Annotated in this window: 44 protein-coding genes, 1 tRNA gene and 1 riboswitch (2 of these 46 running past the window's edge); of the genes, 28 read left to right on the forward strand and 17 right to left on the reverse strand. The window is 71.9% G+C overall.

All coding sequences use genetic code 11. From position 1 onward, the window contains the following. The 4 genes from ACFVQ0_RS02775 to ACFVQ0_RS02790 form a co-directional block, all read left to right on the forward strand. Nucleotides 1-5,990, forward strand: partial view of a beta-ketoacyl synthase N-terminal-like domain-containing protein gene (locus ACFVQ0_RS02775; RefSeq protein ID WP_390083881.1) — the 3' portion only. It extends 556 nt beyond the left edge of the window; 5,990 of the gene's 6,546 nt are visible here — the last part of the coding sequence; its start codon lies beyond the left edge, outside the window; the stop codon is at nt 5,988-5,990. 220 nt (nt 5,991-6,210) lie between these two features. Continuing rightward, nucleotides 6,211-7,008 (forward strand): (5-formylfuran-3-yl)methyl phosphate synthase, encoded by a 798-nt coding sequence (locus tag ACFVQ0_RS02780; protein WP_390083883.1) that lies wholly within the window; start codon nt 6,211-6,213, stop codon nt 7,006-7,008. Nucleotides 7,009-7,016: 8 nt separating this feature from the next. Next, nucleotides 7,017-8,423 carry an aldehyde dehydrogenase family protein gene (locus ACFVQ0_RS02785; protein ID WP_390083885.1) on the forward strand — a complete coding sequence of 469 codons (1,407 nt, stop codon included), beginning with the start codon at nt 7,017-7,019 and terminating at the stop codon, nt 8,421-8,423. Nucleotide 8,424: 1 nt separating this feature from the next. Then, entirely contained in the window at nt 8,425-9,513 is a 1,089-nt protein-coding gene (locus tag ACFVQ0_RS02790; RefSeq protein WP_390083887.1) for an NAD(P)-dependent alcohol dehydrogenase, read from the forward strand. Between the two features lie 83 nt (nt 9,514-9,596). Here the strand turns inward: ACFVQ0_RS02790 and ACFVQ0_RS02795 are convergent, their stop codons facing one another. Continuing rightward, complete coding sequence (locus ACFVQ0_RS02795; RefSeq protein WP_390083889.1) at nt 9,597-10,463, reverse strand: class I SAM-dependent methyltransferase; 867 nt, start codon at nt 10,461-10,463, stop codon at nt 9,597-9,599. A gap of 186 nt (nt 10,464-10,649) precedes the next feature. After that, on the reverse strand, nt 10,650-11,183 hold the full coding sequence (locus ACFVQ0_RS02800) for an EF-hand domain-containing protein (protein ID WP_390083890.1): 534 nt from the start codon (nt 11,181-11,183) through the stop codon (nt 10,650-10,652). Nucleotides 11,184-11,749: 566 nt separating this feature from the next. On the opposite strand from ACFVQ0_RS02800, the gene ACFVQ0_RS02805 reads away from it, so the two are divergent. Next, on the forward strand, nt 11,750-12,670 hold the full coding sequence (locus ACFVQ0_RS02805) for a diiron oxygenase (protein WP_390083892.1): 921 nt from the start codon (nt 11,750-11,752) through the stop codon (nt 12,668-12,670). A 58-nt stretch (nt 12,671-12,728) separates the two neighbouring features. Continuing rightward, nucleotides 12,729-14,375 carry an FAD-dependent oxidoreductase gene (locus ACFVQ0_RS02810; RefSeq protein ID WP_390083894.1) on the forward strand — a complete coding sequence of 549 codons (1,647 nt, stop codon included), beginning with the start codon at nt 12,729-12,731 and terminating at the stop codon, nt 14,373-14,375. A 75-nt stretch (nt 14,376-14,450) separates the two neighbouring features. On the opposite strand, the gene ACFVQ0_RS02815 is transcribed toward ACFVQ0_RS02810, so the two are convergent. Continuing rightward, on the reverse strand, nt 14,451-14,987 hold the full coding sequence (locus ACFVQ0_RS02815) for a DoxX family membrane protein (RefSeq protein ID WP_390083896.1): 537 nt from the start codon (nt 14,985-14,987) through the stop codon (nt 14,451-14,453). 236 nt (nt 14,988-15,223) lie between these two features. On the opposite strand from ACFVQ0_RS02815, the gene ACFVQ0_RS02820 reads away from it, so the two are divergent. Continuing rightward, nucleotides 15,224-17,239: an FAD-dependent oxidoreductase gene (locus tag ACFVQ0_RS02820; RefSeq protein WP_390083898.1), complete on the forward strand. Its 2,016-nt coding sequence runs from the start codon at nt 15,224-15,226 to the stop codon at nt 17,237-17,239. A 66-nt stretch (nt 17,240-17,305) separates the two neighbouring features. Then, nucleotides 17,306-17,863: a PadR family transcriptional regulator gene (locus ACFVQ0_RS02825; protein WP_390083900.1), complete on the forward strand. Its 558-nt coding sequence runs from the start codon at nt 17,306-17,308 to the stop codon at nt 17,861-17,863. 45 nt (nt 17,864-17,908) lie between these two features. On the opposite strand, the gene ACFVQ0_RS02830 is transcribed toward ACFVQ0_RS02825, so the two are convergent. Continuing rightward, on the reverse strand, nt 17,909-18,862 hold the full coding sequence (locus ACFVQ0_RS02830; RefSeq protein WP_390083902.1) for a hypothetical protein: 954 nt from the start codon (nt 18,860-18,862) through the stop codon (nt 17,909-17,911). Further along, nucleotides 18,859-19,734, reverse strand: coding sequence for a phosphatase PAP2 family protein (locus ACFVQ0_RS02835; protein WP_390083904.1), 876 nt, complete (start codon nt 19,732-19,734; stop codon nt 18,859-18,861). Before ACFVQ0_RS02835 ends, ACFVQ0_RS02830 begins: the two co-directional genes overlap by 4 nt. A gap of 165 nt (nt 19,735-19,899) precedes the next feature. Here ACFVQ0_RS02835 and ACFVQ0_RS02840 point away from each other — a divergent pair, with 165 nt between their 5' ends. From ACFVQ0_RS02840 to ACFVQ0_RS02865, 6 genes are all read left to right on the forward strand, one after another. Further along, the gene (locus tag ACFVQ0_RS02840; RefSeq protein WP_390083906.1) at nt 19,900-20,529 is read left to right on the forward strand and encodes a TetR/AcrR family transcriptional regulator; all 630 of its coding nucleotides are present in this window, start codon (nt 19,900-19,902) and stop codon (nt 20,527-20,529) included. A gap of 221 nt (nt 20,530-20,750) precedes the next feature. Then, nucleotides 20,751-21,764, forward strand: a complete 1,014-nt coding sequence (locus ACFVQ0_RS02845) for an SPFH domain-containing protein (protein ID WP_390083907.1) — start codon at nt 20,751-20,753, stop codon at nt 21,762-21,764. Next, a complete protein-coding gene (locus ACFVQ0_RS02850) occupies nt 21,761-22,660 on the forward strand; it encodes a hypothetical protein (RefSeq protein WP_390083909.1) in 900 nt (299 codons plus the stop codon). Before ACFVQ0_RS02845 ends, ACFVQ0_RS02850 begins: the two co-directional genes overlap by 4 nt. Before the next feature lie 85 nt (nt 22,661-22,745). Next, nucleotides 22,746-23,252 carry an NUDIX hydrolase gene (locus ACFVQ0_RS02855; RefSeq protein WP_390083911.1) on the forward strand — a complete coding sequence of 169 codons (507 nt, stop codon included), beginning with the start codon at nt 22,746-22,748 and terminating at the stop codon, nt 23,250-23,252. 50 nt (nt 23,253-23,302) lie between these two features. Beyond that, entirely contained in the window at nt 23,303-23,797 is a 495-nt protein-coding gene (locus tag ACFVQ0_RS02860) for an FBP domain-containing protein (RefSeq protein WP_390083913.1), read from the forward strand. 106 nt (nt 23,798-23,903) lie between these two features. Further along, nucleotides 23,904-23,998: riboswitch (TPP riboswitch) on the forward strand. Further along, nucleotides 23,989-25,389, forward strand: a complete 1,401-nt coding sequence (locus ACFVQ0_RS02865; RefSeq protein WP_390083915.1) for a purine-cytosine permease family protein — start codon at nt 23,989-23,991, stop codon at nt 25,387-25,389. (Overlaps the previous riboswitch by 10 nt.) 23 nt (nt 25,390-25,412) lie before the next feature. On the opposite strand, the gene ACFVQ0_RS02870 is transcribed toward ACFVQ0_RS02865, so the two are convergent. After that, nucleotides 25,413-27,134, reverse strand: a complete 1,722-nt coding sequence (locus ACFVQ0_RS02870; RefSeq protein ID WP_390083917.1) for an MFS transporter — start codon at nt 27,132-27,134, stop codon at nt 25,413-25,415. Nucleotides 27,135-27,368: 234 nt separating this feature from the next. On the opposite strand from ACFVQ0_RS02870, the gene ACFVQ0_RS02875 reads away from it, so the two are divergent. Both ACFVQ0_RS02875 and ACFVQ0_RS02880 read left to right on the forward strand, forming a co-directional pair. Then, nucleotides 27,369-28,901: an ArnT family glycosyltransferase gene (locus ACFVQ0_RS02875; protein WP_390083918.1), complete on the forward strand. Its 1,533-nt coding sequence runs from the start codon at nt 27,369-27,371 to the stop codon at nt 28,899-28,901. A gap of 167 nt (nt 28,902-29,068) precedes the next feature. Next, a complete protein-coding gene (locus ACFVQ0_RS02880) occupies nt 29,069-29,770 on the forward strand; it encodes a M24 family metallopeptidase (protein WP_390083920.1) in 702 nt (233 codons plus the stop codon). Between the two features lie 134 nt (nt 29,771-29,904). On the opposite strand, the gene ACFVQ0_RS02885 is transcribed toward ACFVQ0_RS02880, so the two are convergent. Beyond that, entirely contained in the window at nt 29,905-31,500 is a 1,596-nt protein-coding gene (locus ACFVQ0_RS02885) for a prepilin-type N-terminal cleavage/methylation domain-containing protein (RefSeq protein WP_390083922.1), read from the reverse strand. A 68-nt stretch (nt 31,501-31,568) separates the two neighbouring features. Continuing rightward, complete coding sequence (locus ACFVQ0_RS02890) at nt 31,569-32,216, reverse strand: hypothetical protein (RefSeq protein ID WP_390083924.1); 648 nt, start codon at nt 32,214-32,216, stop codon at nt 31,569-31,571. Nucleotides 32,217-32,504: 288 nt separating this feature from the next. On the opposite strand from ACFVQ0_RS02890, the gene ACFVQ0_RS02895 reads away from it, so the two are divergent. Then, entirely contained in the window at nt 32,505-33,734 is a 1,230-nt protein-coding gene (locus ACFVQ0_RS02895) for a hypothetical protein (RefSeq protein ID WP_390083926.1), read from the forward strand. Nucleotides 33,735-33,825: 91 nt separating this feature from the next. On the opposite strand, the gene ACFVQ0_RS02900 is transcribed toward ACFVQ0_RS02895, so the two are convergent. From ACFVQ0_RS02900 to ACFVQ0_RS02910, 3 genes are all read right to left on the reverse strand, one after another. Further along, the gene (locus tag ACFVQ0_RS02900) at nt 33,826-34,377 is read right to left on the reverse strand and encodes a PadR family transcriptional regulator (RefSeq protein ID WP_390083928.1); all 552 of its coding nucleotides are present in this window, start codon (nt 34,375-34,377) and stop codon (nt 33,826-33,828) included. Between the two features lie 61 nt (nt 34,378-34,438). Continuing rightward, nucleotides 34,439-35,221, reverse strand: coding sequence for a prepilin peptidase (locus tag ACFVQ0_RS02905; RefSeq protein WP_390083929.1), 783 nt, complete (start codon nt 35,219-35,221; stop codon nt 34,439-34,441). 253 nt (nt 35,222-35,474) lie between these two features. After that, complete coding sequence (locus ACFVQ0_RS02910) at nt 35,475-35,828, reverse strand: type IV pilin protein (protein ID WP_390083931.1); 354 nt, start codon at nt 35,826-35,828, stop codon at nt 35,475-35,477. A 472-nt stretch (nt 35,829-36,300) separates the two neighbouring features. Here ACFVQ0_RS02910 and ACFVQ0_RS02915 point away from each other — a divergent pair, with 472 nt between their 5' ends. The 6 genes from ACFVQ0_RS02915 to ACFVQ0_RS02940 all read left to right on the forward strand — a co-directional run bounded on the left by ACFVQ0_RS02915 (nt 36,301) and on the right by ACFVQ0_RS02940 (nt 45,234). Then, a complete protein-coding gene (locus tag ACFVQ0_RS02915) occupies nt 36,301-37,944 on the forward strand; it encodes a GspE/PulE family protein (RefSeq protein ID WP_390083932.1) in 1,644 nt (547 codons plus the stop codon). A gap of 79 nt (nt 37,945-38,023) precedes the next feature. Continuing rightward, on the forward strand, nt 38,024-39,235 hold the full coding sequence (locus ACFVQ0_RS02920) for a type II secretion system F family protein (RefSeq protein ID WP_390083933.1): 1,212 nt from the start codon (nt 38,024-38,026) through the stop codon (nt 39,233-39,235). Further along, nucleotides 39,232-39,678: a type II secretion system protein gene (locus ACFVQ0_RS02925; RefSeq protein WP_390083934.1), complete on the forward strand. Its 447-nt coding sequence runs from the start codon at nt 39,232-39,234 to the stop codon at nt 39,676-39,678. Before ACFVQ0_RS02920 ends, ACFVQ0_RS02925 begins: the two co-directional genes overlap by 4 nt. Beyond that, nucleotides 39,675-40,205 (forward strand): type II secretion system protein, encoded by a 531-nt coding sequence (locus ACFVQ0_RS02930; protein ID WP_390083936.1) that lies wholly within the window; start codon nt 39,675-39,677, stop codon nt 40,203-40,205. Before ACFVQ0_RS02925 ends, ACFVQ0_RS02930 begins: the two co-directional genes overlap by 4 nt. Beyond that, on the forward strand, nt 40,202-44,071 hold the full coding sequence (locus tag ACFVQ0_RS02935) for a hypothetical protein (protein WP_390083938.1): 3,870 nt from the start codon (nt 40,202-40,204) through the stop codon (nt 44,069-44,071). Before ACFVQ0_RS02930 ends, ACFVQ0_RS02935 begins: the two co-directional genes overlap by 4 nt. Next, entirely contained in the window at nt 44,068-45,234 is a 1,167-nt protein-coding gene (locus ACFVQ0_RS02940) for a type IV pilus twitching motility protein PilT (protein WP_390083940.1), read from the forward strand. Before ACFVQ0_RS02935 ends, ACFVQ0_RS02940 begins: the two co-directional genes overlap by 4 nt. A gap of 115 nt (nt 45,235-45,349) precedes the next feature. On the opposite strand, the gene ACFVQ0_RS02945 is transcribed toward ACFVQ0_RS02940, so the two are convergent. Both ACFVQ0_RS02945 and ACFVQ0_RS02950 read right to left on the reverse strand, forming a co-directional pair. After that, nucleotides 45,350-45,423: transfer RNA gene (locus ACFVQ0_RS02945), tRNA-Pro, on the reverse strand. A 49-nt stretch (nt 45,424-45,472) separates the two neighbouring features. Next, nucleotides 45,473-48,106 carry an ATP-binding protein gene (locus ACFVQ0_RS02950; RefSeq protein WP_390083942.1) on the reverse strand — a complete coding sequence of 878 codons (2,634 nt, stop codon included), beginning with the start codon at nt 48,104-48,106 and terminating at the stop codon, nt 45,473-45,475. A gap of 109 nt (nt 48,107-48,215) precedes the next feature. Between ACFVQ0_RS02950 and ACFVQ0_RS02955 the strand changes: the two genes are divergently transcribed. Both ACFVQ0_RS02955 and ACFVQ0_RS02960 read left to right on the forward strand, forming a co-directional pair. Next, nucleotides 48,216-48,761, forward strand: a complete 546-nt coding sequence (locus tag ACFVQ0_RS02955; RefSeq protein WP_390083944.1) for a DUF309 domain-containing protein — start codon at nt 48,216-48,218, stop codon at nt 48,759-48,761. A gap of 96 nt (nt 48,762-48,857) precedes the next feature. Continuing rightward, nucleotides 48,858-49,178: a hypothetical protein gene (locus tag ACFVQ0_RS02960; RefSeq protein WP_390083945.1), complete on the forward strand. Its 321-nt coding sequence runs from the start codon at nt 48,858-48,860 to the stop codon at nt 49,176-49,178. Nucleotides 49,179-49,197: 19 nt separating this feature from the next. On the opposite strand, the gene ACFVQ0_RS02965 is transcribed toward ACFVQ0_RS02960, so the two are convergent. From ACFVQ0_RS02965 to ACFVQ0_RS02975, 3 genes are read right to left on the reverse strand one after another with little or no spacing between them, the layout of a single operon-like run. Further along, a complete protein-coding gene (locus ACFVQ0_RS02965) occupies nt 49,198-50,436 on the reverse strand; it encodes an FAD-dependent oxidoreductase (RefSeq protein WP_390083948.1) in 1,239 nt (412 codons plus the stop codon). After that, on the reverse strand, nt 50,433-51,881 hold the full coding sequence (locus ACFVQ0_RS02970) for an NAD(P)/FAD-dependent oxidoreductase (protein WP_390083950.1): 1,449 nt from the start codon (nt 51,879-51,881) through the stop codon (nt 50,433-50,435). Before ACFVQ0_RS02970 ends, ACFVQ0_RS02965 begins: the two co-directional genes overlap by 4 nt. Before the next feature lie 19 nt (nt 51,882-51,900). Then, nucleotides 51,901-53,334, reverse strand: coding sequence for an FGGY family carbohydrate kinase (locus ACFVQ0_RS02975; RefSeq protein WP_390083952.1), 1,434 nt, complete (start codon nt 53,332-53,334; stop codon nt 51,901-51,903). A 320-nt stretch (nt 53,335-53,654) separates the two neighbouring features. Between ACFVQ0_RS02975 and ACFVQ0_RS02980 the strand changes: the two genes are divergently transcribed. Further along, nucleotides 53,655-54,662, forward strand: a complete 1,008-nt coding sequence (locus ACFVQ0_RS02980; protein WP_390083954.1) for a hypothetical protein — start codon at nt 53,655-53,657, stop codon at nt 54,660-54,662. 110 nt (nt 54,663-54,772) lie between these two features. After that, nucleotides 54,773-56,302: an amino acid permease gene (locus ACFVQ0_RS02985; RefSeq protein WP_390083955.1), complete on the forward strand. Its 1,530-nt coding sequence runs from the start codon at nt 54,773-54,775 to the stop codon at nt 56,300-56,302. 67 nt (nt 56,303-56,369) lie between these two features. Here ACFVQ0_RS02985 and ACFVQ0_RS02990 read toward each other — a convergent pair whose 3' ends face one another. Beyond that, complete coding sequence (locus ACFVQ0_RS02990; RefSeq protein ID WP_390083956.1) at nt 56,370-57,137, reverse strand: sulfite exporter TauE/SafE family protein; 768 nt, start codon at nt 57,135-57,137, stop codon at nt 56,370-56,372. A 138-nt stretch (nt 57,138-57,275) separates the two neighbouring features. Here ACFVQ0_RS02990 and ACFVQ0_RS02995 point away from each other — a divergent pair, with 138 nt between their 5' ends. Continuing rightward, nucleotides 57,276-57,671, forward strand: the start of a protein-coding gene (locus ACFVQ0_RS02995; protein WP_390083957.1) for a substrate-binding domain-containing protein. The gene runs 762 nt beyond the window's last position; only the first 396 of its 1,158 coding nucleotides appear in the window; it begins with the start codon at nt 57,276-57,278; its stop codon lies beyond the right edge, outside the window.

Consider the following 57,671-nt stretch of genomic DNA (forward strand, 5'->3'; position numbering starts at 1 on the left):
CATGGTCGCTCGACGCCGCCTGCGCGTCCTCGTTGTACGCGATCAAGCTGGCCTGCGACCGGCTGCACGACGGCACGGCGGACCTGATGGTCGCGGGCGCGGTGAGCCGCCCCGATCCCCTCTACCTCCACGTGGGGTTCTGCGGGCTGTCCGCGACCTCCCGCACCGGGCGCAGCCGCCCGTTCCACCGGGACGCGGACGGGCTGGTGCACGGCGAGGGCGCCGGGTTCGTCGCCCTGATGCGGCTGTCCGAGGCCCGCGCCGCAGGCCTCCCGGTGTTCGGCGTGATCCGCGGGGTGGGGCTGTCCAACGACGGTCGTGGCTCCGGGCTGATCAGCCCCTCGCAGGAGGGCCAGGTACGGGCCATGCGGCTGGCGTACGAGGCGGCGGGGGTACCGGCGGAGTCGGTGTCGCTCGTCGAGTGCCACGCGACGGGGACACCGGTCGGTGACGCCGTGGAGGCGCGCGGCATGGCGCGGGTCTTCGGGGCGGCGGACGACCTGCCCATCGGATCGGCCAAGTCGAACGTCGGGCACCTGCTGGCCGCTGCGGGCGTGGCCGGGCTGCTGAAGGTGCTCGGCGCGATGCGGGCGGGGGTCCGCCCGGCGACGCTCGGCGCACAGCGTCCGCTGGACGCGCTGGCGGGCACCCCGTTGCGGGTGCTCTGCGCCGCGGAGGAGTGGACGGGGCCCCGGCGGGCGGCGGTGAGCGCGTTCGGGTTCGGCGGCACCAACGCCCACCTGATCGTCGACCCGCCGGACGCCGTTCCCCCGTCCGCCGTGCGACGCGGAGAACCGGCCACCCCGGCCCCGGTCCGGGCACAGGCCCCGGTGCAGGTGGCGATCGTGGCCATCGGTGCCAGGGTCGGCGAGGGTACGTCCGCCGAGGACCTGCGCCGGGCGGTGCTGGGTGGTGAACGGCGCGGTCCCGTCACGGAGATCGCCGTGGCGCTGACGGACCTGTGCTTCCCGCCACTGGCCCTGGAACGGGTCGTACCCCATCAGCTCCTGGTGCTGGAGGCGGCACGGGAGGCCGCCGGGAAGGTGAGCCTGCCCCGCGAGCGGACCATGGTGGTCATCGGGACCGGGGTGGACCCCCAGGTGGCCCGCGCGGGTGCCCGTTGGCGGGTGCCGTTCTGGCTGGAGCGGTCGGGGGCGCCCGTCACGGGTTCCTCCGCGGATGCCGCTCGGGAGGCGTTCACTCCCCCGATGACGGCGGAAGGGGTGGTGGGCAGCATGCCGAACCTCGCGGCGAACCGCATCAGCACCCAACTGGACCTGGGCGGGCCCGGATTCACCGTGTCGGCGGAGGAGGCGTCCGGGCTGGTCGCACTGGAGCTCGCGGTCCGGGCCATTCGCTCCGGGGAGGCCGACGCGGCTCTCGTCGGCGCCACCGATCTGTCCTGCGAGGCGGTCCACCGGGCCGCCCTGCGGGAGCTCGGCCGCGAGGACGAGCCGGGGGACGCGGCCGTTGTCCTGGTCCTCAAACCCCTGGAGGCGGCGCGCAGGGACGGCGACACCGTCGTGGCGCTGCTGGACGAGGGGGCCGCCGGGGAACCCGACATGGTCATCGGGGACGGACCGGACGCGGTGTTCGATCCGTCGTCGGTGTTCGGGCGCGCCCATGCCGCGTCCGGGCTGGTCTCCGTCGCGGTCGCGGCGCTCTCGCTCCAGCACCGCGCGGTGCCCCGTCCCGGCGGGCGCGCGGACGCCGCGGCGGTCGCCCACACGGCGCTGGCCGTGGCCGTACCCCTGGAGGGGCCGGCCGCGAGCGTGCGGCTGCGCGCGGGGGACGCCCTGCCGTGGCTGGGGGGCACGGCGCCGCGTCTGCATGTCTTCTCCGGGGCGGACCGTCAGGAGGTGCTGGCCGCGCTGGACTCCGGTACGCGGTCCTGTGCGGGTCCGGCCCGCCTGGCGCTCGTGGCCGACGGGGACACCGTGCCCGCCGACCGCGGGGAAGCCGCCCGCCGCTGGCTGACGGAGGGCGGCGTCCGCCCCGCCGACCTGCTGTACCGGGACGGGCCGGTCGCCGGGCAGACCGCGTTCGTGTACACGAACGGCTCGGCCGCGTACCCCGGGATGGGCCATGAACTGATGCTCGCCCTGCCGTCGCTGGGCGACGCCGTACGGGAAAGGCACCGGGAGATGACGGCCCGGCTGCGGTCACGGCCGGAGCCGGGAGTCCTCGGCCAGATCTGGGCCGCCGCCGAACTGGCGGTCTTCCACACCGTTCTCAGCCGCGACCTGCTCGGGCTGCGCCCGGACGCCGCGCTCGGGTACTCCTCCGGTGAGTCGACGGCGCTGGTCGCCCTGGGGGCCTGGCCGGACGCCTCCGGGCTGTTCGAGGCCGTACGGGACAGCGGTCTGTTCACCACCGAACTCACGGGTGAACTGCGGGCGGTCCGGCGCTACTGGCGGCAGCGGGGCATCCACGGGTCCCGGTGGTCGAGCTATCTCCTCGGAGCGCCGCTGGACGCGGTCCGCGCGGAGCTGGCCGAGGACGCCTCGGTCCACCTGATGGCGGTGAACGCGCCCGGCGTCTGTGTCATCGGCGGCGAGTCCCGGGCGTGCGCGGCCGCCGTGGCGAGGATCGGCGCCGACCGGGCGATCGAGCTGGACTACGACCTGGCCGCCCACGCTCCGGAGCTGGCCGGGGTGTCCGAGGTGTGGCGCGAGGTCCACCGCCGTCCCACGGTCGATGTCCCCGGGGTGCGGTTCTACAGCGGGGCCACCGGGAGGGCGTACCGCCCGACCGCGGAGGGGGCCGCAGAGGCGATCACCGCGCAGGGGGTCGGCACGATCGACTTCGCGGCCACCGTCGAGCAGGCGTGGGCGGACGGCGTGCGGGTGTTCGTGGAGCACGGCCCCCGGGGGCTGTGCACCGGCTGGATCAAGCGGGTGCTCGGCGACCGGGAGCACGTGGCCGTCGCGCTGGACGCCTCTGGGGACGCCGGGCTGCGGCAGCTGTGCCTCGCGGTCGGCGAACTCGTCGTCGCCGGCGTGCCGGTGCGGGCCGACGAGGTGCTCGCCCGACTCGCCGGGGCCTCGGCGCAACTGCCGCCGCCCGGTCCCGCCGTCACCGTTCCCGTACCCCCGACTCCGTGCCTGCCTCCCCTGGAGCGTGCCGTGACCGTACTGCCCCGGGCCCCCGAGCTGGCCCCCGTGCCGGACCTGCGCCCCGTCCCGACCACCGGCTCCCCCACCGACGCCGACAGGGCCGCCGCGACTACCACGGTCGCCGAACCCGCCGTCGTCGTAGCACCCGCGCCCGCCCCGGCGCGCGCCGTGGTGTCTCCGCAGCCGGGGGCGGCAGGAGGGGCCGGCGCCGTCGTCGCCCGGCACGGTCTGCGGGTCGCCGCGCTGCACCAGGAGGTCATGGCCGCGCACACCGAGGCCCACCAGCGGTTCCTGCGGGTGTCCGCGCTCGCCGTCGGGGCGCTGACCGCCGCCGGACGGAAGGGCGCCATCCCGCCCCCCGCGCCCGTCACGCCGCAGCCGCCGCCCGCGCCTGGCCCCTCGCACGTCCCGAGGCCGGGGCCGAAGTTCGACCGTGCCCAGCTGGAACACCTCGCCTCCCGCGAGATCTCCACGCTGTTCGGTCCACGCTTCGCCGAACAGGACGGATACGCGGTACAGACCCGGATGCCGGGGCCGCCCATGCTGTTCGCCGACCGGGTCACCGGCCTCGACGCGGTGCCCGCTGCGCTCACGCTGCCGGGTCCGGTGCGCACGGACGGGAGGATCTGGACGGAGACCGACGTCCTGCCCGGGAGCTGGTACCTGGACCCCACGGGCCGCATGCCGGCCGGTCTGCTGATCGAGGCGGGTCAGGCCGATCTGCTCCTGCTCAGCTGGCTGGGCGTCGATCTCCTGAACCGGGGCGAGCGCGCGTACCGGCTGCTCGGCTGCGAGGTGACGTTCCACGGCACGCCGCCGAAAGCGGGCGACACCCTGTGCTTCGAGATCCATGTCGACGGCCACGCGGAGGCCGACGGCGTCCGGCTGGCCTTCTTCCACTACGACTGCTACGTGGACGGCGAGCTGCGGCTCAGCGTCCGCGAGGGCCAGGCCGGGTTCTTCACCCCGGCGGAACTCGCCTCCAGCGGCGGTGTCCGCTGGAATCCGGCAGAGCACCTGCCCGGTGACGGCCTGCCGCTCGACCCGCCGGCCGTGCGCTGCGAACGGACCCGGTTCGACGCGGACCGGATGCGGGCCCTGGCACAGGGGCGCCCCGCCGACTGCTTCGGGCCCGGCTGGGAGGCGACGGCGGCCCACGTGCGCACGCCCACGCTGGACGGGGGCCGGATGCGGCTGCTGGACGAGGTCGTCGCGTTCGATCCGGTCGGAGGACCGTGGGGGCGGGGGTATCTGCGCGCGGAGACCGCGCTGTCGCCGGACGACTGGTTCTTCACCGGGCACTTCAAGAACGACCCCTGCATGCCGGGCACTCTGATGCTCCAGGGCGGTCTCCAGGCGATGGCGTTCTACCTGACGGCGATGGGCTTCACCGTCGACCGGGACGGCTGGCGTTTCGAACCGGTCACCGAGCACCCCTCCAGCGCGATGTGCCGGGGCCAGGCGACCCCGGAGGGCCGGCGGGTGGTCTACGAGGTGTTCGTGTCGGGCGTGTCCGGCGGACCGGTGCCGACGCTGTACGCCGATGTCCTCGGCTCTGTGGACGGGGCGAAGGCGTTCCTGGGCCGAGGCATGGCGCTCAGGCTGGTCCCCGACTGGCCGCTGTCGCACTGGCGGCACGCGGGCCCGCCCGCCGTGCAGACCGGCGGCGCCCCGGTGCCCCTGTCGACACTCGCCGGGCTGGCCGGGCACCGGGAGGAGCGGCCGGTGGCCGTGGCCGCCGACGGATTCCCCTTCGACTACGCCTCGCTGCTGGCCTGCGCGTGGGGCAGGCCGAGTGAGGCGTTCGGCGCCATGTACGAGCCGTTCGACGGCACCCGCAAGGTGGCCCGGCTGCCCGGCCCGCCGTACCACTTCATGAGCCGCGTCGTCTCGGTGGACGGGCCGCAGGCCGGTATGCGGGAGGGCAGTGTCGTCGTCGCCGAGTACGACGTACCAGAGCTGGCCTGGTACTTCGAGCAGAACGGTGGCCGCGCCATGCCGTTCGCCGTCCTGCTGGAAATCGCGCTGCAACCCTGCGGATGGCTCGCCTCCTACGTGGGCAGCGCGCTGACCGGCGAGACGGACCTGCTGTTCCGCAACCTCGACGGATCGGGAACGGTCACCGGTGAGGTCACTCCCGCGACGCGTACGGTCCGTACCAGGGCCGAGCTGACCCGCGTCTCGTCCAGCGGGGACATGATCATCGAGTCGTTCCGGGTGGAGTGCGCGGCCGACGGCGTGCCGGTGTACGAACTCTCCACGGTCTTCGGCTACTTCCCGCGATCCGCCTTCGACGGGCAGCAGGGTCTCGCGGTGTCCGAGGACGAGCGGGCCCGGCTCGACGAGCCCTGCGGCCGTACCGTCGATCTGACCGCCCGTCCCGCCCGTTACTGCGCCGGGGAGCCGGGGCTGCCGGGACCGATGCTGCTGATGCTGGACCGGATCACGGGCTACTGGCCGGGCGGGGGAAGCGCGGGGCTCGGCCGGTTGCGGTCGGAGAAGGACGTCCGCCCCGACGCCTGGTTCTTCCGGGCCCACTTCTTCCAGGACCCGGTTCAGCCGGGCTCGTTGGGCATCGAGGCCATGTGCCAGCTCCTCCGGTTCCATCTGCTGGAGAGCGGCGCGGCCGACGGCGTTCCCGGCGCCGTGTTCGAACCGGTGCTGCCCGGCCGCGAGTCGGCCTGGACGTATCGCGGCCAGATCACCCCGGCGAACCGGTTGATCCGGGTCGACATGGACATCGTGGCGAGCGGCACGGACGCCCGGGGACCCTATGCCGTGGCGGACGCCTCGCTGTGGGGCGACGACACGTGCATCTACCGGGTGCGGGGGCTGGGGATGCGGGTGGTGCCGGGCGTGGAGCGTACGCCGTAACGGGCGCCGCGCCCGCGGCGGCCCCGTGCCGCGGGCGGCGCGATCCGGCGTGGACGGCGGAATGCGGCGCGTTGCGGGGTCGGGGCGGTGAACCGTTCTGACTCCGCACGCCCTGCCGGTGGCCGCGGCCCGCCGCCATGATGAGCGGACGGCAAGTGATCCAAGTGACTCAGATCCGACCGCCCCCGGGCAGGCCGGTCTGCGGTGGAAGGAATCCACATTGTTGCTTCTCATCTCCCCGGACGGCGTCGAGGAAGCCCTCGACTGCGCGAAGGCGGCGGAGCACCTGGACATCGTCGACGTCAAGAAGCCGAATGAGGGGTCGCTCGGCGCGAACTTCCCCTGGGTCATCAGGGAGATCCGGACCGCGATCCCGGCGGACAAGCCGGTGTCCGCCACCGTGGGGGACGTACCGTTCAAGCCCGGCACGGTGGCCCAGGCGGCGCTCGGCGCGGCTGTCTCCGGGGCCACGTACATCAAGGTCGGCCTCTACGGTTGCACCACGCCCGAGCAGGCCGTCGAGGTCATGCGAGGGGTCGTCCGCGCGGTGAAGGAGTACCGGCCGGACGCGTTCGTCGTCGCCTCCGGGTATGCCGACGCGCACCGGATCGGCTGCGTCAATCCGCTCGCGCTGCCCGACATCGCCCGGCGTTCCGGCTCCGACGCGGCCATGCTGGACACCGCGATCAAGGACGGGACGCGGCTGTTCGACCATGTGCCGCCCGATGTCTGCGCGGAGTTCGTCCGGCGGGCCCACGAGTCCGGTCTGCTCGCCGCCCTCGCGGGCAGTGTCAAGGCGGCCGACCTCGGGGCACTGACTCGTATCGGCACCGACATCGTGGGGGTGCGCGGGGCGGTCTGCGAGGGGGGAGACCGCAACACCGGTCGGATTCGGCCGATGTTGGTGGCCGCCTTCCGGGCGGAGATGGACCGGCACGCCCGGGAGCACGCCGCCACCGTCGGCACTCCCACCGTCCCTGCTCCTGCCCCTGCCCCTGCCCCTGCCCCTGCGAGCTGACCGCCGATATGCCGAACTGCCGGCGCCGCCGCGGGCCCGGTGCTCGCGGCGAGCGTTTCGCCGTCGTCGATCCGGCGACGGGCGAGGCCTTCGACGACTCCCCCGACCAGCAGGCGGACGAGCTGGACGCCGTCGTCGGCCGGGCCCAGGAGGCCTGGCGGGACTGGCGGGCCGATGACGGCGCCCGCGCGACCGCTCTGCTCGCGGCCGCCGACGCCGTGGAGGCGGCAGGCCCCGGCCTCGCTCCGCTGCTCACCCGCGAACAGGGCAAGCCCCTCACCGAGTCGTACGCCGAGGTCGCCCGCACGGCGGCCCGGCTGCGCTACTTCGCGGGGTCCGCTCCCGAGCCCCTGCCGATCGCGGACGGCCGTCCGATGCGCAGCGAGATCCGCTGGCGGCCGCTCGGTCCGGTGGCCGCGATCGTCCCGTGGAACTTTCCGCTCCAGCTCGCTTCGGCGAAATTCGCTCCCGCACTCGCCGCGGGCAACACGGTGGTGCTCAAGCCGTCCCCGTTCACGCCTCTCGCCACCCGGCTGCTGGTGTCCGTGATCTCCGCCGCCCTGCCCGAGGACGTGCTGACGGTCGTCACGGGCCGTGAACCTCTGGGCGCACGTCTCGCGTGCCATCCGGGGATCCGCCATGTGACCTTCACCGGTTCGGTTCCCACCGGGCGCGCGGTCGCCGAGGGCGCGGCGGCCTCGCTCGCCCGGGTCACGCTGGAGCTGGGCGGGAACGATGCCGCGATCCTGCTGGACGACGTGGATGTGGACCGGATCGCCGAACGGCTGTTCTGGGCGGCGTTCCGCAACTGCGGGCAGGTCTGCATGGCGGTCAAGCGCGTCTACGTCCCGGACCGGCTCCACTCCGTTGTGGTGGAGGCCCTCGCGCAGTACGCGAAGTCCGCGGTGGTCGGGGCCGGGCTCGATCCGGGCACGCGGTTGGGGCCGGTCAACAACGCCCCGCAGCTGGCCCGGGTGGCGGACCGCACGGCCCAGGCCCTGTCGGACGGCGCCCGCGCCGTTACCGGTGGCCACCGGCTGGACCGGCCGGGCTACTTCTTCGCGCCCACGATCCTGACCGATGTGCAGCCCAGCAGTGCGGTGGTGACGGAGGAACAGTTCGGTCCGGTGCTGCCGGTGCTGCCGTACGGGAACCTCGACGAAGCGGTCGCGGCGGCCAACGACACCCGCTTCGGGCTGGGCGGCTCGGTGTGGGGAACCGACCTCGACCGGGCGGAGGCGGTCGCAGGCCGGCTGGAATGCGGAACGGCGTGGATCAACCACCATGCCGAACTGTCCCTCGCCCAGCCCTTCGCGGGCATCAAGGAGAGCGGGGTCGGCGTCGCGGGCGGCCCGTGGGGGCTGTACGGGAACCTCAGGCCGTTCGTCGTGCACCGGCCTCGGGAGGAGGTGTGAGGTGAGGTTCGACGCGGCGGTACTGCGCTCGTACGGGGACCCGTTCACCGTCGAGGAGGTGGCCCTGGACGCGGGGCCGGCGCAGGGCGAGGTCCTGGTCAGGATCGCGGGCTGCGGGATGTGCCGGACCGATCTCGCGGTACGGCGCTCGGCGGGCCGCTCACCGCTTCCGGCGGTGCTCGGCCACGAGGGGGCCGGGGTGGTGGTGGAGACGGGCGGCCCGGACACCGGCCTGAGCACCGGTGACCACGTCGTCCTTGGCTTCGACTCCTGCGGAGACTGCCGGGCCTGCCTGAGCGGTGCCCCCGCCTACTGCGACTCGTTCGCCCCGCTCAACCTCTTCGGAGGCCGGACGGAGCACGCGGCGCGGTTCAGGGACGCGGCCGGTGGGGAGCTGGCTCCCCGGTGGTTCGGTCAGTCGTCGTTCGCCGGGTACGCGATGGTCCCGGCCCGCAACGCCGTGCGGGTCGATGCCTCGCTGCCGGTCGAACTGCTCGGCCCGCTCGGCTGCGGATTCCTGACCGGGGCCGGTGCCGTCCTCAATTCCTTCGGCATCGGCCCCGGTGACACCCTCGCGGTCTTCGGCGCGGGGGCGGTGGGTCTGGCCGCGGTGATGGCGGCCACCGCCGCCGGGGCGGTGACCGTGGCCGTCGACCGGTTTCCGGAACGGCTGGCCCTGGCCGAGCGGTTCGGTGCGATCGCGCTGCGTGCCGGATCGTCCGGACTGGCCGACCGGATCCGGGGCCGGACCGACGGCGGCGCCCAGTACGCGCTGGACACCACGGGCTCCGCCCCGCTGATCAACGACGCGCTCCGGGCCCTGCGCCCGACCGGTCATCTCGGGCTGGTGGCACGGCTGCGCGACGCGCTGCCGCTCGAACCGGGCTCGCTCGACAGGGGCCGGCGGATCTCCCACATCTGCGAGGGGGACGCGGTGCCGCGGCTGTTCGTCCCGAGGCTGACCGGTCTGTGGCAGGCGGGCCGGTTCCCCTTCGATCAGCTGATCCGTCTGTACCCGCTCTCCGACATCAACGAGGCCGAACGCGACTGCGAGGCGGGCCGCGTGGTCAAACCGGTGCTGGTTCCGTAGCCGCCGCACCGGTTCCGGCGGCCAGGGAACCGCTCTCGGGGGCGCAGGCCCGACGGGCGTACCGGGACCGGCCGACAACAGCTTTACGAACGTGGCTTGTTGGCGAACACCCAGCGGTTGCCCGCCAGCGCGTCGTTCGCCTCGGGCAGCGGGCCGCGTCCGTGGTGGCGGGTGAATTCGAAGGGGGTGTGGACCGCTGTGGACCAGCCCCTGCCGGTCAGGCTTCCGGCGGAGTCGGGCCTGGGCTCCCTGTTGAACAGGGTGAGGAGGTCGATGCCGATCTGCTGGGTCGTCGCGGTGTAGAGCGGGCTGTCGCGGTATTCCAGCAGATCCTTGTCGAGTTTGACCTCGAAAGCGAGGGCGCTTCCTCCGGTGCACAACCGGTCTACCGTGTCCATGAGCTGGGTCTCGGTGGTGCTGGGCAGATAGAACAGCAGCCCCTCGGCCAGCCAGACACTCGGTGCGGCCGGGTCGAAGCCGACGGCGGCCAGTGCACCGGACCAGTCCGCGCGCAGGTCGATCGGGACCGGTATTCGCATCGCCTTCGGGACGGCCGACAGCCCGTCGAGCACCTCGTGTTTGAAGGCCAGCACGCCTGCCCGGTCGACCTCGAAGATCACACAGTCCGCAGGCCAGTCGAGCCGGAACGCCCGGGAGTCCAATCCGGCTCCGAGCAGCACCACTTGGCGGGCGTCCGCGCGCACCGACCGGAGGAGGAAGTCGTCGAGGACCCTCGTCCGCAGACCGAAGTAGCGCGCGAATCGCCCCCACAGCGGGTTCGCGTCCCCGTCGGGAACCTGCTGGATGCGGGTCGGCCAGTCCGCGCACGCCGGTGCGGCGAGCACGAAGTGCTCCGCGAAGACGTCCCGTGCCAGGGAGTCGTGGCGGTGGGTCTCGATCGCGCGTGCCGCGGCGACCAGAAGAGCGGTCAGACCGACGCCTCCCGCCACCCCTTCCGCTTCTCCTGTCCCTTTGGATATTCCCGCCCCATTCACGCCTTCCGCCCCTTCTCTTCCGCTGATCTCTTTTTTCTCCACTGATCCGGCACTCGCACCCCCTGAGACACAGCGAGAACACACAAACAGCGAAGCATTGAAACGGCGGGTCCGATTCCATTCGGAACGGGACCCGCGATCTCATACTGCCGCACCCCCGACAAGGAAGTCACCAGGAATACCGGCCTTTTCCGGACTGTAGTAGTCCTTGATGCCGACCACCCAGGACGTCACCTCGATCCGATCGGAATCCGAGGGACCGAACGCATCGAAAAGGGCGTCGATATTTGGGGGCTCGAAGCCGATCGCGGTCATCAGCGCCATGAAGAGCGGCCGCTCGATGAGGCCGTCGCCGTCCGGGTCGCCCAGCGCGGCGAGCGATTCGGCGAAATCGCTGACCGCGAGGTCGAAACGCGCAGGTGACAGCACGCATGCCGCGAACTCGTCGAAGGTGATCAGACCGTCCCCGTCAGCGTCCAGTTCGACCCTGAGGGTCGACCAGTACCGCCAGAAAGCGGCCACCATGGCGCTCTTCGCCGCATCGTCGGAATCGGGTGCCGCCTCGATGACACGACTCGCCATGAGCTCGAAGTCGTCGGCTTCGAGAACGCCATTGGCGTTGGCGTCGAACAGCGAGAAAACGAGCTTGACCCGATTGGTTGCCTCTACACGCACAGCCCAGCCACCTTTCTTCTGACCGAACCGCACCGGCGGCCGGAAGGAATCAACGAATGATCAGTCACCGCACCTGCCGACCTTGCCCGGATCCCCAGGATTCGGCCGCCTCTTTACTATCCAGCCGACCATCACCCCTGCTCGAAAAATCCACGCCGATTCACCTGAACGGGTGCATTTCATCCAGATGATGTGTGACGCGAAAAATCAGGCATTCGGAACGCGAAGGAGATGCGAGCACCCCGGCCCGGCCCACCGGCCGGACGTCTGCCCGACACCCTCGCCGCCGGACCCAGCCGGACCCCCAGCCAGACCTCCGGCCGGGCTCCGCGCCGGGCGGAGTTGCGGCCGGGACGCCGACGCGTCGTGGAGAGACCGTACGAATGTGTCGCACAGGGCTAGGCCGACGCCCGCTCTTGTTATACCTTCCGTCCAACAGCTTGCTAGACGCCACGTCTAATAAGCGAGGACGGTGTCCGGCGGCCGGCTGTCTCATCGAGAGGGCAGGGATGAGGCTCCGGTCGGGCGCCGTCGGGTCGATCTCCCTCGATTCAAGGAGCCGCTCCATGGCAAGCAGCACTGTTCGGCCGGAGGACCACCACCAGGACCGGTCCGCCGGGCAGGACGTCGCCCGGCGTCTGCTCGACTCGGCCGCGAAGCTGTCGTACGACCCGGCCGCGGAGGTGGACTGGGACACCCCCTTGGACCCGGACCACCACGGCGCGAGCCCCGAGTGGAGCACGCTCTACGGGACCGCGTACTGGCAGGAGTTGACCGAGGCCCAGCGCAAGGCCCTGACCCGCCAGGAGGCCGCGTCCGTCGCCAGTACGGGCATCTGGTTCGAGATGATCCTGCAGCAGATGGTGTTGCGCGACATGTACGCGAAGGACCCGACCGACCCGCGGTTCCAGTGGGCGCTCACCGAGGTGGCCGACGAGTGCCGGCACTCCATCATGTTCGCCCGGGGCGCGGCGAAGCTCGGCGCACCGGCCTACCGGCCGCACCGCGCGGTGGTCGAACTGGGCAGGGCCTTCAAGACACTTGCCTTCGGAGAGGCCGCCTACGCGGCGATCCTCGTCGCCGAGGAGGTGCTCGACGTGATGCAGCGCGACTGGATGCGGGACGAGCGGGTCGCGCCGTTCGTCCGCACCATCAACAACATCCACGTGGTCGAGGAGTCACGGCACATGAAGTTCGCCCGTGACGAGACCCGCAGGCGGCTGCGGAACGCGGGTCCGGTGCGCCGCCACATCAACTCCCTCGTGGTCGCGATCGCCTCGTACTACATCGTCACCAGCATGGTGAACCAGGACGTCTACGCGAACGCCGGTCTGGACAGCGAGCGCGCCCGTAGCGAGGCGGGGGCCAACGAGCACCACAAGTCGCTGATGCGGTCCAGCTGTTCGGGCCTGATGGAGTTCCTCGCCTCGGCGCGGCTCCTCACCAAACCGGCCCTCTTCTTCTACAAGCGCGCCTCCCTGATCTGACCGGCGCGCCGACCGAACCGACCGCGCGACCGAGCGACCGAGCCGACGAGATGCCGAGATGACCTACGCCATCACCCAGACCTGCTGCAGCGATGCCACCTGCGTGGCCGTGTGCCCCGTCAACTGCATTCACCCGACCCCGGAGGAACAGGCCTTCGGCAGCACCGAGATGCTCTACGTCGATCCGGCGACCTGCATCGACTGCGGCGCCTGTGCGGATGCCTGCCCGGTCGACGCCGTCTTCCCGGTGGACAGCCTCTTCGGGGCGCGCAAGGAGTACGCCGCGATCAACGCCGCCTACTTCGAGGACCGGGATCCGGAGCCCGTCGCCGGGCCGAACTTCCATGCCTGGGGCGCGCCCTCGTTCCCGCGCAGCCTGCCGTCCGGTTTCGCGCCGATCCGGGTGGCGGTCGTCGGCACCGGACCGGCCGGGATGTACGCCGCGGAGGACCTGCTGCTGCACACCAACGCCGAGGTCACGCTGGTGGACCGGCTGCCGGTGGCGGGAGGCCTGGTGCGGTACGGCGTCGCGCCCGATCACCCCGCGACGAAGAAGGCGGGCGAGACGTTCGCGCGCTTCCACTCGCACCCCCGGGTACGCATGGCCCTGGGCGTCGAGGTGGGCCGGGACGTCACCGTGGCGGAGCTCGCCGAGCACCACGACGCGGTGATCTACGCGGTCGGCGCCTCCACCGGCCGACGGCTCGGCATACCGGGCGAGGACCTGCCGGGCAGCATCTCGGCCACCTCGTTCGTGTCCTGGTACAACGCCCACCCGGAGACGCCGCCGGAAAGCGTCGCCCTGACGGCGGACCGGGTGGTCGTCGCCGGGAACGGCAACGTCGCGCTCGACGTCGCGCGCATCCTCGTCACGGATCCGGCCGCCCTGGCGGACACGGACATCGCCGGTCACGCGCTGTCGGCCCTGCGGGACTCAAGGGTGCGCGAGGTGGTGCTGCTCGGGCGGCGCGGCCCGGAGCACACCGCCTGCACCGCCTCCGAACTGCTCGCCCTCAAGCACCTGCCGGGTGTGGAGGTGGTCGTCGACGACAGCGACCGGAGGACGGGCGCGGCGATCGATGCCGCAGCGCCGGGCGAGAAGGCCGCGCTGTTCCGGGACATGCCACGGGAGACGGCAGGCCGTTCGCGTACACCGGCCGCCGCACGGCGCATCGTCTTCCGCTTCCACGCGGCCCCGGCTGAAGTGCTCGGCCGGGACCAGGTCGAGGCGGTACGGGTGACGGCCGCCGAGGGGCGGCGGGAGATATCCGCGGGGCTGTTCCTGCGGGCGATCGGATACCGGGGTCTGCCGGTGCCGGGGCTGCCCTTCGACGAGACGACCGGAACCGTTCCGCACGAGGGCGGCCGGGTCACCGGCATGGCCGCGACCTACGTCGTCGGCTGGATCAAGCGGGGCCCGTCGGGCGGCATCGGGGCCAATCGCACCTGCGCCGCCGAGACCGTCGGCTCCCTCCTGGCGGACGCCGTGGCGGGCGTACTGCCCTCCCCCACTCCCCCGCCCCGGGCGTTCCACCGCCTCGCCCGGAGCCGGGGCCGCGATGTCATCGACGCCAGGGGGCTGGCGGCCATCGAACGGGCCGAGCTGGCGGGCGGCCGCGAGCAGGGCCGCCCGCGGGTCAAACTCGCCACGGTGCCCGCGCTGGTCGCGGCGGCGAAGCGCGGCCGCCGCAGACCACCGAACTGACCGGACGGGACAGGGCTGGACCGGACGGGCCCCGAGCGGTCGGCGAGGAACCCCGGGCTCAGGTCCCCCGCCGGATCAGAACTCCTCCGGAGCGGGCGCCGGGGCCGGGACCTGTCCCCTGGCCCGCTTGCCGACGACGGCGGCGGCCGCCACCGCGCCGCCCGCGAAGGCCAGCGCCACCGTCCAGGGCCGGTTGAACACGTGACAGGTGGCCTGGTCCACGGAGTAGCGGCCGGGGCCGATCAGTCCGATCGCGGCAGCGGTGAACCCGAGGAAGGCCGGGTACTCGTATCCGCCGCCCTGTGCGAAGAATCCGGCGGGCGCGTGGACGGCCACGGCACCGGCCATGGCACCGGCGGCCGCCGCACCCGCCGCGGGCGTGGCCAGGCCCAGGGCCAGCAGCGCGCCGCCGCCGGCCTCGCCCAGTCCGGCCGCGACCGCGCTGTGCTTCGGCGGGTGGAAGCCCATCGCCTCCATCGCGGCGGTGGTGCCCTCGATGCCTCCGCCGCCGAACCAGCCCACCAGTTTCTGGCTGCCGTGCGCTGCCAGCACCGCGCCGGTGCCGACGCGCAGGAGAAGGAGGCCGAGGTCACGACGGTTCACGCTGCCCATGGGGTTCTCCGGGAGGGTTCGGGGGCCCGGCCGGACGGATAGGGGCCCCGGGTGCGGTACGGATCCACTCTCCGCGCCCCGGCGCCCCGACGGGTCACGTTGTTAGGCCGTCCGGGCACCGCCAAAGGACGGGTGACCCGTGACACAGTGCGACGTACGCCATTGTGCAACTTGTTGCACAATGGCGTTGCGGTGCTCTAGAACTGGTGCGACGACACTGCGCGAGGAGCCGCCGCATGAGCCCGTACCCGCATCTGCTGAGCCCGCTCGACCTCGGGTTCACCACTCTCCCGAACCGGGTCCTGATGGGATCGATGCACATCGGTCTGGAGGAGGTCGAGCACGGCTTCGAGCGCATGGCCGCGTTCTACGCCGCCCGCGCGCGCGGCGGCGTGGGCCTGATGGTCACCGGCGGCATCGCGCCGAACGACGCCGGCTGCACCTTTCCCGGCGGCGCGAAGATGACCACGGAGGCGGAGGCGGCCGAACACGCGCGGGTGACCTCTGCCGTGCATGCGGCGGGCGGCCGGATCGCCATGCAGATCCTGCACTTCGGGCGTTACGCCCATCACCCCGGTCTGGTGGCACCGAGCGCGGTCAAGGCGCCGATCAGCGCGTTCACCCCGCACGCGCTCACCGACGAAGAGATCGAGTCGACCATCGAGGACTTCGTCACGGCGGCCGCGCTGGCGCGGCGCGCGGGTTACGACGGCGTCGAGATCATGGGCTCCGAGGGCTACTTGATCAATGAGTTCATCGCCGCCGAGACCAATCACCGCGACGACCGCTGGGGCGGCTCGTACGAGAACCGGATCCGCTTCCCCCTGGAGATCGTGCGGCGGGTCCGCGAGCGGGTCGGCAGCGACTTCATCCTGATCTACCGGCTCTCGATGCTGGACCTGGTGCCCGGCGGCTCTTCGCTGGAGGAGGTCGTGCGGCTCGCCCGGGAGATCGAGGCGGCCGGGGCGACGATCATCAACACCGGCATCGGCTGGCACGAGGCGCGCATCCCGACCATCGCGACGTCGGTGCCGCGCGGCGCGTTCACCTGGGTCACCGAGAAGGTGCGCGGCGCCGTCTCCGTACCGCTGGTGACGAGCAACCGGATCAACACCCCGGAGGTCGCGGAGGAGATCCTCGCGGCGGGGCGCGCGGACATGGTGTCGATGGCCAGGCCGTTCCTCGCCGACCCGGACTTCGTGGTGAAGGCGAGCGAGGGCCGCGCGGACGCGATCAACACCTGCATCGGCTGCAACCAGGCCTGTCTGGACCACATCTTCAGCGGTCAGGTCACCTCCTGCCTGGTCAATCCGCGGGCCTGCCACGAGACGGAGCTCACGCTGTCACCGACCAGGACCCGCAAGCGGGTCGCGGTCGTCGGCGCCGGTCCCGCCGGACTCGCGTGTGCCGTGACGGCGGCCGAGCGCGGCCACGAGGTGACGCTGTTCGACGCGGCGGAGGAGATCGGCGGGCAGCTCAACGTGGCGCGCCGGGTGCCGGGCAAGGAAGAGTTCAACGAGACGCTGCGCTACTTCCGTACCCGGCTGGCGGAGGAGAAGGTCGGGGTCCGGCTCGGTGCCGCGGTCACCGCGGAGCAGCTCGACGATTTCGACGAGATCGTGCTGGCCACCGGGGTCACGCCGCGCACCCCCGCGATCCCGGGCGTCGACCACCCCAGCGTGGTCAGCTACCTCGACGTCCTGCGCCACGGGGCGCCGGTGGGCGACCGGGTCGCGCTTGTCGGGGCGGGCGGGATCGGTTTCGACGTGGCCGAGTTCCTGACCGACGGCGGGGACGCGGCGAGCCTGGACCCGGAGGCGTTCTTCCGGCAGTGGGGGGTGGACACGGAGTACCGGGAACGGGGCGGACTGGGCACCGCAGAGCGCCCGAAGTCGCCGCGTACGGTCCATCTGCTCCAGCGCAGGGCGAGCAAGGTCGGCGCGGGGCTCGGGAAGACGACGGGGTGGATCCACCGCACCGAGCTCCGGCACCGCGGCGTGACCATGCTGGCGGGCGTGGGCTACGAGCGCATCGACGACGACGGGCTGCACCTCACGGTCGACGGCGAGCAGCGGTTGCTGCCGGTCGACACGGTGGTGCTGTGCGCGGGCCAGGAGCCCCGGCGGGAGCTGTACGAGGAGCTGCTCGCCGCGGGCAGGGCGGCGCATCTGATCGGCGGCGCGGACGTCGCGGCCGAGCTGGACGCCAAGCGGGCGATCCGTCAGGGCACGGAGCTCGCCGCCGCGCTCTGACCGAGCGTGTCCGGGTGTCCGAACGGCTGGGCACCCGGCCGCCCGGCCGTCCTTAGGATGCACCCCATGTCACTCCCGCACGCGATCCTCACCGCCCTGCTCGAAAAGCCTTCCTCGGGGCTGGAGCTGACCCGCAGGTTCGACCGTTCGATCGGCTACTTCTGGCCGTCCACCCACCAGCAGATCTACCGGGAGCTGGGAAAGCTGGAGCGGGCCGGGCAGATCAGGGCGCTCGTCCCGGCGCAGCCCGCCAGGGGCCGGAAGAAGGAGTACGAGGTGCTGCCGGCGGGCCGCGAAGCGCTGTCCGAGTGGGTGGCACGTCCGGAGGACCCGAAGCAGGTCCGTGACCCCCTGCTGCTGCGGATGCGGGCGGCGGCGGTCGTCGGGGCGCCGGGCCTGGAGACCGAGCTGCGCCGGCATCTGGCGCTGCACCGGCAGCAGCTCGCGGAGTATCTGGCGATCGAGGAGCGGGATTTCCCTCCGGAGCGCACCGCGGCGGAGGACCGGCTGCGTCATCTCGTGCTGCGGGGCGGCATCGACCTGGAGAACTTCTGGATCGGCTGGCTGACCCGCGCACTGGCCGATGACGCCGCCGTCGCCCCGGCGGAACCCGGCCCTCAATAACCGGCCTGGGCCTTCACCGCGTGCTCGGGCCCTTCACCGCACGGTTCAGGAGCGCCCGGCCCTGATCCTGCGGAGGTGTCCGTGCTCCGGGCGGAGCGCGCGCGGGCTCCTGATGACCACCCGCGACGGTACGGGGGCGTCCGGCGCGGGCACGGGCGCGGCGACGGGCGCCGCCCCGGCCTGTGCGCGGCTGAGCAGGAACACTCCGCGTACCGCGGCGGCCGAGCCGAGCAGCGCCGCGACCAGGCTGATCGTCCCGCCCTGGAGGCGCTCCCCGAGCAGCGCGAGGCCGATGGCCGCCGCGGCGACGGGGTTGGCGAGGGTGACCACGGCGAGCGGTGCGCCGAGGCCGCCCCGGTAGGCCGTCTGGGAGAGCAGCAGCCCGCCCATCGCGAACGCCGAGACGAGGAGCGCGACGACCACCAGGCGCCAGCTGAACAGCGGGCCCGTGGTGTGGTCGGTGACGGCGACCGTGAGGGTCTGGGTGAGCGCGGAGGCGACACCGGAGGTGATGCCGGAGGCCGCCGCGTGCCGCAGCCCCGGGCGGGCGCCGGGACGGCTGAGGCCCGCCACGACCGCCATGGTTCCGGCGCCCACGGCGAGCGCCTCGACCAGGCTGAGGGTCTGATGCGGGGCGGAGCCGCCCGCGGTGGTCAGCAGGGCCCCGAGGCCGAGCAGGGTGAGCAGGGTGCCGCGCCATTCTGTCGTGGAGACGCGGCGTCCGGCCGCGCGGGCGCCGAGCGGGACGGCGGCGACCAGGGTGAGGGCGCCGAGCGGCTGGACCAGGGTGAGCGGGCCGTACTTCAGCGCGGCCACGTGCAGCAGCGCGCCGCCGGCGTTCAGCCCGACGGCCGACCACCACGCCCCGTGCCCGAGCAGCCGGAGCGTCCCGGTCCCGGGTGCGGTGCGCCCGGCGAGCCGTGCCTGGGCGACCGCGGCCGACGCGTAGGCGGCGGCGGAGACCAGGGACAGCGCGACGGCGATCAGGGTGGCGTTCATCGTCCGGCTCCGGACGCGGCGTAGGACGGGGAGCGGTCGCCGGACCGGGCGGGGAGGGCAGTGTGAACAGCGGGAGCGGGGACGGCGTAGGAACCGCCGGCGTACGGGCCCGCCGCGGCGGCCGGCCAGGCGACGTGCCTGACCGGTTCGGTGCGCGGCAGGCGCAGGGCCGCGAGGGCCACCGAGAGCAGTGCGGCGACCACGATCGAGTCGAGCCAGTAGTGGTTGGCGGTGCCGACTATGACGAACAGGGTGATCGCCGGGTGCAGCAGCCACAGCCAGCGCCACCGGGAACGGGTCGCGACGACGAGGCCGACGCCGACCATGACCGCCCAGCCGAAGTGCAGTGAGGGCATCGCCGCGAACTGGTTCGCCATCGAGTCGGTGGCGGGCGTCGCTCCGTAGACCGTCGGCCCGTACACCTGCCCGGTGTCGACGAGGCCGGCGGCGGCGAGCAGCCGGGGCGGGGCGAGCGGGAAGATCAGGTGCAGGGCGAGTGCGGCACCGGTCAGGACGGCGAGGACGCGCCGCGACCAGACGTAGTGGCGCGGTCGGCGCCAGTACAGCCAGGCCAGGAAGAGCAGGGTGGCCGGGAAGTGCACCGTGGCGTAGTAGGTGTTCGCCAGGTGGATCAGCGTCTCGTTGTGGAGCAGCAGCCCCTGCACGGTTCCCTCGCCGGGCAGGTGCGCGGCGCGTTCGAAGTCCCAGACGTGTCCGGCGTTGTGGAACGCCTCATCGACGTGGCCGTTGGCGGCCTGGCGGCCGAACTTGTAGATCGCGAAAAGCCCCACGACGAGAAGAAGCTCGCGGACGAGGGGCGGTCGGGCAGCGCTGTCCGGCTCCTGATCTGCGGGCCTGCTACCGGCGAACATCACCCGGTGCCCCTTTGCTGACGAAGCGGTGTTACGGCGGCATGGATCAGCCCATGCCGTATCGATACGCCAGTGTACCGATACGCGGGCGTATCGGAACACTCGCGTATCGGTACACTGGCGTATCGATGGACCTCGTCGCAGAGTCGCAGAGAGGGAACGCGCATGTCGTCGCAGGAAACCGAGCAGGAGACGGCGCCCGCGCCACGCCGCTCGAAAATCACGCCGGAACGGGCCCAGGAGCTCTACACCGCCGTCCTCGACATGCTCAGGGAGAGCGGCTACGAGTCACTCACCATGGAGGGCGTCGCCGCCCGGTCCCGCTGCGGCAAGTCCACGCTCTACCGGCAGTGGGGCTCCAAACCGGAGCTGGTCGTCGCCGCCCTGCACGGCACCCGGCGCGGACTGCTGCCGAGGATCGACACGGGCACGCTGGCGGGAGACCTGCGCGCGGCGGCGAAGGCCATCGGTGAGGGTTCGGGCCGCGACACCACGCTGATGCTGGCGTTGAGCCACGCCGCGCTCCAGAGCCCCGAGCTGCTGTGCGCGCTGCGCGAGTCGCTGATCCTGCCGGAGCTGGCGGCTCTCGACGCCATGGTCAGGCGCGGCGTGGAACGTGGCGAGGTGGCGGCGGACAACCCCGCCACGGAGTTCGTCTCCGCGCAGTTGCTGGGCGTGATGCGCGCCCGGCCCCTGCTGGAGGGGAGCTGCGCGGACGAGAACTTCCTGGTCCGCTTCGTGGAGGGCGCCGTCCTTCCCGCACTCGGCCTGGGCGCTCCCGCGTCCGGGCCCTGAAAGACGTGGGCCGTCGCCCCAGCGGATGACGACGGCCCGCACGCGCCGCACCGTGGGGACGGGGGCGGCGCACCGTCCGGGCGGCCGGTGACTTCTTCGGAGGTCACCGGCCGCCCGTTTTCGTACGCGCTCACAGCTGCCACCACTCCCCCTTCTCGTCCCCTTGACGATATGGCGCGGCGCCGTTATCGTCTTCATGACGAAAACAAGGGGGTCCCACCATGGCCGACATCACCAGGCGCTTCGGCTGGCGCCATCTGCGCTCCGCGCCCACGGCCCACATCCGCCACCACAAACGCGGCGTCCTCGCCCACGACGGCGCCGGGCTGAGCTTCTGGTACCGGTCGCTCAGCGCCGCGCTCTCCGAGGTGCCGGTCAACGACCGCGAACTGGCCATGGCCTTCCACGCCCGCACCGCCGACTTCCAGGACGTCACCGTGCAGGCCACCGTGACGTACCGGATCAGCGATCCGGCCGAGGCCGCCGCGCGCCTCGACTTCTCCGTGGACCCCGACACCGGCGTCTGGCGCGGCGCACCGCTGGAGCAGATCGCGACGCTGCTCACCGAGACGGCCCAGCAGCACACCCTGGACGTGCTGGCCCGCACCCCGCTGGCAGGCGCACTGGTCGACGGCGTCGCCGCCGTACGCGAACGGGTCGCCGCCGGGCTGGCCGACGAGCCCCGGCTGCCCGCCACCGGGATCGAGGTGGTGGCCGTGCGCGTCGTCGCCATCCGGCCGGAGGCAGAGGTGGAGCGGGCCCTGCGCACCCCCGCCAGGGAGCAGATCCAGCAGGAGGCCGACCGCGCGACGTACGAACGGCGGGCCGTCGCCGTCGAGCGCGAGCGGACCATCGCTGAGAACGAGCTGGCCAGCCAGATCGAGCTGGCACGCCGCGAGGAGCAGCTGGTCGAGCAGCGCGGCACCAACACCCGGCGCGAGGCGGAGGAGAACGCCGCCGCCGACGGTGTGCGCGCCGAGGCCGAGGCGGCGCGCAAGGTGCGCCTCGCCCGTGCCGAGGCGGAGTCGGCGCGTGAGGTCGGGGCGGCCCGCGCCGAGTCCCAGGCGGCCTGGCTGCGGGTGCACGGAGAGGTGGAGGCCGCGACCCTGCACGCGCTGGCCGCCACCCGGCTCGCGGAGAACCTGCCGCGCATCGACAGCCTCACCCTCTCGCCCGACGTCCTCACCGGACTGCTCACCAAGCTCGGCGGGCCCTCCCCCGAGAGCCGGGCATGAGCCTGGCGCCGCGAGCGGTGCTGGTCCATCGCACCACCGAGTACGAGGAGTTGCTGGCCCGGCACGGCACGCACGGTCAGGCCGCGTTCTTCCTGTCGAGCCGGGGCCGGTCCATCGAGGAGGTGGCCCGGCGGCACGAGCGGACCCGGCAGGCGCTCAGCGATGTGGCGGCTGCCGTTCCGCTCCAGTGGCGGCAGTCCCGGGTGGAGCGCCAGGATCTGGACCGGTTCCTGTTCGCGCCCGAGGACGTGGTGGTCGTGGTCGGCCAGGACGGCCTGGTCGCCAACGCCGCCAAGTACCTCTCCGGGCAGCCGGTCGTGGGCATCGACACCGATCCCGGACGCAATCCCGGGGTCCTGGTCCGCCACCGGCCCGCCGACGCGGCGGCGCTGCTGCGGGCGGCCGTGACGCCGGGCGGCACGGCGGACGAGCTGACGATGGTCGAGGCGGTGGCCGACGACACCCAGCGGCTGCTGGCGCTCAACGAGATCTATCTCGGCCCGCCGGGGCACCAGACGGCCCGCTACCGGCTCGGCCCCGACACGGCGGACTCCCCCGCGGAACCGCAGGCGTCCTCCGGCGTCCTGGTCGGCACCGGCACCGGCGCCACCGGCTGGCTGCGCTCCCTGTGGCAGGAACGCCGCAGCCCGCTCACGCTGCCGTCGCCCACAGACCCCCGGCTGCTCTGGTTCGTCCGGGAGGCCTGGCCCTCGCCCGTCACCGGCACCTCGCTGGTCTCGGGCGAGCTGGGGCGCGGGCAGGGGCTGCGGCTGACCGTGGAGTCCGACCGGGTGGTCGTCTTCGGTGACGGTATGGAGTCGGACGCGCTGGAGCTGGCGTGGGGGCAGACGGTGCGGCTCGGCATCGCGCCGACGTCGTTGCGGCTGGCCGGATGACCGCGGGCGCCCGCGCCGCCCGCCCTTAGGCTCGACACCTTGTGGCGGTCACCGGCCGCCGATGAGTCCGATCCGAGGAGCAGACATGGACAGCGAAACGGCACGGATCCCGGACCGCAACTCCCGGCCGCCACAGGCCCAGGCCGCCCTGGGGGTGGGCGTGATCGTGCGGGACGCCGAAGGGCGCGTCCTGCTCGGCCGGCATCACAGCGGCAGCTGGGAGCTGCCCGGCGGGAAGGTCGATCCGACGGGCGAGGGCGTCGCGGCGGCGGCGGTGCGGGAGCTGCGCGAGGAGACCGGGCTTGAGGTCCCCGAGGACGGCATGGCCGTCTTCGCGATGCTGCACGACGTGGCCGGTGGCATCAACCGGGTGACGATGGCCGCCCTGGTCACGGTGGAGTCGGGCAGCCCACAGGTGACAGAACCCCATCTGATCAGTACCTGGCGGTGGACCCGCCCCGAGGAACTGCCGACGCCATTGTTCGACCCCTCGGCGCAGATCCTCGCGGCCTGGCGCCCCGACCTCGGCATCGAGCACCCGCCCGCCCATCGGCTGAGCGTCCTGCCCGAGGGTACGCAGGTGAACCCCTAAATCATTTATTCGTTTGCCTAGGGGTCGTAGGCAGAGTTAGCGTCGATGTCATGAAGGCCGTGACCGAGCAGGACATCCGCACATCGTTCGTCAACTGCTCCAAGGGGGAAGCCAAGCGTCTGCCGCTCCCCCGCGATTTCGAGGAGCTGCCGTGGGAGGATCTGGACTTCCTCGGCTGGCGTGACCTGTCCGCTCCCGGGCGCAGCTACATCGTCACCGAGTACGACGGCCGGACGGCGGGCATCACGCTCCGCTTCCCCTCCCAGCAGCGCGGCTTCCTGCACCGGAGCATGTGCTCGCTCTGTCTGACCACGCACCCCGGCAGCGGGGTCTCCCTGATGACCGCCCGCAAGACCGGGCAGTCCGGGCGCGATGGCAATTCGGTCGGCCTGTACATGTGCACCGACCTGGCCTGTTCGCTCTACGTCCGGGGGAAGAAGGCCGTGCCCTCCGGCGCCCGGTTCAAGGAGTCGCTGACGGTGGAGGAGCAGATCGCCCGCACATCGGCCAATCTTTCCGCATTCGTGGCCAAGCTCTTCAGCTGACCGGGGCCGGCCTGGTCCCGTCGGCCTGCCGGAACTCCAGCGTGAGCCGGTTGCGCACTGCCTCCCGTCGCGCTACGCGCACACGCACCCGGCTATCCTGGCCGCCACACCGGACACGGGGTGCCCCGCACAGGGGCTGAGAACACACCCGTCGAACCTGAACCAGTTAGCACTGGCGGAGGGATGTCTTCATGTCATTGCCGTATGCCCAGGACGAGCGCGCGGCCACGGACCCTCGGCCCGCGTTCGACGGGCGGATGCCCACCGCCCCCGGCGATCTGCGCGTCGAGGCGCACGGGATAGCCCCCGTCCCCGAGGACCGCCGCTACGGCGGGCCCGGCCGGCTGTTCACCGTCTGGTTCGCCCCCAACCTGACCATGACCGGGGTCTTCACCGGCACCGTCGGCATCGCGCTGGGCCTGGACTTCGCCACGGCGCTCACCGCCGTCGTGCTCGGCACCCTCGTGGGTGCCGTTCCCACCGCGTATCTGGGCACCTGGGGCAGCCAGACAGGCGCCGGACAACTCCCGCTCGCCCGGCTGGCGTTCGGCCGGGGTGTGCTGCTGCCGGGCACGCTCCAGTGGCTGTCGTCCATCGCCTGGGACGCGCTGATCGAACTGTTCGGCGGGGAGGCGCTGGCCCAGTTGTGCGGCTGGCCGTTCTGGCTGGGAGTGCTGGTCATGATGGCGGCCCAGGGCGCGCTCGGCGTCCTGGGATATGAGGTGATCCACCGGCTCCAGACTGTGATGACCTTCGTCCTCGCCGCCGCCTTCGCGGTGCTCGCCACGAAGCTGCTGGACGGGGTGCACCCCGCCGCGACCGGCACCGCGCACGGCGCGGACCGGGCGGGCGCGTTCGTCCTGACGTGCACCGTCGCCCTGAGCCTGGCGCTGTCCTGGGCGCCGTACGCCAGCGACTTCAGCCGCTATCTGCCGCGCACCACGTCGCGGCCCCGGATGTTCTGGTGCACGCTGCTCGGCATCAGCGTCTCGTTCGTGGCGGTCCAGACGCTCGGCCTGTGGGGTGCGTCCGTCTTCACCGACCAGACCGCGCACGGCATCGACACCCTGCTGGGCGGGGGCGCGCTCGGCGCGTTCGGGCTGCTCGCCGTGGCACTCGCCGCGCTGTGCAGCAACGCCATGAACGACTACAGCGGCTCGCTGGCCCTCCAGACCATGGGCGTCCGCCTGCCGCGCCCCGTCGCCGCCGCGCTCGCCGCCGCCCTCGGCTTCCCGCTCGTCCTGTGGATGCACGCGGCCGACACGACGGCCCGCTTCCAGAACGTGCTGCTGCTCGTCGGCTACTGGATCCCCGGGTTCGTCGCGATCGTGGCCGTCGACTGGATCGTCCGGGCGCGGGCGCGCGGCGGCTCCCCCGTCGACCTGGCCGCCGAGAGCTCCCGCCCCCAGCCGTGGTGGCCGGCGCTCACCGCTTTCGCCGCGGCCTTCGCCGCGGCGGTGCCGTTCATGAACACGAGCCTGTACGTGGGCCCGGTGGCGCGGGCACTGCACGGGGCGGACCTCGCCTACGGGGTGGCGTTCCTGGCGGCCCTCGCCGTGTACGCCCCGCTGCGGCTGCGCCGCCGCGCCTGACAGCCCCGGCGGGCACGGGGGCGTCAGGCCTTCGCGGTCTCCGTCTCCGTCTCGCCGTGTACGTAACGGCCGCCGCGCAGCAGCGAGACGACCGCCGCCACCAGGCACGCCGCGATGGCGAAGTCGAAGGCCACGGAGAGGCCCTGCTCGAACGGCCCGGAGATCAGCGTCGGGAAGAAGGCCCGCCCGGTGAGGTAGTCGGCGTGGCTGGTGGGCAGTTGCGCCAGGGTCTCCGGGCCGAGCAGGCTGCGTACCGGGTTGTATCCCAGGAGCGCCGCGAACAGCACGCCGACCGGTGGCAGGGCCGCGACGCGTGCCGCGTCGGCGGACGGTACGCCCTGCTCGGTGAGCCCGTGGGCCAGCGTGTCCGGCAGCGTGCTCGCGAGCCCGGCGATCATCAGCGAGAAGAAGATGCCGATCGACAGCACGGTGGCCGAGTTCTGGAAGGTGGTGCTGATTCCCGCGCCCACCCCACGCTGGTCCGGCGGCAGACTGTTCATGATCGCCGCCCGGTTCGGCGAGGCGAAGAGCCCCATGGCCAGCCCGTTGACGAGCAGGATCAGGGCGAAGAGCGGGTAGTCGAAGTCGACCGGCAGGGCTTTGAGCGCCGCGAAGGTGGCGGCCGCCAGGAGCATGCCGCCGGTGGTGAAGAGCCGGGCGCCGTAGCGGTCCGAGGCCCACCCGGAGAACGGACCGGCGATCAGGAAACCGATCGTCAGCGGCAGCATGTAGATACCTGCCCACAGCGGGGTCTGCTCGAAGCCGTAGCCGTGCCGGGGCAGCCAGATCCCCTGGAGCCAGATGATCAGGATGAACATCAGGCCGCCGCGTCCCAGGGACGCCAGGAGACTCGCCACGTTCCCCGCCGTGAAGGCGCGGATGCGGAACAGCGCCAGATGGAACATCGGCTGGGCGACCCGGGTCTCGATCAGGCAGAAGAGCCCCAGCACGGCCAGCCCGCCGACGATGGCGGTGATCACCCACGGATTGGTCCATCCCATGGTGTTGCCGCCGTAGGGCTGGATGCCGTACGTGATGCCGGACAGCACGGCGATCAGACCGGCCGCGAAGGTCAGGTTGCCCCACCGGTCGATCCGGGCCGGGGTGCGGACGCCGGTGTCGCGCAGCTTCAGATAGGCCCAGACCGTGCCGAACAGCCCGATCGGGACGGAGACCAGGAACACCAGGTGCCAGTCGAAGGGACCGAGCAGCCCGCCGAGCACGAGTCCCATGAACGACCCCGCGATCGCCGCGACCTGGTTGAGCCCCAGGGCGAGACCGCGCTGCCGGGGCGGGAAGGCGTCGGTGAGGATGGCGTTCGAGTTCGCCATCAGCATCGCTCCGCCCACGCCCTGGAGCACCCTCATCCCGATCAGCCACAGGGCACCGGCGGTGCCGTGCGTCCAGGTCACCGATAGCAGTACGGAGAAGACCGTGAAGACCGCGAACCCCAGGTTGTACATCCGGACCCGGCCGTACATGTCACCCAGCCGGCCGAAGCTCACCACCAGGACCGCGGTGACGACCATGTAGCTCATGATCAGCCACAGCAGCAGGCTCGTGTTGCCCGGCTGGAGGGGGTCCACTCCGATGCCCCGGAAGATGTCCGGCAGCGCGATGAGGATGATCGACAGGTTGATCGTCGCGATCAGGACACCCAGCGTGGTGTTCGAGAGCGCGATCCACTTGTAGCCCGGACCCAGTGGGTCCTCGGCGCCGCCGAGGCGTACGGCTGTGCTCTGCATCGGACCATCCCGCCCGTCGGAGGTACCTCGGCCGCCTACGGGAGCCAAGCTATTCCGGGGCCCCCGGGGCGGCCAGTCCTGCTACTCCGGTGCGGCGGCCGGTCACCCGTCTCCCGAGGACCCTCGCCACCCACAGGCCGGATGCGTAGGGTACGAGCGGCCCGGGAGCCGTGCGCACCGGACCGCACCGGTCGCGAACGCGGGCCGGGGGGCCGAGACCGGGGGGTTGCGGAGATGGCGGACAGGGCGGGCGTCGCGAGTGCCGACGAGAACGGTGGGCGGACGGCGCCGCAGGACCGGCGGGTGTTCGCAGTCGCGGGGCTGGTCTTCGTCCTGCTGATGGCGCTGTCCCCGCGCTACGGCTTCCATATAGACGAGTTGTACTTCCTCGACTGCGCCAGGCACCTCCAGGCGAGTTACGTGGACCAGCCGGTGCTGGCGCCGCTGCTGGCGCGGGTCTCGCTCTCGTTGTTCGGGGTGTCGGAGGCGGGCCTGCGGCTGTGGCCCGCACTGGCGGCGGCGGGCACGGTGGTGGTGGGCGGCATGACAGCGCGCGAATTCGGCGGCGCGCGCCGGGCCCAGCTGCTCGCGGCGGTCGCGACCGGCACCATGCCCGTGCTGCTGGGCGGCGCGCACATCGCCAACACCACGTCGTACGAGGTCCTGGCCTGGGCGGCGACGGCGCTGGTGGTCGTGCGGATCGGCCGCACCGGCGACACCCGGTGGTGGCTCGCCGCGGGAGCGCTGATCGGCATCGGCTCGGAGTTCAACCACCTCGCCGGGATCTTCGGCGTCGTCCTGCTGGCCACCGTGCTCCTGGGCCCCGCCCGCCGGACCGTGGCCGACCGCCGGCTGCTCGCGGGCGCCGCGATCGCCGTACTGCTCGTGCTGCCCGACCTGTGGTGGCAGTCGCGGCACGGCTGGGCGATGTTCGAGATGACACGGGCGCTGAACGGGAAGAACGGGGGCCCGGAGAACATCCCCACCTGGATCGTGGGGCAGTTCGGCATGTCGTGCCTGGCGCTGGCGGTCCTGTGGATGGCGGGTCTGCGGTTCCTATGGCGCTCCGGCCGCCCGCTGTGGCAGTGCCTGGTGGCCACGTACGCGGTGCTGTTCGTGCTGTTCGCCGTGACGACCGGAGCCCAGGTGTACTACCTGGGCGGGCTGTACGTCTGCCTGTTGGCGGCCGGGTCCGTGGGGCTCGACGGCTGGCTGCACGCCCGGCCGGGCCGGCTGCGCGACCTGATGATCGCGACCACCGCCTCTGCCGGGATGTTCGCGGTGATCGTCCTGCCGGTGCTGCCGCTCTCCGACGTGGCCTGGACGTACGGCATCAGCTCGAACTCGGGCGAGACCGTGGGCTGGCCCCAACTCGTCTCCACCGTAAGGCAGGTGTGGACCGGGCTCCCGGCCGGACAGCGCGCGAACGCGGTGGTGTTCGCGGCGGACTACGGCGAGGCCGGCGCCGTCAACGAACTCGGCCGAGGCACCGGACTGCCCACCGCCGTGAGCGCCCAGAACACCGACTGGTGGTGGGGTCCGGGCAACCCGGACGCCACGACCGTGGTGGCCATCGCCCCCGGACCGGACCACGCCCCCGAGTACGCCGCCCAGTTGCGCCGGCACTTCCGGCACGTCCGGGTGGCCGCCACCCTCTCCACCCCGTACGGCGTCCCCAACGTCGAACAGGGCGGCCATGTCTACGTCTGCACGGGCCCGCGACGTCCGTGGGGAGAGATGTGGCCGGAACTGCGCACCTACGCGTGAGAGTCGGCGGCCCTCGGTTCAGCCGCGTTCCTCGTACGACGGACCAACTCAGGCGGCCGGCACCGGCCGAGCGCTGGATGATCAACCGGTGATGCCGCGCCGGGGGACGCTGTTAGCTTCGGTCGCGTGCTCGGGGCACCGCCTCGGGCTGACAGCGAGGACGCGCGATGACGACGTTGGACCGGATGGACATACGACTGCGGGCCCTGCACCTGCTGGAAGGCCAGCGCATGGCGCAGCGCCTGTTCGCGCACGTGGTCGCCACGCAGGTGATCAAGCCCGGACGCGGCGAGGAGGAGGTCGACAACCGGATCGCCCTGATCGCCCGGGAGGTCTTCGGCGTCCGGGCGGGCCGGGTCGGCCGTCGGTTCGTGCGGTCGGGGCCGGACGCCGTGCCGGGCGTGTCGTGGCCGGACCGGGTCATCGGTGAACAGGACCTGGTCGTGGTGGACTTCGAGCCCTTGCTGGCCCCGTACGAGACGGGCTTCGCCCGGACCGTGGCCCTCGGTGACGGGCTCGCGCGGCGGCGCCTCGTGCACGACCTGGACGTCGTGGCCTCCCGCGCCCGTGATGCCTTCCGGGCCGACGAAACCATCACCGGTCGGGAGCTCTACGCGGAGGTACGCGGCCTGGCGGCCGGGACCGGCCGGAGTCTGGGCTCCCGGCACTGCGGTCGGTTGACCGGTACCGCGCCCGCCACGCGTGCGGAGTCGGCACGGCCGGACATGTTCATCGGTCCGGACAACGACCGGCCCCTGCGCCGGACACTGGACGAGGGGTGGCGTGCCCACTGGATCCTTCAGCTCCATCTCGTCGACGACCACAGCGGCCACGCCGCTGTCCACACGGAACTGCTCGACCTCGTCTGACCCGGCTCCCGGTCCGTTCGGAGCACCGCTCGCGCGTCGTCCCAGCCCTCCGGGACGACGCGCGACCGCGTGCTCCGGGGGTTCGTTTCCGGCGCACGCGGTCGGTGTGATGGCCGCGATGACACGGCCTGGGCTCATCCTGTCCGGTACGCCTCGACCGTTCCGTTCGCCATGTCGACGGCGTACACCTTCGCCGTCGTGTTGTTGACGGCCACCGCGGCGAACTCACGGGGCCGGCCGAGCGGGGCCTGCCTCAGCAGCGTGGTGCCGTCGGCCACGCCGAGGCCGCCCGGCGACTCGGTGTCGTCCTGCGTGTCGGCGGTCTTGAGCTGGGTGACGAAGACCCTGTTGAAGTTGCTCAGCACGGCGACCTTGTGCGCCGGGTTCCCGGAGGCGTTCGACGCGGCGCAGACCGATGTCTGTCCGGTGACCGTCGTGCCGACGATTCGGCTGATGCGGCCCGCGATACTGCCGCATTCCGCGATGGCCCCACCATTGGAGAAGACGTAGACCGACCCTGCCGCGGCGTTGTAGACAGCGGATATGGGGGCGTAGAGCGTTCCCACCGGGTCGTCGATCGCCGTGGAACTGCCGTCACTGGGGTCGATGACGATCGTCGTCGCGACGCCCTTCCACTGGCCCGTGGGGTTCGCCGGGTCCGGAGCGCATCTCCGGGCGAGGAGGTAGACGAGGTGGCGGTTGGGATCGACGACGGCGCTGCCCCGGACGGAGTTGTTGACGAGGAAGTTCCCCGCGTTGGTGGCGCAGCCCGACTTCGTCGGGAACTTCCAGACGATCCTGGCCTGGTGGGTCTGCGACGAGATGGCGAAGAGGCCGATGGTGGCATCGGCGCTCTCACCGGTGCCGAGGTTGCTCTTCGCGACGTACACCGCGTGGCGCGCGGCGTCGAAGGAGAAGTCCATGCCGAACACCGCGCTCACCAGTCCCGTGGCGGGCAGGGTGATCGGCTTCGCCGTCGAGCTGCCGGCCGCGATGTAGGCGACCGCCGAGTTGCTGATAGATCCGCCGCCGACGTAGACGTCACCGTTCTCCGGAGAGACGGCCAGTCCGGAGACGGTCGTCGAGAAACCGCCGACGGGGGTCACCTGGTTGGCCTTGGCCGTGTCGATGATCGCGACGCCGCCCGTACCTCCGACGTAGACCCGTCCCGTGCCGGGGTCGACCGCGATCCGGGTCGGGCTCGTCACGGCGCGGGAGACATCGATCGGTTTGCCGATCGCGGTGTCGGTCCTGCCGTCGATCACGGTGACGCTGTTGTCGCCGCTGGAGACGGCGTACACCCGGTCGGCCTTCTCGTCGACCGCGAGGTCGGTCGGATTCGCGCCCACCGGGACCGCGTCCGCCGCACTCTCCGTCGGTGCGGTCCTGTAGAGCGAGAACGACGACTTCTCGCCTCGGCCGCACTTGTTCTCCGTGCCGACCATCACCATGTTGTACGTCGGATCGTCGGCCAGCAGCCCGCCCGCCTTCAGATCATCGACCGTCCCGTAGTGGCCGTGCCGCGCGCAGTAGGACTCTTCCGCTGTGCGCAGGGCAGCCGCGTCCGCGGCCACCGCGTTCTCGCGGCCCTTGTCGCCGATGCCCCTGACGGAGAAGACCACGATGGCGGCGAGGACGCCCAGGATCACGATGACCACGAGCAACTCGATGAGTGTGAAGCCGTCCTCGCGTCTCGCGCGCGAGGAGAGCAGGCGATGGTCCGGTGTCATGGCAGTCGGGGCTTCCTTCGGTCGATGGGTCACGTTGGGCCCGAGCACACGCGCGAGCCCTTGCCACGTCACGGTGTTCCGCGCCGTACGGGCTTGAGGTCCTTGGTTCCCGGCAGATCCGGGCACGCGATCCCGTCCCCGTCCTTGTCGAGGCGGTTCGGGTCGGCCGGCTCGAAGCGCAGGACGGCCTGCGCGTCCGCCTGGCCGGCGAAGTCGTCGCAGTCGTAGGCGTCGTTGCCGTAGCGCAGGAAGTAGCGGGCGTCGAAGGCTCGCTTCGGCTGCGGGCAGAGCGCGCTGCGGATATCGCCAGGACGGCACTTGAACCGCTGCGCGATACGGCGAACCGGTTCGGTGTCGCGCGGTTCCGGCAAGCCCCGGCAGGCGACGCCGCCTCCGTCGTCGAGGTGGTTCGGATCGCTGGGGTCAGCCCGCAACACCGCCTGGGCATCAGCCTGATGGGCGAACTGGACGCACTCGAACGCGTCGCCGTGAGTGGCGTACCGGGCTGCGTCGAACACCTTGCTGTTCGGGCAGAGCGCGGTGCGCGGGGTGCCCGGCGTGCACCACTCACGGTCGGCCATGTGGGACCGGGTGGCGGTATCCGATCCACCGCGCGTCATCACGAATACGGCCGCCGCCACCGCGATCACGGCGAGGACGAGCGCACCCCACCGGATCGCGCGCGAGCCCGACAGCCTGCTCAACACTGCTGACATACCACGCCTCTGCCCATTGTTCCGCCGGCCCCTTTCCTGCGTGCCGCAGCGGACCGACGACACACGTCGGCCAGGCCCGTTGCAGTTTGGATACGGGTATTACATCCACGGCACCGGAGGTTGTCAACCATTGACTACCGGGGCCCGGCATGCGCACCATCTAGGCGTATGAGGCACCTTCCTGCCGGAAACCTCGCAGATGCACGGGAGTTGACGGCATCCGCCTGACCCCGCCAGCAGGGTGCCCGGGCGGCAGTCGCCGCCAACAGAATCGACCAGGAGTAGCAGATGCAAAGAAATTCCAGACGCACCCGGAGCGCCCCGCACGCCGGTCGCAGCGCGATGCGCCGCGTGCGGAACGCGTTCGCGGCGGGTGCGCTCGCGACGGCGCTGATCACCGCCATGGCACCCGCGGCGTTCGCCTCGACGGATTCGCAGACCGCTGTCGCGAACAACATGTATCCCGCCGTGTCGGACATGAAGGGGACGCTCGCGTCACTCCAGTCGTTCACGCCGTTCACCGCGAACGCCGCGTCGCAGATCGGCGGGTTCTGGAACAAGCCGGCGATCGATACGTCGACGATGCGCGGGATCACGTCGGGAAGCCTGCGTCAGCAGCTGAAGAGCGCCGGCCCCTACACCACGTGCGACCCCTCCTCGTCGGACAACTGCTTCAACGGGCCCCTGCACATCGACGCGTTCCTGTCGGCGGACGAGACCAACGTGGACGCGGTCATCCCGACCTCGGACGGCGGGACGTGCGTGGCGAGCGGGAGCGTCGAGTGCAACGGCGACTACACGAGCAAGCATCTCGTGGCGATCGGACGCCTGACGATCTACAGCTGCAGCGGCAGCTGGGCGGGGTCCGGCAAGGGCGATGACCCGTCCAACGCGGCGAGTCCGCCGCTGGCGTCCGGCGCGGACGCCAACGGCAGCGGTAACGGCAAGGCGCAGTCGCCTCGGTGCGACGCCTCGCCGGTCTCCGGGGGCGCGCCCACGACGATTCCGGGGGTGGTGAGCTGGCTCGCGACGAGCGGGCACCGGATCGCGGTCGCCGACCCGGCCTCCGCGCCGTTCGGTGCGGCGTCCAAGCAGGCGCTGACCCAGAACGGGTTCTCCTGGACCGACAGCGGGGCGGGCCAGAACGTGTTCCGGGGAAGCGCGTGCGACAGCGCGGGTACGGCGTGCAAGGTGCGCCTGGAATCAGGGATCAGCCAGGTGCGTGGCGCGGTGACGGCGAACGCCGGCGGGAACACGCAGCTGGGTCTTGTCGCGAAGTCGAACGTCGTGAACGTCCGCTGGACGTCGAGTTCGCTGAACGGCACCACGGGCGATGACCCCAACACGTGGACCGAGGTCGATTCGAGCACGTACTCCGGCTACGGAGACATCGAGCAGTACGGTGTCGCCCTGAACGGCGGCAACTCCGGCGCGGCGGCTGCCTGGGGCGACCTGTTCAACAACAAGTGGGACGGGAACGCCACCATCCAGACGACCCTCGCCGCCTACGGCTACTAGGGCTTCGTACTGACAGCGGAACGACGGCAGGGCCGTCAACGGACCGTCGGCCGGGCACGGACATCGCCCGCCGACGGTTCCGGGCGTGACGTCAGCCGCTGTTGACGGCCGACCGCGTCGAGTCGACGTCGACGGCGTCGAGGAACCGGCGCGCCGAGCGGACGTGCTCCTGCCGCCAGGCGTAGCTCGCGCGGGCGATGTGGTCGCCCGCGGCGTCCTCCTTGGCGCGCAGCGACTCCTCGATCTCGTCGAGGACGACCCGTTGGCGCTCGACCAGACGGGCCGGGCTCAGGTCGCGACGCTGGAGCAGCAGGAGCTTGCAGGTGAGCTCGGCGCGGACGTCGAACAGCTCGGTCACGGGTTCGCTGAGCCACTGGCTGACCGCCGTCTTCGCCGACTGGGTCGCGGCGTAGATCATGCGCTGCGGTCCCCGATTGCCTTCCTCGGCGCCGACCGCCGTGATCAGCCCGCGCTCGACCAGCCGCGTGATCGATCGGTAGACCATGGGCCGCGAGATGTACCAGAACTCGCCGATCTCCGCGCCCTCAGCGGTGAGGGTCGAGATGGCGAAGCCGTGGCTGGGCCGTTCGGCGATGAGCGCGAGCACAATCCACTCGGCCAGTGGCAGATCAGGTTCCTTCATAGGGACAAGGGTAAGGATCGCCGGTGCTGTTTGCGATCCTCCGACCTGGACCTGTGGATTCTCAGAGACCCGGACCGGAACCGTACCAGTGGATGACAGGACCGCCGACGAGGATGGCGGCGATGGCGCCGACGGCGAGGAATACGCCGAAGGGGAGGCGGGTATGGCGGGTCGCCCGCCCCGCCGCCATGAGCGAGAGGCCCACCAGCAGCCCGACGGAGCTGCCGGCCAGCAGCGCGAAGACCGGATGCCACGGCCCGAGCCAGCCCAGTCCGGTGCCGAGCAGCCCGGCCAGGCGCACATCGCCGAATCCGAGCCAGGCCGGCCGCAACTGGTGCAGGGCGAAGAAGACAGCGAAGGCGCCCACTCCGCACGCCGCGGTCACGCCGAGCCGATGCCACTGCCCGGTGACCGCCGCGGCCACGAGCAGGCAGGAAGCGGTGAGCCCGAGAGTCGGGTAGACGATCCGCCGAGGGAGCAGGAACTGTTCGGCGTCGCAGGCGGCCAGGGCCAGGAGGCCAGCGGTGAAGACAAGCGTGGCGGGCAGCGTCTCCGAGCGGCCGAAGCGCAGCGCCTCCGCGACGAACAGGACTGCGGTGAGCGCCTCGACGAGCGGGTAGCGCGCGGGGATGGGCACCCGGCAGGCGCGGCAGCGCCGGCCCAGCAGGAGCCAGGACACGACGGGGATGTTGTCCCGGGCCGCGATCGGTGTCGCGCATCGCGGACAGGCGGAGCGGGGCCGCACGACCGAGCGGCCGGCCGGTACCCGGGAGACGGCGACGTTGAGGAACGACCCCACCGCGAGCCCCAGCAGACCGATAGCCATAACGAATACGGATGACATGGACGCCAGGGTTCCTTACCGTTCTTACGGTGCTTACGGCATGTGCCGCGCTTGCCGGATTTACCGCGTGTACCGCGCTTACCGGTCTCTACGGGTGAGAAGTGAGCGATCCGGGCCCGGCACTCCGGGCCCGGATATTGCCGCAGGCCGCCGAACGCGGTGCCAGGTGGCCTTTCCGTGCCACCTGGCCGACGCGACCGTCCGGCCGCCCGACGGACCGCTGACCGACGAGGTCAGGTGTGACTCCCCCGTATCAGGAGCAGGGGTTCGCCTGGCCGCCCGGGAGCTCGTCCCTCGGCGTGATGTCGTACGAGGTGCCGTTCGCGTTCGGCTTGACGTCGTACCAGGTCGAAGCGGTGGACAGGAAGCCGCCGTCCACCAGCTGGGGCATGGTGCCGTACTTGCTGCGGTTGTCGCCGGCGAAGTACGCCTCTTCCGCGGTCTGGATCGTGGACTTGTCGGTCTTGCACGCCGAGCCCTGCCCCTTGTCGTTGATGCCCCGGACGGAGAAGACGACGATGGCGGACAGGACGCCGAGGATCACGATGACCACGAGCAGCTCGATGAGCGTGAAGCCGGCTTCCGCCGTCTCGTTCCGCGCACGCACGCGCCGACGCGACTTGCCTTGCAGGTAAGTGAACATGTTTCTCCATCTACGACGGCTGGACCAAGCCGAAGCGACAACTAGTCACAGCTTGATTAATCAGCAGCAGACTACTTAGCGGACAAGGGGTCCGCAAGGGGCGCCTACGGCGACCGCGGCGCGGCGGCGTGCAGTAGTATGCGGCTGACTAATCAGCGGCTGACAGTATCGGCGCGCATTCCCCGCGCGTTCCCTGTGAAAGCTCGGCCGCTGTCACGGATGCGCGAAAGGGGTGGTTTCCTTGGCACACAGACGGCTTCTCCGACGCCGCGCGGCCACGACAAGCGCTACGGGCGAGGACAGCACCCTGCCCGATGGCGCGCGAGGCCCGACACCGCCTCCCCTCCAGGCCGACGAACCTGTCCAGGACCCGGTGGCCGGCTCGGCGCAGCCCTCGCCCGCACCGCGGAAGCGGCCGCGCATCGGGGAACTACTGGTGCAGCGAGGGCTGCTGACGCCGGCACAGGTGGACGAGGCGCTCCTGCAGCAGTCGGCGGGCAAGCGGCTCGGCGCCCTGCTGGTCGAACTCGGCATGGTCGACGAGCGGTCACTGGTCGAGGCGCTTTCGGTCCAACTCGACGTACCCGAAGTCGACTTGCGGCAGAGCGAACCTGATCCCGAGGCGGCCGCCCGGGTACCGGAGGCGCTGGCCCGCTCACTGGGCGTCGTCGCCGTACGGCGGGCCGAGGGCACGCTGCTGATCGCGGCGGGCGACCCGGCCGACCCGCGTGTGCTCAAGGAGGTCGGCCGGGCCGTCGCACCGGACCGGGTGCGGTTGGCGATCGCGGCCCCTTCGGACATCCGGCGCTCGATCGACAGCACCTACCGGGCGTTGACCGGTGTCAGCAGCCTCGTCGAAGCCTTCGAGGCGACCGAGACCGGCCGCAACGCCGACTCCGGGGCCAGGGTGGTGAGCGAGGACGCGCCCGTCGTGCACCTGGTCAACCTCATGCTGACCCAGGGCCTGCGCGACCGGGCCTCTGACATACACATCGAACCGCACGCCGACCGGGTCCGGGTCCGCTACCGCATCGACGGCGCGCTGCACGACGTACTGAGCCTGCCGGAGAAGATGGGCCCGTCCGTGGTCAGCCGGATCAAGATCATGGCCAACATGAACATCGTCGACCGGCGGCGCCCGCAGGACGGGCAGATAACCACCGAGATCGACGCCCGATCGGTCGATATCCGGGTCTCCACCACCCCCACCATCTGGGGTGAGAAGGCGGTACTGCGGCTGCTCGACAGCAACCGGACGCTGTTGCGGCTGGCCGAGCTCGGCATGCCCGCCGCGACCTACGAACGGTTCTCGTCCCTGCTGCGCTCCCCGTACGGCATGGTCGCCTGCGGTGGACCGACCGGCTGCGGCAAGACGACCACCCTGTACGCCACGCTCGGTGAGCTGAACCAGAGCGAGCGCAACATCACCACCGTCGAGGACCCGGTGGAGTACGTGGTCCCGTCGGTCAACCAGATCCAGATCAACGACCAGGCGGGCGTCTCGTTCGCGACCGGGCTGCGCTCGATCCTCCGACAGGACCCGGACGTGATCCTGGTGGGTGAGATCCGGGACGCCGAGACAGCACGGATCGCGGTCGAGTCCGCCCTGACCGGCCACTTCGTGCTGTCATCCATCCACGCCGCCGACGCCTGCTCCGCGCTCCACCGGTTCACCGACATGGGCATCGAGCCGTTCCTGATCACCTCCACCGTCGCCGGTGTGGTCAGCCAGCGACTGGTGCGGCGGATCTGCGACCAGTGCCGGGAGCCCTACCGGCCGGGCGTGGACGAACTGGCCTTCTTCGCCGAGGCCGGCGGGTCGACCGACACCGGATTCTGGCAGGGCCGGGGCTGCAACTTCTGCTCGCGGACCGGCTACCAGGAGCGGATCGGCGTCTTCGAACTGCTCGTGATGAGCGACACGGTCAAGCGGCTGCTCGTCGAGAAAGCACCGATCAGCAGCCTGCGCGAGGCCGCCCGCGAACAGCACATGGAAAGCCTCCTGGACGGCGGCGTCCGCCTGGTCGAGGAGGGGGTCACGACCATCGCCGAGATCATGTCCAGCGTGTACGTGGTCTGAGGACGGTCCCCACTGGACGCACCACTGGACGCCCCTCACAACACGAACCTCTGACACCGGAAACCAGGAGGGTACCGGCATGGCCACCTTCAAGTACGTCGCCCTCGGCCCGGACGGGACGCGGGCCACCGGCGTGCTCACGGGCTCCAGTGTCGACGGAGTGACCGACAGCCTGACCCGGCAGGGCTACGACGTGCGGTCGGTCAAGGCTGCGGGCCGCGGCCTGCTGCAGTTCGAACTCACCGCGGCCAAGGTCGACCTGGTCGAACTGAGCAACTTCTCCCGCCAGATGGCCGCCTTCATCAAGGCCGGAGTGCCCATCCTGGACGCCCTGGAAATCATCCGCACCGAGACCAGAGACAAGAAGCTCGGCAGGGTGCTCGTGGACGTCATGGACTCACTGCGATTCGGCGAGAGCTTCGCCGGCGCGATGACCGCCCACGCCGCGGCGCTCCCGCCGTTCTACATCTCCGTCCTCCGCTCGGCCGAGGCGACCGGTGAACTCGACGTGGTGATGGCTCAGTTGGCCCGCTATATCGAGCGCGACGTCGAAGGCAGGCGCAGCATCCGCTCCGCCCTGACCTATCCGGCCCTGGTGATGGGTCTCGCCGTCGCCGTCATCCTCGTCCTCGTCATCTTCGTACTGCCCCGTTTCAAGGCCTTCTTCGAGTCCTTCAACGCGGAACTGCCGCTGCCGACCCGGATTCTGCTGGGCATCACGGACTTCGCCGCGGCCTGGTACCCGGTCATCGCGGGCGTGCTCGTCGTGCTCGTCGTGGCACTGGTCGCGGGTGTGCGGAGCGAACGGGGACGGGTGCTGCGCGACCGGTTCCTGCTGGCGATGCCGGTGGTCGGCGACGTCGTCCGCTTCATGGTCATCGAACGGTTCTGCCGCATCCTGACCTCGATGATCAAGGCGGGCGTGCCCATCCCGGAGGCACTGGGCCTGGCCGGTTCCGGCGCCAACAACCTGGTGTACGAACGGTCCATCGGGACGGCCAGAACGGAGATGCTCGAAGGCGGCGGGATCTCCCGGCCGATCGCCCGCACCAAGCTCTTCCCCGGCTCCGTCACGCAGATGATGCGCGTGGGGGAAGAGACCGGGACCCTGGACGACCAGCTGGAGAACGTCTCGGACTTCTACGAGAAGGAACTGCAGTACAAACTCAAGCGGCTGACCAGCCTGTTCGAGCCGACCGTGGTGATCATGGTCGGGGCCGTCGTGGGGTTCGTCGCCGTCGCTCTCCTCTCCGCGATCTACGGCGTCTACAACCAGGTCGAGGTCCAGTGACCGGCCCGGCACGGCGCCCCCGACGCCGCCCCCGGCTCCGTCGCGGCGAGGAGGGCGAGACCCTGATCGAGGTTCTCGTCGCCGTGGTGCTCATGGGCGTCGCCTTCGTGGCCATCCTCGGAGGCATCGGCACCGCGATCATCAGCTCGGTCACGCAGCAGAAGGTGACCGGCGCCGACTCGGTCATCCGCAGCGCCGCCGAGAAGGTCGTCAGCGCCCCGTACGTCTCCTGCGCCAGTGATTACGAGACTCCCGCGCCGCCGGACGGGTACACAGTGACCGTCGAGATCGAGTACTGGGACGGGGTGGCCGCGTTCGGCCGGCCCTGCCCGGCGGCCGATACCGGGGTGCAGAAGGTCACGCTCACCGTCCACTCGACCGGCCCGCGCCCGGTCAGGGACGCGACCCTCGAAGTGGTCAAGCGGGAGTCGATGCTCTCATGACGAAGCAACGGCAGAGCGGGCGCTCGGAGTCGGGATTCACCCTGACCGAGTTGCTGGTCACGATCGTCATCATGGGCATCATCGCGACACTGCTGCCCAAGGCCATCATTCTCGGACTGCGGTTCACAACGGCCACCGAGAAGCGGGTGGCCGCCACCAGCACGGTGGGCACGCTCAACCGCTACTTCTACGGCGACGTGCAGAGCGCGGACAGGGTCACGACCGACCCCGCGTGCGGCGTTGCCGACGTGATCGTCCACCTGAGCCGGACCGGCACCGACATCGTCTACACCTACGACCGGCAGAGCGGTGCCCTCAACCGGGTGAAGTGCACCGACGGAGGCGACGTCGCCACCACCACGTCGCTCGGCCGGTTCGACAGCGGCACATCGACACATCCGGTGACTCTGAACTGCGGTGCCACGACCTCGTGCACCTCGCCCATGGAGGTAACGCTGACCGTGCGAAGCGACCCCGCCGCGCCCCCGACGGCCCTGACCGCCGTCCGACGATCGAGCGCGTCATGACAGGCCGCCGGGATCCACGCAGCCCGCGCCACGACGACGAGGGCGCGACGCTGATCCTCGCGCTGGCCTTCATCGTCGTCTTCAGCCTGGTCACCGTGTCGGTGCTGTCCTTCGCCGGCACCGGGCTGAAGGCCGCGAGCGTGTACGTCGGCCAGGGCAAGCGGGGCTACAGCGCGGACGGTGCCACCCAGCTCGCGATCAAGAACTTCTCGCAGGGCAACCCGTGCGCCGACTACACCGCCCCGCCGATCAACGGCCGTCAGATGATCGTGCACTGCGACCCCCTCAACTCGTCTCCCGAGGCCACCCGCGCGACCCAGCCGCAGGACGCGTTGCGCAGCCTGGGCCGGGCGGCGACGGACGGCATCGACGTGACCACGCCCGGCCTCCGCGTGCAGGGCAGCGTGTTCTCCCACTCGGACATCACGACCGGCGCGGGCGCCTCGATGGTGGTGTCGGGCGACGTGTCCGCCGTAGGCGACTGCTCACGTGCCGTGTCGCAGACCCGGTTGCCCCCGACCCAGGCCCCGTACGTGCACGGCTGCGCCGACGACACCCCGCCGGCCCCCGCCGACGAGGTCGTGGGCGCGGACCCGGACTACGCACCGCCGGCCACGGCCGTCCCGGTCCGGCAGACGGTGCCCGCGTGCCCCGGCCCCGGCTCCTGGCTGGTGCGGTTGCAGCCCGGATATTACGACGACGCCCGCGCCCTCACCCGCCTCACCGGTGGCGATTGCCCCGATGCCGTCGTGTGGCTGCAACCGGGGCTCTACTACTTCGACTTCACCTTCACCGGCGGCCCCGCGGTCTGGACGGTCGACGACCCCACGGTCAGCGTGGTCGGCGGCACGCGGAGCGGCTGGGCTCCCGGCGCCCCCACCCGCCCGGCCATCCCCAGCCCGGGAGGTTGCGACAGGACGCGGCCGGAGGGCGTCGAGGTCATGATGGGCGGCGGCAGCCGACTCCAGGTCGACCGCGGACACGTCGAACTGTGCGCCCCGGTGGCCCCGGAGGCGCAACAGGTGGCGGTGTACGGGGTCCAGCCGCCGAAGCCGTCACACTCGCTGAAGGCGACAGCGGTGATCGCGAACACCGGCTTCACCGCCCCGGACCATGCCCTGACCAGCGGCGAACGGCCGACCCTGCCCGGATGTCCGCAGCCGACGGGCACCGCGAGCTGCACGGCCGACGCGGTCCTCGGCCCGGCGCGACGCAAGTCGGCCTCGATGCAGCTCGGCGGCTTCACCCCCCGGGTACCGTCCGGCTCCGTCATCACCGGCGCCACGCTCCGTGTCAAGCACGCGGACGGCGGCGACCTGACCGCCCCCGGCGCGGTCGAGGTCACCACCGCCGTCCGCGGAGACACCTGCCGCACCCACGACCTGCCCCGGCACACGGAGCTCACCACGGATCCCCCGATCGACCTGCTGGACGCGTGCGGGCTGAGCGACCCGGCTCGGCTCACCGGACTGACGGTGACCTACGCCGCCACCCTGGACGCCAACGGCACCACCGGCACCGAGCGACTGGACGGCCTCTGGCTGGAGGTCACCTACCGCACGCCGACCACGTTCAAGCCGACCGCCGTGACCGCGTCGACGGGTTTCGCCGATGCCGGGAACGCCCTGGAGATCGGCGAACAACCGGCATCACGCGCAGCGACCGCCGATCTGACCGGGGCGGCCCCGTCCGCGTCGGTCACCCTGGCCGGGTTCGGCCGGCCGCCCTTGCCGCCCGGGTCGACAATCGACTCCGCCGTGCTGCGGGTGGCCCATCGGGAGACCGGCGACGCGGCGGCGCCCAGGATCGATGTCACCCCGGCGGGCGACGGTGACGGCTGTACCGGCCTGCCGCTCACCGCACGGGCGGCCCCGGGCGACGACCGCGTCGACCTGAAGGCCTGCGGCATCACGGCCCCCGGACAGCTGACCGGTCTGACCGCGACCTACACCGCCGGACTGGCCGGGGGCGGTACCGCGGGTGCCGACTCCCTGGACGGCATGTGGCTCGAAGTCGTCTACGATCCGCCACCGCCCCGGCCGGCGACGAGCGCGGAGTCGACGACGTTCGACGCCTCGGCCGACGCGAAGACGATCGACGGCACCAACACGGCCCGCGCGGCGCTCGACCCGGTCGCACGGCCGAAGGCCGACATCGACCTCGGCGGTTACGACTCCCCCGCCGTGCCGCCCGGTTCGGTCCTGGACGGGGCCCTGCTGCACGTCGCGCATCGCGACGATCCCGGGGCGGCCGGAGGACCGCCGCCAACAGCCGCGGTCACCCTGTCCGGGCCCCGCCTGCCGCACACCTGCACCGGCCCGCAGAAGCTCGCCACGCACCGGGGCGCCCTGGCCACCGACACGCTGGACCTGGTCGCCGCCTGCGGGCTCACCGACCCCGCCCAGCTGACCGGCCTGACCGTGACCTACACCGCCACCCTCGGCACCGGCAGCACCGCCGCCACCGACCAGCTCGACGGCACCGCCCTGGAACTGGCCTACCGGCCCCCGATATCGGTCCGGCCCACCGAGGCGGCCAGCACCTCGACGCCCACCGCCGCTGCGTTCCTCGACCCGGACAATGCCCGCGCGATCGACACCACCACCTCGGCCGCGACACTGACCACGGACACCCCGTCGGCGTCGATCCGGCTCGGCGCGTTCGCGATGCTGCCCCTGCCGGCCGGGTCCGTGATCGACAAGGTCGTGCTGCGCGTGTCGCACCGGGGCGACGACACTACCCCGGCACCGCCCGCACCCACAGACCCACCCACGCCGCCAGACCCACCGACACCGACAGAGCCACCCGCACCGCCGGCGCCGCCCACGGCCGCGCTGACCGTCTCCGGCACCGGCACCGCCTGCGACACGGACCACGCCCTGACCCCGCATGAGGGCGCACTCGGTGTCGACGTGGTCGACCTCGGCGCCTGCGGGGTCACGGAGGCCGACCAGTTGTCCCGGCTCGCCGTCGACTACGCGGCGAAGCTGGCCAAGGGCAGCACCGCCGCCACCGAGCAGCTCGACGGCGTCGGACTCGACATCGTGTTCCGGGCCCCGTCCATCAGGGCCCTGTCCGGCTGCTCCACCACGGGCACCCGTTGCGCGGTGCTGAAGTCGACCGACGACGCCGACACGGCCACCGATCACAGCCGCCTGGTGATCAACGGCACCGTCTACGCGCCGACCGCCGCCGTCGACCTGTCGATGAGCCGGGTCGGCTCGCAGATCGTCACCCGTGGCATCGTCGCCCGGACCATCCGCCTCGGCATCAGCCCGGCGACCGGATACCTCCGACCGGTGATCGGGATCCCACCGGAGCCGGTGCTGTTCACGACCTATCCGGCCGTGACCGCTAAACCGGCATCGGTCACCGCGATCACCGGGTTCACACCACCGGCGCCCGGCGCGCCCGTGGACGCCAGGGACGCCACCGTTCCGGGCGGTGGCCGGGCGTCCCTCACCATCGGCGGCTACGCCCGGCCGGCACCGGCCACGACGGGAGCGCTCGACCGCGTCGTCCTCCAGATCGCCCACCACGAAGACGGCGACGTGAAGTCGGTGAAAGCGTCGGTGGACTTCGCCGGCAGCACCTGCGCCGGCACGGAGAACGCGCTGGACGTGCCGGTCCACAGCGGAGTGAGCGGTCCGGTGGCCGACCGGATCGACCTGGCGCCGTGCGGCCTGACCACGGCCTCCCAGCTGGCCGGCCTCACCGTGACCTACACCGTGACCGCCGGGAGCGAGGGCGCGACGGAACACCTCGGCTCCACCCGGATCGACCTGCTGTCCGGCCCACTCGTCAGGGCCGCCGTGTCCTTCGACGGCCACACCGGCACCGTCAAGCAGTGGACGGTCCTGCCATGAGCGAACGAGCCCCCTTGGAGGCCACCATGTCCGGGCCGAGTGCCACGATCATCGACCAGCTGCTCGATGAGCTGTGGGAGCGGGGCGGCAGCGATCTGCTGCTCACCTCAGGATCGGCGCCGTTCCTCCGCGTCGACGGCGCCCTGCGACCGGTCGAGGGGGCCGCGCTGACCGAGCCGGAAGCCGACCGTCTGGTGACCGGTGTGCTGGGCGAGGAACTCACCGAGCGGTTCCGCCGGGAGAAGCAGGTCGATTTCGCGTTCAGCTGGGGAGAAAGGGCCAGGCTGCGCGGGAACGCCTTCGTGCAGCGCGGCGCGTCGGCGCTCGCGCTGCGGATCATCCCGTTCGACGTGCCGTCGTCCGAGCAGCTCGGGCTCCCTCCGGTCGTCATCGGGTGGGCGGGCATGCCGCGCGGGTTCGTGCTGGTGACCGGGCCGACCGGGTCGGGGAAGTCGACCAGCCTGGCGGCGCTCCTCGATTACGTCAACACGCACCGGCCGGTGCACATCCTCACCATCGAGGACCCGATCGAGTACCTGCACCGGCACAAGCGCTCGGCGGTCAACCAACGCGAGGTCGGCACCGACACCGACTCGTTCCCCGCCGCGCTGCGCTCGGCCCTGCGCGAGGACCCCGACGTCCTGCTCCTGGGCGAGATGCGCGACCCGGAGAGCATCTCCGCGGCCCTGACCATCGCCGAGACCGGGCACCTGGTGTTCGCCACCCTGCACACCAACGACACGTCGCAGACGCTGGACCGCATCGTCGACGTGTTCCCCGCCGAGCAACAGCCTCAGATCCGGCTGCAATTGGCGCACACCCTGGTCGGCATCCTCAACCAGACGCTCGTCCCCCGGATCGGCGGGGGCCGGGTGGCCGCCTTCGAGGTGCTGGTGGGCACGCCGGCGATCCGTAATCTGATCCGCGAGGGCAAGACCCGCCAGATCCGCAACATGGTCTCGACCGGCCACCGTGACGGCATGCAGACCCTTGAGACCTCCATCAACGCCCTCGTCGCGGCGGGCGCCATCACCTACGAAGAGGCGATGGCGCACACGGCCTATCCGGAGGACATCCAGCGGCCCCACGTCCCGGCCGGACACCGGGACCCCCGGACCGGACCCGCGCCCACGCAGCCCCAGCCCCAGCCCACCGGACGGTAACGCGGCCCTCGTCCGGTCCCCCGGTCCCCGAAAAGGCCGGTCCCCCGGTACCCAAAAAGGTCAGGGGCCGTTTCAGATTTCTCTGAAACGGCCCCTGACCTGCGACTGTCTCCAGTCGGGACGACAGGATTTGAACCTGCGACCCCTTGACCCCCAGTCAAGTGCGCTACCAAGCTGCGCCACGTCCCGCTGCGATTCCTCCCGGTGTCCCGGGCGGCCGCGCAGGACAAACATTACCTCACTCGGTGGACCGCATTGACGCCCGTGCCTGCTGGGCGCGGGTCGCCAGGGATTCCGCGCCACAGGCCGTCGCCAGCTTGTACGCCCGCGCGAGCTCTGCCGGGGAGCGGGCCGCGATGCCGTGCTCGACGAGGGCGAGCGCGAACTCGTAGCCGGACGGGGACGCCTCCAGATGGCGGACCGCCTCGGCCAGCAGCTGTTCGGCCTCCTCCGGGCGGGCGAAGAGGGCGACGCAGCGCAGTGCCTCACCGATCGCGGTCTCCGTTCCGAAGCGCTCGGCGTGCACTCGGGCGGAGTTGGCGATCCGGGCGGCGCGGCCGGGGTCCTCCTCCGCCAGCGCCCGTGCCAGGTCGCCGGCCCAGGGTCCCCAGATGCCGTTGAACCTGCCGCGCGGTTCGAGGGCCTGACCGGCCGCCTCCAGTTCGGTGACCGCCTCTTTCGTACGCCCCTCGGCCAGCAGCAGACGGCCCCGGACGCACGGGCCGTCGGGCAGCACCATGGCACTGGGGTAGGGCGTACCGAAGTCGTACCGGTCCGCGATCTTGCGGGCCTCCGTGACACGGCCGCGGGCCAGCAGTGTGTCGATGAGCAGGCAGGCGGCGTCCCAGTGGACGGGCAGCCCGCTGCCGACCCGGTCGGCCAGGCGCAGGCCCTCGCGCAGGAAGCCCTCGGCCTCCGCGAGGCGCCCGCGACGACGGTTGACCAGGCCGAGGAGCGTATGGGCGAAGGCCAGGTGGGCGCCGCTCCAGCCGGAGATCTCGAAGGCGCGCACCGCTTCGCCGAAAAGCTCCTCCGCGCGGTCGAGCCGGTCGGTGAATGCGTAGGTGATGCCGAGCAGGGTGGGGAGTTCGAAGCCCCATTCCGTATCGGTCCAGCCGAGACCCCGGGCCGGATGGCCGTTGACCAGGGCGCGTTCGCAGAGGTCGACGATCAGCTGGGAGTTCTCGCCGCGCAGCATGGCGTCGAAGGCCCGCAGGGTGAGCAGGGCCCGCTCCGCGTTGTCCCGGCCGGTGAGGTGGTCGGCGTTGGCGGCGAGCCTGCGGGAGCGGCCCGGACCGTCGTCCTCGGTCGCCTGCATGCCCTCCCAGAGGAAGTGTGCCGCCTGGAGGCGCATCAGGCCGGGTCCTGGCGCGGTCCGCCCGGCCTCGGCCGCGAGGGCGAGCGCGGCCTCCTTCAACTGGTTGTTGTGGGACAGCGCGGCGGCGAGCCGGAACGTGGCGTCGACCCGCAGATTGTCGGCGAGTCCCGGGAGGTCGAGCGCGGCACGCAGATGCCGCACGGTGGTGGGTGGCGAGCTGAGGAGCGTGGCACAGCCCAGCTCGTAGAGCAGGGTGGCGTGCACGTCCTGGCGCGGTGGTTCCTGGAGAGCCCGTTCCAGACAGCGGCGGGCCGCCTCCGGGGCGCCGACGGCGAGGTGCTGTGCCGCGGCTGCCCGCAGTTGCTCGACGAGTTCGTGGTCGTCGTCCGGATGGACTTCGAGCAGATGCCGGGAGGCCGCGGCGGGGCCGAGACCGGCCCGGGTGATGGCCCAGGCCGCCCGGCCGTGCATGGCGGTGCGGGTGGCCGGCGGAATCGAGCGGTACACGGCGGTGGCGATCAGCGGGTGGACGAACTCCAGCGGGTCGAAGCCGCTGACGATACGGGCCTCGCGCAGCCGGGCCGTGCAGTCCGCCGCCTCCGCGGGGCTCATTCCGGCCAGCGTCGCGGCGAGGTCCTGGGAGATGTCGGTGCCGAGCACCGCGGCGGCCCAGGCGAAGCGGTTGGCGTTGGTGCCGAGCCGTTCGAGCCGGGCGACCAGTCCGCTGCCGCGGGCGGACGCGCCGAGTTCGCGCAGCAGCCCTGCGGACTCCTCCAGCGGGGCCAGCTCGCGGTCCTGGACCTTGGCGACGAGTTCGACCGCCTCGTAAGGGTTGCCGCCGGTGACGGCCCAGACCTCGCGGCAGAACGGGTCGTCGGCGTGTTCACCGAGGCCCGCGCGGACCAGTTCCGCGGTGGCGTCCGGGGTGAGGGCCCGCAGGGCGACGCGCACCTGCGCCGGATGTCCGCCGGCCGCGGTGCGCGCGGACTCCCGGGCGGCGAGCTCCTCCGGGCGGTGCGCCTGGACGACCAGGACGCGCAGTTCACCGAGCCGGGCGGTGAACGAGGCGAGCCAGGCGAGGGATTCGCCGTCGGCCCAGTGCGCGTCGTCGATGAGAAGCAGCAGCGGGCGGTGGCTCAGCCGGGAGGCCAGCCGTGAGACGACCCAGTCGAGGCCGTCGCGCACACCCTGCGGATCGGGCTGCGGGCCGGTCGGCTCGACGAGCCCGAGGGCGGGCGCGGTGATCTCGTACCAGGACCCGAAGAGGGCGCGTACGTCGTCGGCGGGGAGCTGTTCCAGTGCGGGCTGGAGGAGTTGGCGTACGACGTGGAACGGTACGGAGGTGACGGTCTCGCCGCCGCGTGCTGACCAGACGGTGCACCGGTCGGCCGCCATGGCCTGGATCTCGGCCAGTAGCGCCGTCTTGCCGATGCCGGCCTCACCGCTGAAGATCAGCAGTCCGCCGGACGCCTGCGCGCCGCAGAGTGCGTCGACGGCTTGTGCGGCAGCGGCGATCTCCGGTTCGCGCTCGTACAGCGGCCGGGACGGTTGCATGCCTACCCTCCCCCAAAGTGGTACGGACAACTGTCGAGAGTAGTCGTGCGCGGGTGTCCACCGACAGTGCTTCGGGGAGTTCGCCGCAGGTGCGGGGCACAATCGAAGGGTGGACGAGACACGCAGGGACCGCGACACCGAAGGAAGGGCGCACAACGCGCGCCCCCGCGACGGGCTGGGGCGCCCCTTGCCGTACGGCTCGCCGGGGGTGGAGCGGCAGCCCGAGGGGGTGGTGCGCTCCCCGCAGGAGACCGTGCGGGAGGCACAGCGGCTGCTGGACGCCGGGATGCCGTTCCACGCCCATGAGGTTTTCGAGGACGCGTGGAAGTCGGGCCCCGTGGCGGAACGGGAGTTGTGGCGCGGGCTGGCCCAGCTCGCGGTCGGGCTGACCCATGCCGCCCGTGGCAACGCGACGGGCGGGGCGCGGCTGCTGCGGCGGGGCGCGGCGGCGCTTTCGGAGTACATGGGCGGACCGGACGGCTCGGAGTCCGTGGACTCCGCGGAGTCTGCCGGTGGTGGTGCTCCGGCGCACGGGATCGATGTCGGTGCGCTTACCGGGTGGGCGCGGGAGCTTGCCGGGCGGGTGGAGGGGCCGGGCGCGGAGCCCGTCGACGCCGCTGCCGAGGCGCCGCGGCTGCGCGGCGGCAGCCGGTAGCCGGGACGGCAGCGGGCGGCGGGGGCGCGCGTCCTTTCCCTCCCCTTGACCGAGAGCGGTGAACAGGGCCCCGCGAAGCTATTACCATCCCGCGTCATGAGCACTTCTGACCAGGACCAGGCCGTGGACACCCCGATAGCCGCACCCGACGCCGAGGAGCGTCGGCTGACACCACGTCAGGCGAGACGGCTGCGCATCGTCCTGTCCTCCGTCGGCATGGCCGCGATGGCGGTCGTCCTGGGGCTGCGGATCGCGAGCCGGTCGTCCGTCCTGGTGGTCGGGGTGTACGGGCTGGCGCTGATCCTGTGCGGGATCGTGATCGAGCTCAGCCGGAACGGCCGCACCCGGCTGGGCAGTTGGCTGCTGGGGATCGGGCTGATCGCGGCGATCGGTTCGGACTGGCTGCTGATCCCCTGACCTTCCCGGGCTCCCCCGGTCAGCGCATGCGGATCCGTACGGTGCCGCCGTGCGGGTCCGCCCGGTCCAGCCAGTCCGCGGACAGGTGGAGGGGGACACCGGGCCGGGCGGGCAGCAGCAGCCGTTGCCGGTGCAGCAGCCGCCCGTCCTGGCGGACCTCGAACAGTGGGGCGGTCCTGCGCAGCCCGGTACGCAGGACGAGGCGGTTGTTCAGCGGCGGGTCCCCGTCCGGGCCGATGAGATTGGGCGCGATCCACATCAGCGGGGCCTCGACCGCGAGTGCCGTACGGCCGGTGGGCCACGTTCCGGTGGCCAGGTAGCGCAGTACGGGGGCGGCCGCCGCCCGCCCCTCGGCCGCCGCGGTGACCGCGCTCTCCACCGCGTGCAGCAGATTTCCGACGGCGAAGACTCCGGGCTCGCCGGTCCGGTACGAGGCGTCGTGGGCGGGTCCGCGAGTGCCCGGATCCAGGGCGACCGCGCCGCGCCGGGCCAGTTCGTGGTCGGGGATCCAGTCGCCGGTGAAGACCACGGTGTCGCAGCGGAGCGTCGTGGTCCGGCCGTCCTCGTGCCGCACCGTGACTCCGGTGAGCCGGCCGCGACCGGTCAGGCCGGTCACGGTGGTGCGGCTGAGCACCGGTGCGCCGGGGCCCCGGCGCAGCACGGCGAGGGGCTGCGGTGGACGGGCGGTCACCAGCGCGGCGACCTCGGCTCCGGCGACGCGCAGGGTGTCGGCCGCCGCGTGGCCGACCGGTTCGTCGCCGACGACCACCGCGCGGGTGCCGATGTGCTGGTGGTGGAGGTGGACGGCCTGCTGGAGTTCTCCGGTGGTGTAGACGCCCGCGGGGCGGCTGCCGGGGACGAGCCGGGCGCTGCGGGGGCGTTCTCTGGCGCCGGTGGCGAGGAGGACGGCGCGGGCGGTGATCCGTTCCAGTCCGTCCGGCCCCGTGACGTCGAGGGTGCGGGCTCCGGCCCAGCCGGTGACGGTGATGCCGGTACGCAGGGTGGCGCCGGCCCGTTCGGCGGCGGCCGCGCACCGCAGGGCGTACTCGGGACCGCTCAGACCGCCGCCGTTGATGGTGATGGTCCGGCGGACGCCGAAGCCGCCGTGGTGGCAGTGGCGTGGGATGCCGCCCGCGCTCTGCTCGCGCTCCAGGACCTCCACCGGTACCCCGGACGCGGCGAGTTCGGCCGCGGCGCCGAGTCCGGCCGGGCCCGCTCCGACGACCAGCACGTCGGCCGTCCGCTCGCGGCGGGTCATGTCCGCTTCCTCCCGGTCAGTGCGCGGAGCCGGGCTCCGCAGTAGAAGCCCTGGCAGCGGCCGTTGCCGGCCCGCGTCCTGCGCGCGAGTCCTTCGACCGAGCGGGGCGGCAGCACGGAGTCCAGTGCGTCGCGGATCTCGCCCTCTGTGACACGTTCGCAGTGGCAGACCACGGTGCCGTAGGCGGGGTCCGCCGCGATGAGACCGGCGTCCAGGTAGGGGCGCTCTGCCGCCTCCCCCAGGTTCGGCATGGTGACGGGCGGCAGCTCGACGGGTGCGCCCAGGTCGAGGCCGGTGCGGGCGAGCAGCTCTGTGACGTGTGCGGCGATGGCCATGGAGGCGGTCAGTCCGGTGGACCTGATGCCGCCGACGGCGACATAGCGCAGCTCCGGGTACTCCTTGATCCGGTAGTCCTCCTGGCCGGTGGCCGCCCGCAGCCCCGCGTAGACGGCGGTGACCTCCTCGTCGATCAGCCGGGGCAGGACGCGGCGCCCCTTCTCCCGCAGCAGCGCGAGTCCGTCCCGCGTCGACTCGGTGGCGGCCTTGTCGTCGAGCTCCTCCGCGGTGGGGCCGAGCAGCACGTTGCCGAAGACGGTCGGTGCCACCAGGACGCCCTTGCCGGCGGCGGTGGGGACGGGGAGCAGGATGTGGCGGACGAGATCGCGGGCGAGCTTGTCGTAGACGATGAGCTGCCCGCGCCGCGGTGTGACGGTGAAGGCGTCGTGCCCGAGGAGGCGGTCGATCTCGTCGGCGTGCAGTCCGGCGGCGTTGATCAGTGCCCGGGTGCGGAGCGTGCCGCGAGTGGTCGTCAGGGTGTGGACACCGGTGCCGGGCTCAGTACCCGGCCCGGCGCCGGGCTCAGTACCGGGCTCGATGGCCGTGACGCGGCAGTCCAGGTGCAGGTGGACGCCGGCCAGGACCGCCTGGGTGGCGAAGGCGAGCGGGGTGGTCCATGGACAGATGACGGACTCGTCGGGGATCTCCAGCGCGCCGAGCGCGCCCGGCCCCAGGTGCGGTTCGAGCTCGGTGAGCCGGCTCGCGTCCAGCAGCCGGGCCGCGTGGTAGCCGTTGCTCTCGGCCTTGGCCAACAGGCTTGGGAGTGCGTCTAGTTGTTCCTGGTCCCAGGCGACGAGGAGGGCGCCGACGCGTTCGACGGGGATGCCCGTCTCGGCGGCGTACGCGGCGAGTCTGCGCTGCCCCTCACGGACCAGCCGGGCCTCCAGCGAACCTGGCACGGCGTCGAACCCGGTGTGCAGGATCGCGGTGTTGGCCTTGGACGTGCCGTTGCCGATGTCGTCCGAGGCCTCGACGAGTGCGGTACGGACGCGGTGGCGGGCCAGTTCGCGGGCGATGGCGGTGCCGACCACTCCCGCGCCGATGACCGTGACGTCGTACTCCTGGCCCTCGGGCAGCGGTTGCCCGGCCCTGGTGACGGTCCGGGTCATCGCCCGGTCCGGGAAGCCGTCACGACCGCTCCAGAAGGGTGCCGACCGCCGCCCGGAATCCGGCGAGCCGCTCGGCGGCCTCCTCAGGGCCGATCCTCGGCTCGTACACCGCGGCCGGCTCCCAGTCGGGCACCGCCCGGTGCGGCGAGAGCCCCGGATCGAGGCCGAGCCGGGCAGCGGCGCCCACGCCGAGCGCGGTGACGTCGGGCAGCGCGGACACCTCGACGGGCCGTTGCAGCAGATCGGCCTGGGTCTGCATGAGCAGGGCCGAGCGGGTCAGACCGCCGTCGACGCGCAGCACCCCGGGCCGCTCGCCCAGATCGGCCGCCACCGCTTCGGCCAGCTCGACCACCTGTGCGGCGATGCCCTCGCACAGCGCCCGCACCAGGTGTCCGGCGGTGGTGTCCAGGCTCAGTCCGGTCACCGAACCCCGGAGGTCCCCGCGCCACCAGGGGGCGGCGAGTCCGGCGAGCGCCGGTACGAAGGTGACGCCCCCGGAGTCGGGGACGGAGCCGCCGACCGGATCGAGGTCCGCTGCACCGGAGATCACCTTGAGGTCCGTGAGCCAGCGCACGGCGGAGGCCGCCGTATAGACCTGCCCGTCCAGGCAGTAGCTGGTCCGCCCGCCGAGCCGCCAGGCCACGCAGCTGACCAGTCCGGTGGAGCTGCGGCGCGGCACCGCGCCCGTCTGGGCCAGCAGGAACGCGCCGGTGCCGTAGGTGCACTTGGCGGCGCCCGGCTCCAGCGCGCCCTGAGCCAGCAGGGCGGCCTGCTGGTCGACGAGGAGGCCGGTCAGCGGCAGCTCGGGCCCGAACGCGGTCGTCGTCCCGAACGCTCCGGCGGCGTCGACCACCGACGGCAGGCGTTCGTCCCCGAGACCGAAGATGTCCAGCGCGGCGGGTGACCAGCCGACCCGGTCGAGGTCGAGCAGCTGGGTACGTCCGGCAGTCGCTGCGTCCGTGACGAACTCTCCGGTGAGCCGGTGGACGAGCCAGGAGTCGCTGGTGGTGACAACTCCCTCGCGGGTCAGTTCGCGGCGGATCCAGGCCATCTTCGGGGCGGCGAAGTAGGGGTCGAGAGGGAGTCCGGTGAGCTCCCTCAACTCCTCCCCGTATTCCGCGAGTCCGGCACAGAGCCCGGCGGACCGCCGGTCCTGCCAGACGATCGCCTCGGTGAGCGGTCTGCCGGTCCCCGGATCCCAGGCGAGCACGGTCTCGCCCTGATTGGCGAGGCCGACGGCGACGGCCGGTTCGCCCGCTTCGGCCAGGGCCCGCCGTCCGGCGTCGACGACCGAATCGAACAGCTCGGCCGGGTCCGCCTCGACCACTCCACCGGCACCGAACCGGGGGCGCACCGGAGCGGAAGCGGAGCCGATCACACCGCGCTCCGGACAGATCACCAGCGCCTTGGTGCCGGAGGTCCCCTGGTCCACGGCGAGTACCGGACCTGTCATCGGCTCTCCATGGGACGCGTACTCCGGGGCTAGAACGGAATCGTGATCTTCGGTGGCGGGACCCCAGAGTGGTGCAGCCCAGCGGTTGAGTCAAGCACCACAAATACGTATGTCCGGAACCGTCCTTTGACGTTCAACCTCCCATTTGCTGAGGCGACTTGAATAAGATCCATGATTCATTCGGGGGTTCGGCGCAATGGGCTCTACACTCACCGCCGAGCAACAACCGGACGCTTTACAGCAGTTCATATTTCAACAGCTGTTTCACCCCCCACGTCCTTGAGGATCGATGAGAACGACACCACGTCCAGAGCACGTCCATGGCCAACAGTGATTTCCGGCCGGTCTACCATCCGGCCGGCCACGACAACGACCTCCGTTCCGCGTTACAGGACTTACGGACGGGACGCTGGCTCTCCATGCGCGATCTGCTGGAGAGCACCCCGGACTGGACCCTGTGGACCCAACGCACCCAGGTGCTCGGAGCCGTCGCAGCGGGCTCGGACGCGGTACAGGCCTGGCTGACCGAGGAGCCCCGCAGCGTCGCGGCCGCCGTGATGCACGCCCGGGTCGTCGTGGAACGGGCCGTCCGGGCCCACCGCGAGGGGCACGGCCGCGCACAGGAGCTGTGGCAGCAGGCCTGGGAGTCCTGCCGCTCCGCCGCCCACGCCTCGCCCGCCGATCCGGTCCCCTGGGTGTGCCTGCTGGCCCTCTCCCAGCTGGACGAGCGCCAGCGGCTGGAGGAGCACCGGCTGCACCCGCCGGGGCCGATGCTCTTTCCCGGCCCCTGGGGCCTGCTGGCGGAGGCGGACAAACGCGATCCGTACAACCGCGAGGCGTACCACCGGATGCTCCAGTTCGTGTACGCGCGCAAGGCGGGCGGCTCGCTCTCGGAGGCGGTCAACTTCGTCCAGTGGGCGGCGTCCTCCGCGCCTGCCGGGTCCGCCCTCCATGTGCTTCCGCTGTATGTGCGGGTCGAGCGCTACCGGCGCGAACGCGGCCACGAGAAGGCCCTGGACCTGCACTGGGTGACCGAGGACGCGGAGCGCGACGCCGTCCGCGCCCTGGAGATCTGGTTCCTGCGCACACCCGCCGCCAGCCATACGCTGCTCGACCTGAACCATCTGGCGCACGCGCTGTGGGGGGCGCTCAAGTTCGCCGACGCGGCACCGGTGTTCAGGGAGCTCGGCCCCTACTTCACCTCACTGCCCTGGGCGTACCGCACCCGAGGCCCCAAGGACCCCGGCGGCGCGGAGGAAGTGTTCCTGCGCGCCCGCGGCCGCGCCCTGGCCGCGGTCCGCGACCCCGGCAGGGGACCGCACGGCTGAGCGGGCACCCGCACCGCCCCTCACCCGTACCCGCGCCGACCCTCACTGTCCCCCGTACCCGCGCCGACCCTCACTGTCCCCCGCATCATCACCGCTCACGGAGGCCCCCCATGTCCATATCCACCTCGACCCACACGGGTTCCGAGGCCAACACGCCGAAGGACGAGGAGCAGCGGCTGCGCGAGCTGGGCTACCAGCCGGTGCTCGCGCGCCGGATGGGCGGCTTCGGCAACTTCGCCATCAGCTTCTCCGTCATCTCGATCCTGTCCGGCTGCATGACCCTGTACGGCTTCGGCATGTCGACGGGCGGGCCCGCGGTGATGCTGTGGGGCTGGGCCGGTGTCGGCCTGTTCGTGCTCTGCGTGGGCATGGCGCTCGCCGAGGTCACCAGCGCGTACCCGACCTCCGGGGCGCTGTACTACATGGCGGACCGGCTCGGCGGCCGTAAGTGGGGCTGGTACACGGGCTGGTTGAATCTGCTCGGGCTGCTCGGCGCGATCGCCGGCATCGACTACGGTGCCGCGCTGTTCACCGGGGCGCTGATGAATCTGCAGTGGGGGTTCACCCCCACACCGGGCAAGACGATGGTGATCTTCCTCTGCATCCTGCTGCTGCACGCCGTGCTGAACCTCTTCGGTGTGCGGCTCGTCAGCGTGCTCAACTCGATCAGCGTGTGGTGGCACCTGGCCGGTGTCGCGGTGATCGTCTCGGTGCTGGCGATCGTGCCGTCGCACCACCAGTCTCCGTCGTTCGTCTTCACCGAGTTCGTCAATGACACCGGCTGGGAGAACCCGCTCTACGTGGCGGCGATCGGCCTGCTGCTGGCCCAGTACACCTTCTGCGGCTACGACGCCTCCGCCCACCTGTCGGAGGAGACCTCGAACGCCTCGGTCTCCGCGGCCCGCGGCATCGTCCGTTCGATCTGGGTCTCCTGGGTGGCCGGATTCGTCCTGCTCGCCGGGCTGACCTTCGCGATCCAGGACTACGCGGGCACCCAGGACAGCGCCACCGGGGTGCCGCCCGCCCAGATCCTGATCGACGCGCTGGGCACCTCGGGCGCCACGGCCATGCTGCTGATCGTGATCGCGGCGCAGCTGTTCTGCGGCAACGCCGAGGTCGCCGCCGCCAGCCGGATGGTGTTCGCCTTCAGCCGGGACAACGCGCTGCCCGGATCCGCGCTGTGGCGCAAGGTGAGCGCCCGCACCCAGACGCCGGTGAACGCGGTGTGGCTGTCGGTCGTCGTCGCCGGACTGCTCGCCGTTCCGTCGCTGTACTCCGCGACCGCGTACGGCGCGGTGACCGCGATCAACGTCATCGGCATCACGCCCGCCTACGCGATCCCGATCTTCCTGAAGCTGCGCGCCGGTGACCGCTTCGAGCGCGGGCCGTGGCACCTGGGCCGCTGGTCGAAGCCGGTCGGCTGGATCGCCGTGGTGTGGGTCTCGATCGTCACCGTGCTGTTCCTGCTGCCGCAGTCGTCCCCGGTGACGATCGACTCGATGAACTACGCCTCGATCGCGCTGGTCGCCGTGCTGGTACTGGCCACCGTGTGGTGGTTCGTCGCGCGGCGTTCGTACAGCACGCCGTCGGCGTACGGCAACGCCCGCGAGCAGGCGGAGATCGAGGAAGGCATCATCTGACGCCAGGGATGCCGTTGAGATACCGCCGTCGGCCCTTCCGGATCACCGCGATCCGGAAGGGCCGCCGTCAGTTCAGCAGCAGTTGGAGGCCGCCCAGCACGGTCGCCCCGATGACCAGGCGTTCGAAGAGCGTCTGGTTGATCCGGTCCACGCACTTGCGGCCGATCCAGGCGCCGGGGAGCACGAACAGCAGCATGCAGGCGTCGAGCAGCAGCGAGCGCCCGTCGATCAGTCCGAGGCCCACGCTGAACGGCACCTTGGACGTGTTGACGATCAGGAAGAACCACGCGGAGGTGCCGAGGAAGCCGAGCTTGCGGAATCCGGCGGAGAGCAGATAGAGCGACATGACCGGGCCGCCCGCGTTGGCGACCATGGTGGTGAAGCCGCCGAGCACCCCGTACGAGCGGGCTTTGAGCCGCTCCGCCGTGTCCGGTGGGCCCGTGTCCGGCGCCGGCTCCCCGCTCCCGGCGGCGGTGCGGCGGCGCCAGACCGTGACGCCCGCCATGAAGAGCAGGATCGCCCCGATCGAGGTCCGTACGGCGGCGTCGCCCGCCCACATCATGAACAGCGTGCCCGCCACCACGCCGACGGCGACGGCGGGAAAGAGCCGCAGCAGCGTCGGCCAGTGCGCGTGGCGGCGGTAGGTGAGCACGGCGAGCACATCGCCGGCGATGAGGATCGGGAGCAGCACTCCGGTGGACTCGCGGGCGGGGAGGACCGCCGCGAAGACCGCGAGGCTGATCGTGTTGGCGCCGCTGACGGCCGTCTTGGAGAAGCCGACGAGCGCGGATGCCGCGGCCAGTGCCGCCAGTTGCCAGAGAGTGAGAGTGTCCATGCCGAAAACAGATCGTAATCTGCCATGATTTTCGGCCTTTACCCAGCTGGGGAAGCGGCATGGCTATGCTGCGCTCCAAGCGCTCACTGGAAGCGTTCAAACGAACAACGCGCAGCGGTACGGCAGGGGGCCAGCAGCATGCGGGAGCCGGTTGAGCTCAGGCGTCAGCGGATCATGTCGGTGGTGGAGTCGCGGGGCCCGGTCAAGGTCAGCGTGCTCGCCGCGGAGCTGGACGTCTCGGTGGTCACGGTCCGGCGCGATGTCGAGGAGCTGACCCGGGCCGGGCGGCTGCGGCGCGGTCACGGTGTGGCCAGGCCGCTGCGGGAACCGGCGGGCGTCGCGCCCGCACCGGCCGTGCGGGGCGACGGGCCGGCCGGTGAGGGCGGTGCGGTCGCGCTGGTCGTGCCGGAGCGGCATTCGTACCTGTACGAGACGCTGCACGGCGCCCGGAGCGTGCTGGAGGAGGCCGGGATCCGGATCGCGCTGCACATCGCGCCGCAGTCGGCAGGTGCCGAACGCCCGCTGGTGGAGCGG

This window comes from Streptomyces sp. NPDC057900, from assembly GCF_042887885.1.
Classification (GTDB): domain Bacteria; phylum Actinomycetota; class Actinomycetes; order Streptomycetales; family Streptomycetaceae; genus Streptomyces.

Coding starts and splice junctions, on each gene's coding strand:
- ACFVQ0_RS02785 (WP_390083885.1), top strand. CDS start 7,017: ATGCCGAACTGCCGGCGCCGCCGCGGGCCCGGTGCTCGCGGCGAGCGT.
- ACFVQ0_RS02805 (WP_390083892.1), top strand. CDS start 11,750: ATGGCAAGCAGCACTGTTCGGCCGGAGGACCACCACCAGGACCGGTCC.
- ACFVQ0_RS02810 (WP_390083894.1), top strand. CDS start 12,729: ATGACCTACGCCATCACCCAGACCTGCTGCAGCGATGCCACCTGCGTG.
- ACFVQ0_RS02815 (WP_390083896.1), bottom strand. CDS start 14,987: ATGGGCAGCGTGAACCGTCGTGACCTCGGCCTCCTTCTCCTGCGCGTC.
- ACFVQ0_RS02820 (WP_390083898.1), top strand. CDS start 15,224: ATGAGCCCGTACCCGCATCTGCTGAGCCCGCTCGACCTCGGGTTCACC.
- ACFVQ0_RS02825 (WP_390083900.1), top strand. CDS start 17,306: ATGTCACTCCCGCACGCGATCCTCACCGCCCTGCTCGAAAAGCCTTCC.
- ACFVQ0_RS02830 (WP_390083902.1), bottom strand. CDS start 18,862: ATGAACGCCACCCTGATCGCCGTCGCGCTGTCCCTGGTCTCCGCCGCC.
- ACFVQ0_RS02835 (WP_390083904.1), bottom strand. CDS start 19,734: ATGTTCGCCGGTAGCAGGCCCGCAGATCAGGAGCCGGACAGCGCTGCC.
- ACFVQ0_RS02840 (WP_390083906.1), top strand. CDS start 19,900: ATGTCGTCGCAGGAAACCGAGCAGGAGACGGCGCCCGCGCCACGCCGC.
- ACFVQ0_RS02845 (WP_390083907.1), top strand. CDS start 20,751: ATGGCCGACATCACCAGGCGCTTCGGCTGGCGCCATCTGCGCTCCGCG.
- ACFVQ0_RS02850 (WP_390083909.1), top strand. CDS start 21,761: ATGAGCCTGGCGCCGCGAGCGGTGCTGGTCCATCGCACCACCGAGTAC.
- ACFVQ0_RS02855 (WP_390083911.1), top strand. CDS start 22,746: ATGGACAGCGAAACGGCACGGATCCCGGACCGCAACTCCCGGCCGCCA.
- ACFVQ0_RS02860 (WP_390083913.1), top strand. CDS start 23,303: ATGAAGGCCGTGACCGAGCAGGACATCCGCACATCGTTCGTCAACTGC.
- ACFVQ0_RS02865 (WP_390083915.1), top strand. CDS start 23,989: ATGTCATTGCCGTATGCCCAGGACGAGCGCGCGGCCACGGACCCTCGG.
- ACFVQ0_RS02870 (WP_390083917.1), bottom strand. CDS start 27,134: ATGCAGAGCACAGCCGTACGCCTCGGCGGCGCCGAGGACCCACTGGGT.
- ACFVQ0_RS02875 (WP_390083918.1), top strand. CDS start 27,369: ATGGCGGACAGGGCGGGCGTCGCGAGTGCCGACGAGAACGGTGGGCGG.
- ACFVQ0_RS02880 (WP_390083920.1), top strand. CDS start 29,069: ATGACGACGTTGGACCGGATGGACATACGACTGCGGGCCCTGCACCTG.
- ACFVQ0_RS02885 (WP_390083922.1), bottom strand. CDS start 31,500: ATGACACCGGACCATCGCCTGCTCTCCTCGCGCGCGAGACGCGAGGAC.
- ACFVQ0_RS02890 (WP_390083924.1), bottom strand. CDS start 32,216: ATGTCAGCAGTGTTGAGCAGGCTGTCGGGCTCGCGCGCGATCCGGTGG.
- ACFVQ0_RS02895 (WP_390083926.1), top strand. CDS start 32,505: ATGCAAAGAAATTCCAGACGCACCCGGAGCGCCCCGCACGCCGGTCGC.
- ACFVQ0_RS02900 (WP_390083928.1), bottom strand. CDS start 34,377: ATGAAGGAACCTGATCTGCCACTGGCCGAGTGGATTGTGCTCGCGCTC.
- ACFVQ0_RS02905 (WP_390083929.1), bottom strand. CDS start 35,221: ATGTCATCCGTATTCGTTATGGCTATCGGTCTGCTGGGGCTCGCGGTG.
- ACFVQ0_RS02920 (WP_390083933.1), top strand. CDS start 38,024: ATGGCCACCTTCAAGTACGTCGCCCTCGGCCCGGACGGGACGCGGGCC.
- ACFVQ0_RS02930 (WP_390083936.1), top strand. CDS start 39,675: ATGACGAAGCAACGGCAGAGCGGGCGCTCGGAGTCGGGATTCACCCTG.
- ACFVQ0_RS02935 (WP_390083938.1), top strand. CDS start 40,202: ATGACAGGCCGCCGGGATCCACGCAGCCCGCGCCACGACGACGAGGGC.
- ACFVQ0_RS02940 (WP_390083940.1), top strand. CDS start 44,068: ATGAGCGAACGAGCCCCCTTGGAGGCCACCATGTCCGGGCCGAGTGCC.
- ACFVQ0_RS02950 (WP_390083942.1), bottom strand. CDS start 48,106: ATGCAACCGTCCCGGCCGCTGTACGAGCGCGAACCGGAGATCGCCGCT.
- ACFVQ0_RS02960 (WP_390083945.1), top strand. CDS start 48,858: ATGAGCACTTCTGACCAGGACCAGGCCGTGGACACCCCGATAGCCGCA.
- ACFVQ0_RS02965 (WP_390083948.1), bottom strand. CDS start 50,436: ATGACCCGCCGCGAGCGGACGGCCGACGTGCTGGTCGTCGGAGCGGGC.
- ACFVQ0_RS02970 (WP_390083950.1), bottom strand. CDS start 51,881: ATGACCCGGACCGTCACCAGGGCCGGGCAACCGCTGCCCGAGGGCCAG.
- ACFVQ0_RS02975 (WP_390083952.1), bottom strand. CDS start 53,334: ATGACAGGTCCGGTACTCGCCGTGGACCAGGGGACCTCCGGCACCAAG.
- ACFVQ0_RS02980 (WP_390083954.1), top strand. CDS start 53,655: ATGGCCAACAGTGATTTCCGGCCGGTCTACCATCCGGCCGGCCACGAC.
- ACFVQ0_RS02985 (WP_390083955.1), top strand. CDS start 54,773: ATGTCCATATCCACCTCGACCCACACGGGTTCCGAGGCCAACACGCCG.
- ACFVQ0_RS02990 (WP_390083956.1), bottom strand. CDS start 57,137: ATGGACACTCTCACTCTCTGGCAACTGGCGGCACTGGCCGCGGCATCC.